The sequence below is a fragment of the Paenibacillus tyrphae genome (genome assembly GCF_027925525.1).
Classification (GTDB): Bacteria; Bacillota; Bacilli; order Paenibacillales; family NBRC-103111; genus Paenibacillus_G; species Paenibacillus_G tyrfis_B.
The window spans coordinates 1-56,189 of record NZ_BSDJ01000013.1; the positions used below are offsets into that span (position 1 = coordinate 1).

Below are 56,189 nucleotides of genomic sequence, written 5' to 3' on the forward strand. Positions count from 1 at the left end.
GGCTGAGATTTTAATTTCCAGGTCCTCAAAGCTTGAAGCCCCTTGACCGTATTTCAGGTTAAGGGGCTTGCATTTTTTGGGGTAGAGGGCTGGGGCTGGGCGTGGCGTTTTAAGCCAGCACTTTCTTGAACTCTTGGGTAAGCAGCGGGACGATCTCGAACAGATCGCCGACGATGCCGTAATCGGCGATTTTGAAGATCGGCGCTTCCGGGTCTTTATTGATCGCGATAATGACGCGCGACTGGCTCATCCCGGCCAAGTGCTGAATGGCGCCGCTGATGCCGCAGGCGATATAGACCTCCGGCGTCACCACTTTGCCGGTCTGTCCGATCTGCAGCGCGTAGTCGCAGTAGCCTGCGTCGCAAGCGCCGCGGGAGGCGCCGACGGCGGCGTTCAACGCTTCGGCCAGCGGCTCGAGCGTGCGGAACCCGTCGGCGCTCTTCACACCCCGGCCGCCGGATATCACGATTTTTGCTTCCGTCAGATCGACCTTCCCCGACGCTTTGTGCACGACGTCCTTCACGACGGAACGCAGGTCGGCAGCGGGGGAGAAGGGAGTAGAGGCCATTTCCGCTTGCGAGCCGGAGACGGCTTCGGCGGCAGGCACGTTATTCGGCCGGATCGTGATGACCATCGGACCTTGGGTAAATCGCTTCTTCTCGAACGCTTTGCCCGCGTAGAGCGGACGCGTAAAGGAAAGGCCGTCGCCCGTCTTCTCCAGCGCGATGACGTCGGAAATTTGTCCCGCCTGCAAGTGAGCGGCGATTTTGGGGGCCAAGTCGCGGCCGATCGCAGTATGGCCGAACAGAACGGCGTGCGGATTCGCCGTGTCAAGAATGCCCGCCAGTGCTGAGAAATACGTCTCCGGATTATAGTGAGCGAGCTCCGCATGGTCGACGGACACGACTTGATCGACGCCGTAGCCGGACAACTCCTGGGCGAACGCGGACAGTCCGTGGCCGAGAAGCGCCGCCACGATCCGGTCGCCGTCGTCTTTGACCAGCCGTGCCGCTTGAATCGTTTCGAAGGTAACTTGACGGAGCTTGCCGCCCCGGATTTCCGCAAAGATCACATAGGTTTTGCTCATATCGATTCCCTCCCTTTGGCATTAAAGCGCTTTGGCTTCCGTACGAAGCAGATGAACGAGCTGCGCGACTTGTTGCTGCGGATCACCCTTCAGCACTTGTCCCGCTTTGCGCTCCGGCGGGAGCGAGAGGGTGTCGCGCGCCGTCTTCGGGGCGATATCCGCTTCGGTTAAGCCCAAGTCATCCAGCGTCAGCTGCTGGAACGGCTTTTTCTTCGCTTTCATGATGCCTGGCAAGGAAGGATAGCGGGGCTCGTTCAAGCCTTGCTGCGCCGTGAACAGGGCAGGCAGCGCGACCTCCAGCGTCTCGGTATCCCCTTCGGCGTCGCGCTGCGCCGTCGCCCGGTCGCCGTTCAGCTCCAGTTTCACGATGGACGATACGTGCGGAATGTTCAGCAGGTGGGCGACGCGGATCGCGACCTGTCCTGCGCCGTGATCGACGGAGAAATTGCCGCCGAGCACGAGATCGTACGATTGCTTCCCGAGGTAAGCGGCGAGCGCCTTGGATACGGCGTACTCGTCGCCGGCGATGCGCTCGTCCGAGATCAGCACAGCTTCGTCCGCGCCCATCGCCAGCGCGGTCCGCAGCGCTTCGGCGCAGCGATCCGGGCCGATCGAGACGACGACAATGCTGCCGCCATGCTCTTCCTTCAGCCGGATCGCTTCCTCTACGGCATATTCGTCGTACGGATTGATGACGAATTTCGCTCCATCCTCGGATACCTCGCCGTCACGGATGACGATTTTCTCCTCCGTATCGAACGTTTGCTTCATCAGTACATAAATGTTCATAAGTCCAATGCTCCTCCCATACAAAATAAAGACAATAATTAACGTATTAAGCCTTCAACCCTTGTATGAAAAACTCTACGGTTTTTTCGACCTGCGCCGCGAGCGAATATTTGCGGCCGGCGATCAACCATGAAGTGACTACCTCGTCCATGGAGCCGAACACGAGCAGGCGCGTCAGCTTGACATCCAGGTTGGCCCGGAAGATGCCTTCTTCAATCCCTTGGCGCAGCACCTTTTCGATCAGCTCGATATACGTCTTGACGACAAGGCCGATTTCCTTGCGCAGCTCCAGCGAGCTTTGGCGCAGCTCGATTTGGGTGACGAACGCCAGATCGACGTTTTTCTCCAGCATCGTGTAGTGGATCTCGCAAATTTTGCGAAGCGCTTCGTCTGCGGAGTCCGTCTCGTTGATGCTGCTGTGAAATTGACCGACCAGGTCGCCCAATTTTTTTTGGAAGAGAGAAATAAGAATGTCTTCCTTGTTTTTAAAATATAAATAGATCGTTCCGTCTGCTACGCCGGCTTCCTTGGCAATCCGGGAAACCTGCGCGTTGTGATAGCCGTTTTCGGCGATGACTTTCAGCGCCGCATCCAGTATCAAATTGTACTTCTCCATTTTTTTGCTTGCCATCCAATCACCACCATGTTATTATTCAGTCAGAAACTGAATGAGCATTCATTCATTTCAATTTCATCTTATGAGAAACGCTGCTACTTGTCAATGTGTTTTGCTCATAAGATTTTTATGGGGGCCTAATGTTATCGCTTTCAAACAAGCCTGCCACAGCTTGGACCTAATCGGACGGAAAGGATGGATGTAACAAATGATGTGGCTCATCGTGAATCTGCTCGCCTTTCTTGCTGTAACAGCATACGCAATCCGCCTGTTTTGGAAAGCCGTGTCTCACCGCTACGCATACATGAAGCTCGGACAGCCCGTAGACTTCCGGCAGCAGGGCAAGGAGCGGCTGGGCGAGTTTATGGCCGAGATCTTCGGCCAGAAGAAGCTGCTGAAGGACAAAAAAAGCGGAATCATGCACGTCGTTATTTTTTACGGCTTCATCATCCTGCAGTTCGGCGCTCTGGATCTGATCGTGAAGGGGCTGCGGGGAGGGGCAAGCGTATCGTTCCCCGGGTACGCCGTCTTCGGTCTGCTGCAGGAAATTACGGTATTCTCGATCCTCGTGGCGATGGGGTACGCGGTCTACCGGCGCTATGTGGAGAACCTGCCCCGCCTGAAAAAGGGCTGGAAGCCGAGCATCGTCGTCTTCTTTATTTTCGGCTTGATGCTGTCCGTGCTGCTGTCGCTCGCCTTCGAGCGGCTATGGCTTGGCTCGCATACGAGCGCGGCCTACGCTCCGATCTCCTCCGCGATTGCGGCGGCGTTCGAAGGCATATCCGGCCAGACGGCGGCTGTACTGTTCTATGTATGCTGGTGGCTCCACCTGCTGATCCTGCTGGCATTTCTCGTGTACGTGCCGCAATCGAAGCATTTTCATATTTTGACCGCGCCTATCAATATATGGTTCCGCCGCAAGGAGCCGGTAGGACGATTGAAAAAGCTGGACCTGGAAGACGAAGAAGCCGAGTCGTTCGGCGTCGGCAAGATCGAGGATTTCACGCAAAAGCAGATGCTCGATTTCTATGCCTGCGTCGAGTGCGGGCGATGCACAAACGCTTGTCCGGCCTCGAACACCGGCAAGACGCTATCGCCGATGCACCTGATCGTCAAGCTGCGCGATCATCTGACGGAAAAAGGCACCGCGGTGACGTCCAAGTCCCCATGGGTGCCGGAGTTCGCGTTCTCCGCGGCAGGGGCCCATTCGATGGAGGCGGCGGCCGAGCCGGGCGTCCGGTGGGAGACCGAAGGGATCACCGACATTCGTCCGACGCTGGCATGGCAGCAGAACGCATGGAAGGTACGGGAGAAGCCCGCTGAGGAAGCGGAGCTGATCGGCGACGTGATGACGGAGGACGAGATTTGGTCCTGTACGACGTGCCGCAACTGCGAAGACCAATGCCCGGTCGGCAACGAGCACGTGGACAAAATTATCGATCTGCGCCGGCATCTTGTTTTGATGCAGGGCAGCATGCCGCACGAGGGCCAGCGCGCGATGCAAAATATCGAGCGGCAGGGCAACCCGTGGGGACTCAGCCGCAGCGACCGGGTGAAGTGGACCGGCGAGATCGACGGCATCGCGGTGCCGACGGTCAAGGAAAATCCGGATTTCGAGTACTTGTTCTTCGTCGGCTCGATGGGCTCCTACGATCTGCGCAGCCGCAAAGTATCGCGGGCGTTTGTCCGGCTGCTTCACGAGGCCGGTGTCAGCTTCGCGATTCTCGGCAACGAGGAGAAAAATTCCGGCGACACGCCGCGCAGGCTTGGCAACGAAATGCTGTTCCAGCAGCTGTGTGCGGAAAATATCGCCGTTTTCGAGAAATATGGCGTCAAAAAAATCGTCACCGCTTGTCCGCATACGTACAACACGCTCAAAAACGAGTACCCGGACTTCGGGCTGGAGGGCGTGGAGGTGCTCCACCATACGGAGCTGCTGGACCGGCTTATCCGGTCGGGCAAGCTGACGCCGCGCCATGCGGTGAACGAGCGGATCACGTATCACGATTCGTGTTACCTGGGCCGCTACAACAACGTTTACGAGCAGCCCCGCAACGTGCTGCGCGCGATCCCCGGTGTCGAGCTCGTCGAGATGGAGCGCACCCGCGAGAACGGGATGTGCTGCGGAGCGGGCGGCGGCATGATGTGGATGGAGGAAACGTCGGGCAAGCGCGTCAATCTGGCGCGGACCGAGCAGGCGCTCGAAACGAACCCGACGGTCATCAGCAGCGCGTGCCCGTACTGTCTGACGATGATGGAGGACGGTACGAAGATGAAGGAAGCGGAAGACCGCGTCAAGGCGAGAGATATCGCCGAAATACTGGAGCAATCCGTATTCGGCGAATCCCATATACAACCGGCGAACGATGCAATCGGCGTGGGCGGATCGTAAAACCGGCCCCTGCCGTCCCTGTGAGGCGAATGCTTGGCGGGGACGGCGGGCGCCGATAGTTACGCAATGAGATTCGCCTGCCCGGTTGCAAGACGCCGCCGAATGCTTTTTACTCACATGTTTGGTTAAGCAATTTATATCAAAAACGTATTGGGAGGTAAGCAATATCATGATGAGATCGATACGCAAAGCAGCCGTCATCGGGTCGGGTGTCATGGGCTCCGGCATTGCCGCCCATCTGGCGAACGCTGGAATTCCCTGCCTGTTGCTCGACATCGTTCCGAAGCAGCTGACGGAAGAGGAAGCGGCCAAAGGGCTCACCTTGGAGCATCCTGCCGTGCGCAGCCGATTGGCTGTTCAAGCGATAGCCAAGCTGAAAAAGACGAAGCCTGCACCGCTGTACGACGATACTTTCGCGGGGCGCATCACGCCGGGCAATCTGGAGGATCATTTGGCGCAAATCGCGGACGTCGACTGGGTCATCGAAGTGATCGTCGAAAATTTGGACGCCAAGAAGCAGCTTCTTAGCAAGATTGAAGCGCACTGGAAAGAAGGCACCGTCGTCAGCTCGAATACGTCCGGCATTTCGATCAATGCGATGTCCGCCGATTGCGGCGAAGCGTTCAAGCGTCATTTTCTCGGCACGCACTTTTTCAATCCTCCGCGTTATATGAAGCTGCTCGAGGTGATTCCGGGCGAGCATACCGACCCGGCGATCGTCAGCGGCATGAAGCAGTTCTGCGAGAACCGCCTCGGCAAAGGCGTCGTCCTGGCTAAAGATACGCCGAACTTCATCGCCAACCGCATCGGCACGTACGGCCTGCTCGTCACCCTGCAGGAAATGCAGGAGAAAGGGTACCGTGTCGAAGAGGTGGACGCCGTGACAGGTCCGGCACTCGGCCGCCCGAAAAGCGCAACGTTCCGCACGCTCGATCTGGTCGGACTCGACACGTTCGTGCATGTGGCGAATAACGTATACGAGAACGTCTTGGACGAAGCCGAGAAGGCCGTGTTTGCCGAATCGCCCGTTCTGCGCGGCATGGTGGACAAAGGCTGGCTCGGCGAGAAGTCGGGACAAGGCTTTTATTTGAAGAAAAAAGGGCCGAACGGCACCGAAATTTTGTCGCTCGACTTCTCGACCATGGACTATGCGCCGCAGAAAAAAGCAGCCTCCGCTTCGCTGGAAGCGGCGAAGCTGGCGAAGGGCGCGCGGGAGAAGACGAAGGCGCTGCTCGGAGCGGGCGACCGTTACTCCGAGCTGGCGTGGAACATTTTGAAGAAGGTGCTCGTGTACTCGGCCGCCAAGCTCGGCGAAATTGCCGATTCGATCCGCGAAATCGACGAAGCGATGAAATGGGGCTTCGGCTGGGAGCTCGGTCCGTTCGAAACGTGGGACGCCATCGGACTGGTCCGGTCGGTCGAGCGGATGGAAGCGGAAGGCACGGCCGTTCCCGGCTGGGTGAAGGAATGGATCGCACAGGGCAATACGTCGTTCTACAAGAAGCAGGACGGCGCCACGTTCTATGTGCACGGCGGGCACTATAAGGAGCTGGAAGCGGCGCCGGAGGTCATCTCGCTGCGCAGCCTGAAGGAGCAGAACCGCGTCGTGAAATCCAATAGCGGCGCAAGCCTCATCGATCTTGGCGACGGGGTTGCGTGCCTCGAATTCCATTCGCCGAACAATGCGATCGGGGCGGACATTCTGACGATGATCCAGCAAAGCTTGGACGAAGTGCGGAGCAACTACGACGGGCTCGTCATCGCCAACCAGGGACGGAACTTCTGCGTTGGCGCGAATCTGATGATTTTGCTCATGGAAGCGCAGGACGAGGAATGGGACGAAATCGACAGCATCATTCGCTTGTTCCAGAACACGATGTACAAAGTCAAGCGGTTCGAAAAACCGGTCGTGGCGGCGCCGCACCGGATGGCGCTTGGCGGCGGCGTGGAGGCGTGCATGCCGGCGGATCAGATCGTCGCTGCGGCGGAGACGTATTTCGGCTTGGTGGAAGTCGGTGTCGGCTTGATTCCGGCCGGGGGCGGCTGCAAGGAGATGGCGCTTCGCGCGAGCCAGCATGCCGCGCATCCGGACGCCGATCTGCAGCCATACTTGAATCAGGCGTTCGAGACGATCGGCACGGCGAAGGTATCGGCCAGCGGCAACGATGCGTTCAAGCTGGGGCTGTTCCAGCCGACGGACCGGATCGTCATCAATCAGGACCACTTGATTCACGAAGCGAAGCAGTCCGTTCTGCGCATGGTGCAAGGTGGCTACGAGCCGATTCGCGAAGAAAAAATCCGTGTCGCCGGAGCCGAAGGCAAAGCGGTGATGCAGCTCGGCGCTTATTCGATGCGGCAGAGCGGCTATATCAGCGATCACGATGTGAAGATTGCCAATAAGCTGGCGCACGTGCTGGCCGGCGGCGATGTGCCTGCAGGCTCGCTGGTGACGGAGCAGTACCTGCTCGATCTGGAGCGCGAGGCGTTCCTGAGCTTGTGCGGCGAGCCGAAAACGCAGCAGCGCATGCAGCACATGCTGTCCAAAGGCAAAGCGCTGCGCAATTAATATTCCCGGGAGAGGTGAAACCCATGAGAGAAGCTGTAATCGTATCGGTCGCCCGCACCGCGGTCGGCAAAGCGAAAAAAGGCCGTTTGGCCCAAACGCGTGCGGAGGATATGGGCAAGGCCGTGCTCGAAGCCGCCGTGGAGCGGGCGCCCGGTCTGAAAAAAGAGGATGTCGAAGATATCATCATCGGCTGCGCGATGCCGGAAGGGGAGCAGGGGCTTAACTTTGCCCGCATCATGTCGCTCTATGCCGGTTTTCCGGTGACTGTGCCGGCGCTCACGATCAACCGTTTTTGCTCGTCCGGCCTGCAATCGATCGCCTTTGCGGCGGAACGGATTATGCTCGGTTCGTCCGACGTGATCGTTGCCGGCGGCGTCGAGAGCATGAGCCACGTGCCGATGACCGGATTCAAGCTGTCGCCGAATCCGAAGATCGTGGAACAAATGCCGGAGGTCTATATTGGCATGGGCCATACGGCCGAAAATGTCGCCGATCGGTTCGGCATTTCCCGTGAGGATCAGGACCGGTTCTCCGCGCGTTCCCACGAAAAAGCGGCGGCTGCGATCCGCGACGGGAAATTCCGCGACGAAATCGTTCCGCTGCAGACACAATGGACGCAGGTGGACGACAGCGGGAAGGTCAAGAGCGAGTCGTTCGCGTTCGATACCGACGAGGGCGTCCGCGCCGATACGACGGCCCAGGTGCTGGGCAAGCTGAAGCCGTCCTTCAAGCTGAACGGCACGGTGACGGCGGGCAACTCGTCGCAGATGAGCGACGGTGCAGCCGCAGCCGTGCTGATGAGCAAGGAGCGCGCGGAAGCGCTCGGCTTGAAGCCGCTTGCGACGTTCCGTTCGTTCGCACTGGCTGGGGTCGACCCGGAAATTATGGGTGTCGGGCCGGTGGAGGCGATTCCGAAAGCGCTCCGGATGGCCGGCCTTTCGATCGGCGATGTCGATTTGTTTGAAATCAACGAGGCGTTCGCGTCCCAATGCGTGCATATCATTCGCGAGCTTGGCTTGGACGAAGAGAAGGTCAATGTGAACGGCGGCGCGATCGCGCTTGGTCATCCGCTCGGATGCACGGGCACGAAGCTGACTACGACGCTGATTCACGAGTTGCGCCGTCGGGGCGGCGGCATCGGTGTCGTCTCGATGTGCATCGGCGGCGGCATGGGCGCGGCCGGTGTGTTCGAGGTTCATGCAGGTTAAACAACCAAGTGAAAAATGGCGGAGGGAGCGGAATCATTCTGGAGAAGCGTCAGCGGTAGCCTTTGTCCCCGGATTCTAACCACTAAATGGGTTTATGTAATCAAAGAATCCGGGGACAACAGCTATCGGAAGAATGATCCGCTCGTGCAGCCTATTTTCACCATATTCAAATAAACGAAGGAGAGATTCGGACATGAGCAAAATGATGAGCAAAGTGGTCGGCGGAAGCTTTATTATCGAAGATATCGATTTTACCCGGGTCGTGACCCCGGAGGACTTTACGGAAGAGCATCGCATGATCGCGCAGACGACGGAAGACTTCGTCGCCGGCGACATCGCTCCGCACGACGAAGAGATCGAGAAGCTCGATTACGAGCTGTCCGTGAAAATGCTGCGCAAGGCCGGGGAGCTCGGCCTGCTCGGTGCCGACGTGCCGGAAGCGTACGGCGGGCTCGGCCTAGACAAGGTCAGCTCGACGCTGATCAACGAGCGGCTGACCAAGGCTTCCGCCTTCGCGCTGACCGTGGGCGCGCACGTCGGAATCGGCACGCTGCCGATCGTTTATTTCGGCACCGAAGCACAGAAGAAAAAATATTTGCCGCTGCTTGCGACCGGCCAGAAAGTCGCAGCTTACTGCCTGACCGAGCCTTCCTCCGGCTCCGATGCATTGGGCGCAAAAGCGACAGCGGTCTTGTCCGAGGACGGCACCCATTATATTCTTAATGGTACGAAGCAGTTTATTACGAACGCCGGCTTTGCCGACGTGTTCATCGTGTACGCCAAAGTGAACGGAACCGACTTCAGCACGTTCATCGTCGAACGGACGATGGAAGGCGTGAGCATCGGGCCGGAAGAAAAGAAAATGGGTATCAAAGGCTCGTCCACGTGCCCGCTCATTCTGGAAGACGTGAAGGTGCCGGTGGAGAACCTGCTGTGGGAGGTTGGCAAGGGCCACTTGATCGCCTTCAACATCCTGAACATCGGTCGCTTCAAGCTTGCCGCAGGCTGCGTCGGAGCCGCCAAGGATGCGATTGAGCTTTCGGCGAAGTACGCCAACGAGCGGACGCAATTCGGACGCAAAATTTCGTCCTTCCCGCTCATCGGAGCCAAGCTGGCCGACATGAACATCCGCACGTACGTGCTGGAAAGCATGGCGTACCGGACCGCGGGCTTGTTCGACGAAGGTTTGAGCGAAGTCGATCACGGCAGCGCCAACGTCGGGCAGCAATCGGCCAAAGCGATCACCGAGTATGCGCTCGAATGCTCGATCAACAAAGTATTCGGCTCCGAAACGCTGGACTTCGTGGCCGACGAGGGCGTGCAAATTCACGGCGGCTACGGGTTTACTCAGGAATACCGGATCGAGCGCATTTACCGGGATTCCCGCATTAACCGCATTTTCGAAGGCACGAACGAAATTAACCGGCTTCTGATCCCCGGAACGCTGATCAAGCGCGCCATGAAAGGGGAGCTGCCTTTGATGCAAAAAGCGATGGGCCTGCAGTCCGAGCTGCTGTCGCTGGTGCCGGGGCAGACGTTCGAAGGAACGCTGGAGCAGGAGAACCATTTGCTGGCTATGGCGAAAAAAATATTTCTTATGGTCGGTGCGCAAGCGGTGCAAAAATATCAAACGAAGCTGGACCAGGAGCAGGAAATTTTGAGCCATCTGGCCGACATCATGATTTCCGTCTTCGCCATGGAAAGCGCGCTGCTGCGTACGAAGAAGCAGATCGCCACAGGCGGCGAAGGCAAAGCCCTGAACGCCACGGACATGACGACCGTATTCGTCCACGAATCGTTCGCGCGGATTGAGGAATGGGCGAAAGAAGCGTTGGCCGCGATGGAATCCGGCGACATGCTGCGCACCCAATTGTCCGTCCTGAAAAAACTGACCCGCAAAACCCCGATCAATGCGATCGAGATCAAGCGCGAGATCGCTTCCCGCGTCATCGAAGCCGAAAAATACGTAGTTTAAGCTTGAAACCTGACAAATGGGGTGGTCGAACTTGTCCGACAAGCCATGGTTAAGACATTATCCTGTCGAAGTGCCATCGACCTGCGAATACCCGAAGCAAAACTTAGCGCATTTTTTGGTACAAACGGCTTCGGACTATCCGAACCATACGGCCTTATACTTTTTGGGTAAAAAAATAACGTATCGTCAATTGCTTCATTCCGCTTACCGCTTTGCGAACGCCCTTGCGAATCTGGGCGTTCGCAGGGGGGACCGGGTCGCGGTGATGCTGCCCAATTGCCCGCAGGCGGTGATCGCCTATTACGGGACACTGCTCATGGGCGGCATCGTCGTCATGACCAATCCGATGTATATGCCGCGCGAGCTGGAGTACCAGATGAAGGACTCCGGCGCCCATGTGATCGTCACGCTCGATCTGCTGTACGAGCGCGTTGCGAAGGTGGTTCCGCTGACCGGGATCAAGCATGTGATCGTTACTTCCATCAAAGACTATCTTCCTTTTCCCAAGAACGTGCTTTATCCGTTAAAGGCCAAAAAAGACAATTTGAAACGAGATGTTGTCTACGGAAACGGCGTTGCTTCGTTTATGGAGCTGCTGGAGCAGGTGACGGCAACGCCGCACGAGGCGAATGTTGATGCCGACCGCGATCTGGCGCTGCTTCAATATACCGGCGGCACGACCGGTATTCCGAAGGGCGTCATGCTGACGCACACGAATCTGATCGCCAATACGATGCAAAGCAGGCTTTGGTCGTACCGCTCGCAGATTGCGAAAGAAACGTATTTGGCGGTCCTGCCTTTTTTTCATGTGTTCGGGATGACGGTGCTGCTGAATCAAGCCGTGTATACGGCAGGCACTTTGATTTTGATTCCCCGCTACGAGGTGAATCAAGTGCTGCAAACGATCGATAAGCTGAAGCCGACTGTTTTTCCCGGCGCGCCGACGATGTATATTTCGCTCATCCATCATCAGAACATCAAGCGTTTCGACTTGTCGTCCATCCGGTTCTGTATCAGCGGCTCGGCCTCTTTGCCGCTCGAAGTGCAGGAATCGTTCGAATCGATTACGGGCGGCAAGCTGATCGAAGGGTACGGCTTGACCGAAGCGTCTCCCGTGACGCATGCCAACAACATTTGGGAGAAGCGCAAGCTGGGCTCGATCGGGATTCCGTTCCCCGATACAGATGCCCGGATCGTGAACCCGGAGACGGGCGAGGAAATGCGGGTCGGCGAAATCGGTGAGCTGACGGTCCGCGGCCCGCAAGTTATGAAGGGCTATTGGAACAAGCCGGAGGAAACCGCGAAAATATTGAAGGATGGCTGGCTCTATACGGGCGACTTGGCCCGGATGGACGAGGAAGGGTATTTTTACATTTTGGACCGGCGCAAGGACATGATTATTGCGAGCGGTTACAATATTTATCCGCGCGAGGTCGAAGAAGTATTGTACGAGCATCCCGATGTCGAGGAGGCGGTCGTCGCAGGAATCATCGACACCTACCGCGGAGAAACGGTCAAGGCATATATCGTGCTGAAGCCGGGGGCGAAGGGCGATGCCGATGCGTTCAAGGCTTGGTGCAAGGAGCGGCTTGCGGCGTACAAGGTGCCGAAGCAGTACGAGTTCCGGGACAGCTTGCCGAAAACGATGGTCGGGAAAGTGCTTCGCCACAAGCTGGCGGAGGAAGAAGCGGAGAAGCTCAAGAAAAACGGCTAGGACGCTTACATTTTATTTCCGGGAGGGCCTGGTATGGACAATCAAGTATCGGCATTTATCAAACGCCTGGAACAAGCGGCACGCGGATCGTTCTGGGAACATATCGGAGCCCGGATCGATACGTTCGCTCCGGATCGGGCGGTCGTATCGCTGAGCATCCAGCCGCATCATCATAATCTGATCGGCATTGTGCACGGCGGTGTCCATGCAACGCTGCTCGACTCCGTCATGGGGCTTGTCGCCATGGCTGCGAAGCCGAACGAGAACGTCGTCACGACGAACCTGAATCTGCATTATATGGCCCCGATCGCCAAGGGGGAGATGAAAGTCACCGCCGAGATCATTCACAGCTCGGGACGTACGATCACCGCGCAAGGGCATGTGTATAACGAAGAAGGGCAGCTCTGCGCCTTCGGCACCGGAACGTTCCGCATCGTCGAATGGCGGGGGACCCAATAAACCGGGATGGCATGGATTATCATTTGGGAGGAAGGAGAGGAGGACGACAAATGACGGTCAAGGAAAGCTTACAGGAGTTGGTAGAACGGATGCAGGCGAATCCGGAACCGATCCGGCCGCTTCATTACGTGTATCAGTTCGATCTGGACGAAAACGAGCCGTTTCAGGTCCACTTCGATTCCGGCACCGTCGAAGTGTTGGAAGGAACGCCCCATCCGGCCGACTGCACGCTCAAGCTGTCGGCGTCTAATTTCGTTAAGCTGCTGCGCAACGATTTGAACACGACGATGGCGTTCATGCTCGGCTCGCTCAAAGTGGACGGGCGTGTAGGCTTGGCTTTGAAACTCCAGGAAATTTTGAAGGCGTATTGAATCGGCAGCCGCCCCCGGCTTTTTTACCGGGAGGCGGCTTTCGTTCGTTTGTCCGGCATTCGTCAAACCATCATTTTTTTCAAACGGTGCAAATAGCGGGAGCGGACCAGAAAAAAATATACAGTCTGGGCGCCCAGAAACGCTGCCGAGACAATGAGAACGGGCTTGTATACGAAATAAACGTACATTGTGTTGAGAACGGGCCGCATCACGATCAGCGTCTGCACGGTGGAAATCACGATAGGAATAAAGAACAGCAAGCCGATCTGCAGCGTGGCCGATGTTCGCATCTCCGAAGCGCTCAGTCCGATCTTGGAAAGCGCATGATACATTTTGCTGTCTGCAGCAAGCTCGGTATGCAGCTTAAAATACAGAAAACTGGCGGACGATACGGAGAACAGGAAGGCGATGAAAATCCCGATGAAGCTGAATAAGGCCGTCGCCTGCTTTAAGCTTAGATAGCTCCAGATCCGGATGGAAAAAGAGTTTGAGCTTCCATGCGGCTCACGATTTTGTTGCAGCCGTTCCTTCAGCTTGGCTCCGATGACGGCCTCGGGACTGTCCGTCGCGGGCGGAGCTCCGTTATTCCACTCCGGCACATGGTATACAAAAAGGACGCTGCTCTTGGCTTCCCCTTGTATCGTGCGATACGAATTGTCATTTACGACCACAATACTTGCCCAGCTCATGAACGGTAAAGCTTCGCGTTCGAAAACTTTCGTAACGGACACCGTATGACCGGAATCGAGCGTGATTTTGTCCCCCGGTGTCATATGGCCGTGCGACGGTTGGGCCGGGCCGCTTATCAGGATGGCTTCGCCGTTATCCGGCGCCGCTTCCGGGAGATTCATCGCAGCCGCTAGCCGGTTGAAGCGGCTTGCGGCGATGATTTCGACGGAAGGAACCGCGTCGTGAACCGTTCGCCGGTAAAGGTTCTCCACCTTAACAGACCGGTAAGACACTCCCTCCCCGTCCAGCAGTTCGTTAATTATCGCCAACTCTTGTTCCGTATGCCGCTCGTCGAAGCTGTAGTATTCGATGGCAAAAGGATTGTTTTCGTATTCCTTCCGATTCGTTTCGCCAACGGCCAGCACAAAGCTTGCGCTCATACTGGCGATGGAGGTGACTACCGTGACGAGAAACAAAATCCGCGCGTTATCTTTCATCTTATACGCCAATTCCGATACCCAGAGCAGGTTCGTCCCTCGCCATAAAGCCTTGCGGCTTCGCTTCAACAGACGGATGACGAGCACCGAGAGCTGAGAATAAAAAAAGTAGGTGGCCGCGATCCCTGTCGCCGCTGCAAGGAGGACGAGCTTGGGAGACAGCTTTCCCCCATAAAGCGTCAGGAAGCCGACGACAAGCAGCGTTACCCCAATGAGCGTGAGGAAGAGCGAAGCTCTCGGCTCTTTTTTCGGTTGATGACTGCCTTGCAGCAGCTCCGCGACGTTTCTTTTGCGGATGAAAAATAAAGTAAACAGCGAGATGCCCGTGAACAGCAGCAAAAAAGAAACGGTGGTAAGCCATATCGCACCTGCAGGCCAATAAAAAGGAAGCTCCGGGATCTCCATCATCTTGGTGCCGCACAGCAGGAACAGCTTGGACAGAAGCAGTCCCCCGGCGATCCCGGTGACGATGGAACCGGCGCCGATCAGCATGTTTTCCATAAAGACGAGCCGGTTGATCTGGCTTGATGTAGCGCCCAACAGAAGCAGCAGTCCGAATTCCCGCTGGCGGGATTTCAAAAACATGCCGATCGAATACAGCACGAAGAAGATGGCGAAGACGAAGATGACCCCTTCGGAAATTTGCAGAACCGCACGCTTGAGCGGTCCCATCGGAAGCTGCTCGATGTCGGGATGGTAGACGAAGACGGCGAACGAGAAAAAAATCATCACCATAAAGGCACTGCTTAGAAAATAGGCGAAGTAAGCCCGCACGTTGCGCTTGACATTATTAAACGCGAATTGAGGAAAGCTCATGCGTATGACCTCCCCAGAAGGACAGCGTGTCGATGATTTTTTGAAAAAACGTTTGCCGATTGTCACCCTGGTGAATTTCGGCCGCCAGCCGCCCGTCCTTAATAAAGACGATCCGGCTGCAGTAGCTGGCGGCAACCGGGTCGTGCGTCACGAGCATGATGGTGGTCCGCTCGTGACAGTTAATGCTTTCCAACGATTCCATGACGATGCGGGAGGCGTTAGAGTCGAGCGACCCCGTAGGCTCGTCGGCAAGCAGCAGCGCCGGAGACGTGACAATTGCCCGGGCTATGGCGGTCCGCTGGCGCTGGCCACCCGAAATTTCGTAGGGTCGTTTGTTCAAAAATTCACTAAGGTTTAGCCGGCCGGCGACCTGCTGCAGTCTGGCTTCCATCTCGGCGAGCGGCTTATTGTCGAGCGTCAGGGGCAGCACGATATTTTCCGCAATCGTCAATGTGTCGAGCAGGTTAAAATCCTGAAAGACGAATCCGAGCTGTCTTCGCCGGAATACCGCCAATTCGTCTCTCTTCATTTGATAAGGGTCGGTGCTGTTTATCAGAACTGTCCCTGAGCTTGGCGTGTCTATGGTCGATACCATATGGAGTAGTGTCGTTTTTCCGCTGCCGGAAGGTCCCATAATGCCGACGAATTCCCCTTTTTCAATCGTCAGGTGAATGTCGGTGAGGGCCTGTGTGGCGATATGGCCCGGGTATGTTTTGTTTAGTCCGTTTACGTAAACCATGCTCATTTCATACGATCCCCTTGACTTAAACGATTTTTCTCTGCCATCGCAGTAGGCTGACTGCCGCAAAAGCAGCCATCGACCCGAGCAAATAAAACCAAAATTTCGGCGAACCGTCCGGACTGAGCGCTCTAACGATTGGGTAAAACGGGTCGAAATAAATCGAGAGCTCATTGACCGCATAGATCATGGCTATCGAACCGACGAAGAGCACGATAAAAGCGACCAGCGGCCGGGGTACGAACTGGCATACCATGCTGCACATCAGAAGCTTCGCCAGACAGACGAGCGCAAACAGCAAGTAAAACGCCACGGTGTACCACAAGGCCTCCGCCGAGCCTACGGGCTCAGTCGCCCCGTATTTTATGAAAGTTTCGCTATGCGGAAAGAACAGGCGGGCGCAAATGATCGAGATGAAGCAGGTGACTCCGACAAAAATCAGAACCGTCGAAGCCAGCGCCAGCAGCTTTGCAAGCCAGAGCTGAAAACGGCTGTAGGCCCGCAGCATGTAGAGCCGGTACGCTCCCGAAAAGATCTCGCCGCCCAAATGGTCCACGAACAGGATCGGGAAAATCGCCAGAACGAGCAGCAGCGAGATCCCTTCCATCGCGAACCACGGCGTATTTAAGTCATGCAGCAGCTCGCGCCCTCCGAACCGGTAATCGCCCCATCCGCTGCTGTACAGCATACTCGTATTGAAGATCCATAGCAGCCAATAAATACCGCCAAGAACGAGCATCTGTTTTCGTTTCCAGATTCGTTCCATTTCGCTCAGCCATAATCCGAACATGCGATATCCTCCTTAGTTTAATACATATAATCCTCTGCGACAAAGCGGCGATAAGCGATGGCGCTGCATATCACCGCATGCAATAGCAATAGGGTGGGAATGGCCCAAATTACGGACGCGTTCCCGGATAATGCTTCGTTTAATCCGGTATGCTGCATGTAGGGAATCCATATATAAGCGAGCAGGTCGCGCACATAGGGCCAGGCCGCAAACAACGAAGCGACTTTCAAATACAGGCCGTCAAACAAGAGCGATACCAAAATATACGTCATGCATACACCCAGGGCAATCGTCACATTCCTGCTGTACATCGCGATAAAAGAGAAGAGGCAGCTAATTCCGGCCAGAGTGGCGTATGCGAGCAGATAGTACACAACCGCGTAGCCGATCAAGGGCCAGAACCGGCCGGCTTCCTCTTGCGGAAAGCGAAGCATGCCGACCGCCGCCAAGGAGATTCCCAAAACGATCAGCAGAATCAGAATGGAGGCTTGGAGGACGAACAGCTTGCTAAAAAAGATTTGCCCTCTGGAAAACCGGCGTAAAAATAGAAGGCGCAGCTGCCCGCTTCGAAACGGTTCCGTATAGACGGCAGCCGCAAGCGCTGCGACGGCAATATTGCACGGCAAAAACAGCATTTCGCGAAGCCCTTGAAAAAGAAACAAGACGGAAGATATGCTGCTGCCTAACGAGCTTATCCATAACAAATAGCTCCCTTGCAAATAGGCAAGGAAGGGAGCGGCGAGGACGACTAACCAGAGCCACCTTTGGCTCCACAATCGGGTAAACTCACTGTAGATCAATGGCCTCATGAATACATCAGCTCCATAAAGGCGTCCTCCAGCCGCTGCCCGTTCGCGACCAATTGCTCGGTCGGCCCCTTCCAAAGAATGGACCCTTCCCGAATGATAATAAGCTCGTCGCACATTCGCTGGAGCTCGTCAAGCAGATGGCTGGATATGAAGAATGCGTAATTCGCCGAATCGCGCAAGCGGACGATAAGATCGCGCAGCTCCCGCATGCCCATAGGATCAAGACCGTTCGACGGCTCGTCCAGCAGCAAAAGCTCCGGGCTGCCAAGCAAGGATTGGGCGATCCCGAGTCGCTGCTTCATCCCGAGCGAGTAGGCTTTTACCCGGTCGTCGCCCCGGCCTGAAAGCCCTACCGTGTGCAACAGCCGCTCGATATGCGGTTCTCTGTCGGAAGAGGTTATATCCGGGTGCAGACGCGATAAATTGCGCAGCACCTGTCTGCCCGTCATATATTCGAAAAAGACCGGGGATTCGATAATCGCGCCGACTTTGGACATGGCCTGCACGCGCCGCGTCTGCACATCGAACGAATCGATGCGGATGTGACCGGTTGTCGGCCGGATGAGACCTGTCATCATGCGCATCATCGTCGTTTTTCCGGCTCCGTTCGGTCCGATAAACCCGTATATTTTTCCTTTTTCGAGCGTAAAGGAGCATTCAGTGATCACGTTGCGCTGGCCGATGTTTTTGGTGATTCGATCCACTTCTAGAATAGGGCTGCCCATCGTCGGTTCCTCCTGACATGTTCTTATGCCTCCCTAATGTACAGGAGAAGGAGTCGTCCTGCTATGGATTTAGCTTAACCGGAGCTTACATTTCGTTTAAGGTTATGTTCGGTGCCGCCGGCCGCGCTTCGAATCGGAGCCTCACGACGGTCCCCACCTCCGGCTCCGATTCCAATTCAACCTGATGTCCGAGCCGTCGGCACACCTCCCGAACAAGGTACAAGCCCATTCCCGTGGACTCGTGATGCCGCCGTCCGCGTTCGCCCGTAAAATACGGATTGAATACGCGGTTCAAGTCTTCTTTGACAATTCCGATGCCTTCATCGCGAATTTCCAGGATCGTCGACGCTTCGCGCTCATACGCGTGCACGAAGACGCTTTTGCCGATGCCCTCTGTATAATTGGCTGCATTGATGAGAAGCTGCCCCACCATGAACTGCAGCCATTTGGGATCGCTGTAAACCGCCAGGCTTTCATCCAGTTGGATGTTCGGCGCAATTCCCTTACGTATGAACAGCCGGCGATTCTCCGCCAAGGCTTGGTTGACGACTTGCCGCAGCGGCGTCCTTTCGACCATAAAATCGTGCTCGAAACGTTCAAGCCTGGACGTGTAGATGACCATCTCCAGCCCTTTTCTAAGCCGTTCAAGCTCTTCCATGATGCTGTCTGCGGCTGCGCCGTCGAGCTCCTGCGCCGTAAGCTGGATGACGGATAACGGCGTCTTCATCTGGTGCACCCAGCGGTGGATGAAGACGACATGTTGCTCCATGCCGCTGCGGTGGTGGTGCAACTGCTCCCGGTAATACCGGTCGTAGCGGCCCAGAAGCCCGCCGACAGCTTCGGGGAGCGGCGATTCTCCCATCGGCACGAGTCCTTCGCTTCCCCTTGCGGGCGGATGGCTGAGCTGCCGGTACAGCTCTCGATGGCTAGCATAGCGGTAGCCCAAATAGACCGCCAGCACCGAGGCGCTGAGCAGCATCCCGTAAAGCACGATCGCCAAGGGCCGCCCTTCGCCCGTAAGCCAATACAGCAAAGGCACCAGCAGCATCTGAGCTAAATAGAACAGCAGCAGCGCAACGTGCTCCTTCCAAAACAGCCTCATCCCGCGCCTCCGATCGCGGAGCCCAGACGGTATCCCGCCCCTCTGACCGTTTCCACCGCTTGATCCGCGCCTAGCTCCTTCAGCTTTTTACGCACCCGTGTGATGTAGACGTTCAACGTATTGTCATCGATAAAATGGTGCTCCTCCCACATCAGATCGAGCAACCGGTCTCTGCTGACGACGCGTCCCGCTTTGTTCATGAGCGCTTCCAGCAAAACCGCTTCTTTCTGCGTCAGCTCGGCTGCGGCCTCTCCGCGCATCACGACGAATCGCTCCGGGTATAACACGAGCCCTTGCGCTTCGAGCTTCCTTTCTCCTTGTCCCGCGGAATAAGAACCGTAGGCTCTTCTTAAATGGCTGCGGATTTTGGCCATGACGACTTCATAATGAAAGGGCTTCGTAATATAGTCGTCCGCCCCGTTGTCCAGCGCCATGACCTGATCCATTTGGCTTTCCCGGGCGGAGATGAACAGAATGGGGCAGAGCGAGTGCGCGCGAATAAGCCGGCACCAATAATAGCCGTCGTATTTGGGAAGGTTCACGTCGAGCAGCACCAGATGGGCGCCGGATGAGCGGAAGCTTGCCAGAACATCGTCGAAGTTGTCGGTTTCCTTGGCTTCGAAGCCGTACTTCGTGATGTAAGAGCAAAGCAGCCCGGACAGCTTGGCGTCGTCTTCGACAATCAGAATCGTGTACGTGTTCATCGACCTCTTTTCGGTGCCTTTTTCTCCATAAATTGGGTAAGACCAACCTATCATGTCCTATGGGAACAAGTCAACGAACCGCCTAAAACAAAGAGCGCAAAAATATTTTCACCTATCGAAAGCCAAATGCATCTGCCGATGGTCTAATAGTATGAAAAGGCAAGGAGCCGGGGGTAACCGCATGGATATAGAAAAGCTAGTCAGGAAGGCGCAGAAGGGCAACGACAAAGCGTACTTGCAATTGTTCCAGAACTTCGAAGAGACGATTTACCGGACGGCGTACGTCCACGTCGGCAATAAGGAGGACGCGCTGGACGTTGTGCAAGAGACCGCCTATCTTTCGTTCAAATCGATCCAAAGCTTGAGAGAGCCGCAATATTTTAAAACATGGCTGATCAAAATTGCGATGAATTGTTCCATGAATGTGCTGCGGCAGCGGAACAAGATCATTCCGTTCGAATCGGAAGATGCGGAACAATTGAGCGGGGGCCGGGACGACGGCGGCGACGAGGAGATTGCCCTTTCGCTGACGCTGAACGATTTGATCGAGAAGCTCGATACGAACGAGAAAAGCGTCATTATGCTGAAATATTACCAAGATTATACGATTCAATCGATTGCTGAGCTGTTGAATCTGCCGCTTGGCTCGACCAAAACGATCTTGTACCGAGGCTTGAACAAGCTCCGGCAACGTTTAACGAGAGGTGAGATTTCATGAGCAACAAAGTGACGGAAGAAATCGAATCCATCGAAATTCCCCGGGAGCTGCGCGAGCGGAGCAAGCTGGGAATCGAGCAGGCCCGACGGGAGCTTGGACTTCGCACTTGGCGAAGCAAGCTGGCCAAGACGGCGGCCATCGCTGCGGCGAGCGCCGGTCTGATCGTCGCTTTGGGGGCGGCCACGTCTCCGACCTTCGCTTCGTATGTCAAATCGTTATTTACTTTTTACAACGTGGACGAGGGCTTGAAGAAAGCGGCGGACGAAGGCTTTGCCGAGCCGGTAAACCGCGAGGTGACGGATCAGGGCATTACGCTCAAGGTCAAGGAAGTGGTGAACGACGTCTTCCGCCTGTCGATTGTGTACGGTCTGGAAAAGGACGGAAAGCCGTTGGATACGGATCTGCTGTTCGAGAACTTTACGCCGACCGATCCCGCGCAAGACCCGTACGTGAACGAATATACGTTTACGGATGAGAACGGCAAGGAGTTAAAGCTTAGCCGGCACTGGCAAAAAGTCGGGAACGACAGGATGCTTTACCTTTCGCTGGATGATGTCGCGCCCGGGAAAGACGTGAAGTTCTTGACCGACCTTCCGAACAAGCTTTTCATCGATTTCAATATCAATCAAATCGGAGAAACGGCGGGGAAATGGCATCTGAACGTGCCGATCGATCTGGCGAAGGCGAAAGCGTCGGCTGCGATCATCCCGCTGAACAAACGGTATGAATCGCCGCTGGGATTCAGTCTCGACTTCCTTCAGCTTCGCCACGGACCGAGCAAGTCGGAGGTGCTTGTTCAAGTCAATGAAACGCAGCAGTGGAAACGATCGTATCAAGCCGATCCTTCCTTCCGTTACCAGATTAAGGACGGGCAAGGTCGCGTGATTGCTGCGGAAGATTATGTGCGGTGGGCCGACCTGGCCATTGGAAGAAAAAACGCCATCCCGAAATTTGCAATCGGGCAGGGCAGCAGCGGGAAAATGCGCTATTGGCATGCGTTCCTGCCCTTCCAAGAAGCCAAGAACTTGAAGCTGGAATTAACGACGGTATACACGGAGGAGCGAATGGCTAAGGATTTTTCCGTCTCGTTTGACCCGAAGGAAATTATGAAGCTGCCTCTGACAAAGGAGGCCGAGGGTAAAAAGCTGGCCTTTACGGCGCGTATGAAAACAGAGGAAGCCAAGGAGCGCTTGTCCGACGGCCGTGAAGTGTTCCAGGGGAAAGGGTGGGTCATTGAAGCCGACCAGCAGCTTGGCGTGGATACGCTTGATTTGAAGTGGGCATTGCAAGACGGCCAAGGCAGCGAAATGATTCCCGGGCAACAGGTGGCTTTGCTATCGCAGGACGAGAAGGGCAATTACCGCAACCGTACGCTGTTTTTCTTCCAGGACGGCGCTGCCGTTCCCGATCGCGTGACGATAACCTACAACCGGTATACGAAGGCCAATCCGGTAAGCTGGAGCATCCCGCTCGAACCGTCTTCCGATCCGGCGCTGCCGCCATGGCCATCGTAGATAAAGCTACGGGCGAGCCGTTTATTCTGCGCCGCCATTATGCGTACGACAAGCTGGACGGGGCGCTGCGGCAAAAGGCGGAGCAGGCGATGCGGGAGTTGCGAAAGCTGCCTTAAAATATTCTCCCGAGGAGGTGAATGCGCAAATTAAAGCAGCCGCCGAGCAAGCGTACGCTGCGATGTCAGCTTAACCTATAAAGACGATATCTACGGAGACGAGGCGAAAGCCCGCACGCTCTTCGCGACCCCGTACTATACGGCGGAGAAAGCTTTGGAAGCCGCCGGTCCGGCGACCGTCAAAGCAAAGGTCAAAGGCGAGTTTTGGGAATACCGAATGGAATCCGAGCAAGGCAAGAGCGATTAAAGAGGAGGATTTTCTATGAAAACGACAAAAAAATTACTGGCACCGATGCTTGCTTTAAGCATCCTTTCCGCAACACCGGCAATCGCCGCAAATGTGGAGAAGCCTTTCCACGATCCCGGACTTATCCAGATCGCAAAGGTGGACGAGCGCTATGTGACGGCAGCCCAAAAAGCCGTCGAGCAATACGGCAACGGCAAATCGTTCCAACTGGAAGAGGCGTCAAAGTACGAATATTTTGCAGACGATCATACGAAAAAAGTACGCTGGATCATTCAGTCGAAAACCCGCGATGCGATTGTCACGGTCGACGCCGACTCGAACAAAGTGCTGACGGTCAGCGTGAACTTCGAGCTTGCCGAAATGACGGGGAAGTATGCCAAATATTTGCCGACGGCGGAAGCTGCTGTTCGGCAATTGTACGGGAACGCGGATGTGAAGTTCGAGAAGGCTTCCTTCTTCAGGGATGAGACGCTGGGTACGAGCGACTTCCATTTTTCCACGAACGACCGCCAATTTGTAAGGGTCGATGCCGGGAAGAATGAAGCGACAGCCGCTTTCCTCCAATATAAGCTGGCGGATGTCGATCCGCAGGCCGTTTCGACGGCCGAGCAGGCGGTGGGGCTGCTGGCGAAGGTGGATGATCAGCCTTTCACCGATGCCGAGTTCCAGCGTGACGATGAAAGAGAAGTGTGGGAATTGAAGCGGCTTGTAACCGGAAATGACAAAGCGTTAGGCATGGATGAAGACGGCAAGCAGCGGGTGGCGTCTGCAACGATCGGCGCCAAAACGGGAAAAGTGTACCGGGTGGAATTCTTGAAGGCACAGGGCGACAAAACGAAAAAATCGTTGACCGAGGAACAAGCTACGGCTATCGTACAGGCTGCCGTTCAACAAATTTACGGAACCGATCTGACAGGCTACACGCTAACCGTAGATGACGATTGGGGAGACTATACGTTCAGCAGCGAGGGCAAGGATACCATCGTAGCTAACTTTACAAGTGGCGGCCAATTGTACAGATTGTCTTTGAATACGGAGTTTGGAAAGCAGAATTAGGTTTGTTGAAAGGTGTAAAAATGAAAGGTCTCGCCCTCAGTCAATCATGGCTTGGGACGGGACCTTTTTGACATATTAATTGTTCCCTATAGGCAAAACGGTAGAATACTTAATTTCCCTTAACGCCAGGCTCGTTTGAATTCGCGCGATGCCGAGCTTATTCAGCTTTCGGATAAAGCCTTCCAATTCCTTGCGGTCTTTGTTCGCTACCTTTAAAAGATAGTCGTACTCTCCCGTTAAACAATGACACTCCAATACTTCAGGCATGGAGCTTAATGCCTTCTCCAGCACTTCCAGTTGTTCGGCTTGATGGATATTCGTGCTCATAAAAACAAAGCATAATAAATCAAAGCCAAGCTTCTCCTGGTTTAAGATCGCGACTTGACGCTCGATAAACCCTTCGTTTTCCAACCGTTTCACCCTCGCATGCGTAGCCGGCGGAGACAAGTTCACCCGCCTTGCCAGCTCGGCATTGCTTAACTGTGCTTCTTTTTGCATCAAATCCAAAATTTGAATATCCACTTCGTCCAGGACTTTGCTTACAAAAGATTCCATGCGATTCTTCTCTCCCTTTACAATATTCAGAAAACAGGAAGGTTTCGATTTGGAAAACGAATATAATTCAACAAGACGGCATTCTTAGCTTATATTATTTTGATTTATCTATATCTTACAAAATGATCTACAGTCCGATCAATAAAAATGATATGATCGTTAGTGAATTCGAATGTAAATGTCATTGTGCACAATGGCTTCCGTTTTTCGCTGTCACGGCGAAAAGGTAAAGGAGCTAATGACATGCCGAATAGGTACGTTTTGCTGCTGCTATTAACAAGCTTGCTGTGGGGAGGAAATTTTGTCGTCGGAAAATCGCTTGTGGGTCATGCCTCTCCGATGACGTTGACGAGCATTCGATGGATCATTGCCGTTATGTGTCTTTTCCCCATCGTCTGGTGGAAGGAAAAAACGATACTCCCCTCGCGGGCTGCCCTTCTTCCGTTGTTTTTCATGGGAATTACGGGCGTCGTTCTATTTAATCTTTTTCAATTTATGGCGTTGGAACGGACAACGGCGACGAATGTCGGATTAATTTCCGCATTAAATACGATTTCGATTTCCGTTTGCTCCTTTTTGTTTCTAAAAGAAAGAATTAACATGTCACAAATATTTTCTATGCTTTTTTCGCTGGTTGGCGTCATTCTTGTTCTTTCCAAAGGAACTGCCGATCTGCTGCTATCTTTTCATTTTAATACTGGCGATTTATGGATGATGGGCTCTGTGTGCGTATGGGGGATTTATTCCGTTTGCAGCAGATGGGCTATGAAGAACAACACATCACCCATGAAGTCTACGCTTTACTCCGGGATATTTGGGCTTATCGTTCTTCTTCCGTTTAACTTCTTCGACTTCACCGTGTCCAATATCAACGGTTCGTTTATCCAATCGATTTTATATACAGGCGTGATCTCTACCGTAGTCTGTATCGTGTTATGGAATATCGGGGTCCAAAAGCTGGGCGCGACCACAGCGGGGATGTTTCTGAATTTCAATCCGGTATTCACGGTGATTTTAGCGTTTTTATTTTTAGGGGAACAAATGACGTGGATCCAAGGAATCGGGGGCTGCGTGGTGATCATCGGATGCTATTTGTTCTCGGCCTTCAAGACAAAAGCGGTTACAGCAAGCAATCAACGGCACGATCTTGCTCATTGGCGAAGTAAGATTTAAGATGTTGAGGGGACATGTAAACGATAACCATAGTTAGAGGTGCTTAATCTGATGAAAACCATAGGTCTTATTGGAGGCATGAGCTGGGAGTCGTCCTTGCTCTATTACCAAATCATCAATCAGCGCGTAAAAGAAAAGCTGGGCGGGCATCATTCTGCCAAAAGTTTCATGTATTCCGTCAATTTCCAAGAAATCAAGACGCTTCAGCATCAAGGGAAATGGGATGAAGCTACAAACCTCATGATCGATTCGGCGCGTAAACTGGAAGCGGCCGGTGCCGATGTCATCGTCATATGCACCAATACGATGCACAAGATGGCACAAGAAGTGGCGGAATCGGTTTCGATCCCGCTGCTTCATATCGCAGATGCAACGGCGCAAGAAATCGTGAAGGATGGCATGAAGAAAGTCGCTTTGCTGGGGACTTCTTTCACGATGGAACAAGATTTTTACAAAGGCAGACTTACGGAAAAGTTCGGGCTTGAAGTTATCGTGCCCAATGAAGCGGATAGAAAGATTGTACATGACGTCATCTATCAAGAGCTTTGTCTTGGAATCGTGAACGAAGCATCCAAGAAATCTTACTTAAGGATCATGGATAGTCTCAGCCAACAAGGAGCGGAAGCCATTATTCTTGGATGTACGGAAATCACGATGCTTGTATCGCAGGAAGATTGCCGTATCCCACTGTACGATACCACTAGAATCCATGCGGAATGTGCTGTCGACTTTGCATTAAGCGAGGACTTAGCCGCAACGCCGTAACCAATCGGTCCGGTTCCCTTATCGGGGATCCGGATCGATTTTTTTTATCTCCAAAAAAACCGTATCGTCATGGCGCTTACGTATTGCCAGCAGCTCACGATTCCGCAGATCGCCTCGCTTTTGAACGTCGACGGGAGCGAAGTGAGGAGCCGGCTTTACCGCGCCCGGTTGAAGCTGCTTCAAGGATCGTGTCCGCTCCCCGCATGACCGGAAGCCTACGAGATAAAATAAGAGGTCCCAGTCTTAGGCATCGTTTCATCATCGCTTAGGGCTGGGGCCTTTTGACATCTTCCACGATTTACAAACAAATATTGACAAATGAAAAATCCATGCTATGATTCAATTATTAACACCAATGGATTAATTATAGAGGTCCAATGAATTTTAACCGCTTTCAGTTTGGCGGTCCACATTTTTATGTCTTGCAATGACTTGGTAGTTGAGCTTGTTAAGACTCTAATTAACATGGGTGGAATAAAGAGGTTTTGGCGTATGAAAAAAATTGTGAAGCATGATCAAGACGTCATCCGGCAGCACAACAAGCAGATGATCCTTGATATTATTAAGGAAAAACGGCCCATTTCGCGGGCGGAAATCACGAAGATTACCAAGCTCAGTCCGACCTCCGTCGGGCGTATTGTAGGCGAGCTGTGCGAGCAGGGGCTCGTGCGGGAAACGGAGCTTTCGTCCGGCGGCGTCGGGCGCAAGGCGATTATGCTCGATATCGATCCGCAGGCCGTCTTTTCGATCGGCGTCGATATCGGCAAGAAGATCGTACGCTTCGGCGTGATGGAGTTCAGCGGCAAGCTGCTGTACGAGCTTCCGGTCGGGCATACCGCCATCGAAACGGAAGCCGACCGTACAATCGAACTTATTGCCGACACGATCAACCGGTTGGTGAAGGAGCAGGGGCTGGACCGCTCGAAGATGATCGGCATCGGCATCGGTGTGCCCGGCGTTATCGACCACGAGCGTGGGGTTGTTCAGTATTCGTCGACGCTGGGCTGGAGAAACGTGCCGCTTGCCGCCCATATTAAGGAGCGGACGGGGATCGATACGGTGACCGACAACGACCTGAAGGTCAAAATATTGGCCGAATACTTGTGCGGCTCCGCCCGAGGCTCGAAGAAGACGGCGCTGATCGAGCTTGGCACCGGGGTCGGCTCCTCGCTTATCATCGACGGGGAGATTTTTCGCGGCGGCTCCAACAGCGCCGGAGAGCTCGGACATACGACGCTCGATCCGAACGGCAATTTATGCGAATGCGGCAAGCGGGGCTGCCTGCAGACGTACATCGACGAATCGGCGATTTTGCACGAGGCAAACCGGATCGTCGAGATCGGCGATATCGGACAGCTGTTCGAAGCGGCCCGCAGCGACGAGAGCTGGGCGAAGGAAATTATTTCGCGCACCTCGCTGTATATCGGCATTGCGATTAACAATATCGTATGCATGTATAACCCCGACGCCGTCATTTTGAGCGGCAACATGGTGGAAAATTACAGCGATATCGTCCCTCTGATCGAGGAGCAGTGCGCACAGGTCGTGTGGGAGCCGTTCCGCGGTGGATTCAAGATCCTCGCTTCCGATCTGAAGGAGCGATCCATCGTCATCGGCGCGGCCTCGCTTGTGCTGAACAATTACGTAAATCAAAGCTGAGCGCCGCCTCCCGCAAAGGGAATTAATGAAGGCAAAATAACCCTTTACTTTCGAAGGCCGCAGACTTATAATAACTTTAAAAAATTGCCCCGACACAAAAATGATGCACCAATACAAAAATGAAAATCATTCTCACTTCCATGCTGTTCCCTATTAGGGAACAGCATGAGTCATTTTTAGGGGAATAAAAACGATAGTCATTCTCAATGAAAAAGGAGTTGCTGAACATGGTCCACTCGGCAGATGCTGCTCAACCTATCGACAAACCGGAAGTAAAGATGAAGAAAGGCACGATCGCTTCCATGCTGTCGCGTTACGGCGAAGCGATTGCCGCTTTGGCAAGCGGCGTCTTGATTGCGGCCGCCTGGGTCGCAGGGCACTCGTCCCCGTCCTTCTCGATATGGCTTTACTGCTTCGCTTTTCTGATCGGAGGATTCGTCAAGGCCAAGGAAGGATGGCTCACGCTTGTCCGCGAAAAGGATCTGGATGTCAACCTGCTCATGATCGTCGCGGCCATCGGCGCAGCCAGCATCGGTTACTGGACGGAAGGCGCCGTATTGATCTTTATTTTCTCGCTCAGCGGCGCCTTGGAGACGTTCACGATGGAGAAGAGCTCCAGAGACATTTCATCCTTAATGGATTTAAAGCCGGAGACGGCCATCGTGTGGGAAGAAGGGGCGGAAAAGCGGGTTCCCGTCGAACAGCTGCGGATTGGCGATCTGGTGCTGGTCAAACCGGGCGAGCGCCTGCCCGCCGACGGGATCATCCAGGAAGGAAGCTCGGCCGTCAACCAGGCTTCGATTACCGGTGAAAGCATTCCGGTGGATAAAGCGGCGGGGGACGAAGTGTTCGCCGGCACCCTGAACGGTCAGGGCGCATTGTTCGTGCAAGTGACGAAATCCAGCGAGTCGACGCTTTTCTCGAAGATCATCCGCCTCGTTCAAGAAGCGCAAAGCGAAATGCCGAAATCCCAGCGGTTTATCGAACGCTTCGAACGCATTTATGCCAGAGCCATCATTTTGGTAACGCTGCTTCTCATCGCGCTCCCGCCGTTGTTGTTCGGCTGGAGCTGGAACGATACGCTTTACCGGGCGATGGTGTTTTTGGTCGTAGCCTCGCCGTGCGCGCTGGTGGCCTCCATCATGCCGGCGATGCTCTCCGCCATATCCAACAGCGCAAGGAAAGGGCTGCTCTTTAAAGGTGGCGCCCACTTGGAGCGCGTATCGCACATCCGTGCCATTGCGTTCGACAAAACCGGCACCTTGACGTACGGAAAACCGTCAGTGACGGATTTTCTCACTTACCAAGCTTGGAGCGAAGAGGAGCTGCTGCGGATCGCGGCTTCCATCGAAAGCTTGTCCACGCATCCGATCGCCAAAGCCATTGTAGACAAGGCCGGAGAATTGTCGTTGGAGCTGGAGCGGCCTTCCGATTTTCAGGCGCTGGCCGGATGGGGCGTTCAAGCCGGATTGGCGGGGGAATTCTGGAAAATTGGGAAGCCCGGCTTCTTCGAAGAAGCCGGGATTGACGAGAAGGTTCTCTCCGATGTCCGCAAGCTTGAGCAGGAAGGCAAAACCGTCGTTTTGATTCAAAACGCCGCCGGCATTGCCGGAATGATCGCTCTTCAGGACGCGATCAGACCGCAAACCAGGGAGACGATCGCCAAACTGAAGGAGTTGGGCGTGCAAGTCGTCATGCTGACGGGAGATCAACGGCTGACAGCCGAGGCGATAGCCAAAGAGGCCGGGATCGATCAGGTGTATGCCGGGCTGCTTCCGGAAGACAAGTTGAACATCGTCAAAACCTTGAAGGAGAAGTACACGCACGTCGCTATGGTGGGAGACGGGATCAACGACGCTCCGGCCTTGGCCGCGGCATCCGTCGGCATTGCGATGGGGGCGGCGGGCAGCGATGCGGCGTTGGAAACGGCCGATTTGGTGCTGATGAACGACGATTTGGACAAAATCAAGGAAGCGATTGTGTTGGGAAGACGCACGACGCGGATCATCAAGCAGAACATCGCTTTTGCCGTTACGGTAATCGCCTTCCTGATCGCCGCGAATTTTTTCAAAGGAATTCCGCTGCCGCTCGGGGTCGTAGGCCATGAAGGAAGCACGATTCTGGTCATTTTGAACGGACTCCGGCTGCTTCGCTCCTAAGCGAATGCATATTATACCGTTCCGGCTGCGGCCGGATTCGTCGCCCCCGCGAAAGACGGGGGCTTTTTTCTTGCGTTCCGAGGGAATTCCAGCTGTCTTTCCGGCGGTCATAAAAAACCATTGTAATTTCGTAAAAATACGCTACAATAATGATAATGATTATCATTTTTACACAGGGAAGACAAGGGAGAGAAAAGGATGGATCTGTTACTTCCGATTACTACGGTCGCATTGGTTATCTTGGGAAGCGTCTGCTTGTTCATATCTATTGATAACGACCGGCGCGTTCGCGAATTCAACTCGAAAAGCCTCTCCTCACAGCGGGCGCGGGAATCGGACGATTCTTCCAAACGCAGCACCGAGAGCTTCGCTTAAATCGGCCAGAAACTGCTGACCATAGAACAACAATAAATTGCCTGCCACCGGGAAACCGGTGGCTTTTTGCGTTGGTCCCGGAGCCAAGTAAGCGATTCGCTCCGGGAGTTTTGCGGATTTGTATAATTTTTCTAAAGTTAAGGGCGGTTCCCAACGATAATATTACTAAGCGACAGCGCTGCTCCGCACGGTAGGCTCGGCGGACCAGAGCAGTATAGTTCAACGGATGAAGGAGTGCATGCTATGAAAAATCGCAGTTTAGTCGTGAAAGCCGGGTGGGTGCTGGTCGTCCTGCTGATCATCATGTCGGCCGCATTTACCTCGATGTCGTATCTTCGGGAAAGAACCATGTATTTCGAATCGTTATTGTATATTGAAGAGGCGATGGACGCTCAACTGGAGCTGCAGAGCGCAGATATCCAGGCGGCCGGACAAAAGATGTCGCTCGGCTACGACAAGTATATGGCCGACCCGGCGAACGTTCGTATTCAGGCGCAGCTGGAGAAAATGCTCACAAGCAGTGTCGTTACCAACAGCTACTTGATGTCACCCGAGATGACGACGAAGGACAATAAGCACTATGCGAAGATGATGCAGGCCAATCGGACCTTGAACGAACACGGAGCGAAGGTTTTGGAGGATTACGAGCTGTCGGCTTCATTTCAGCGAGCGTATGAGGATGCGTTGAAGAAGGGGACAGGCATGACCGACGTGTATACGGATGCCTCGGGCACGTGGATTTCCATTCTGAGCTCCATTCGGACGGATAAGGGCGAGACGGTCGCCGTGTTCGGCCTCGACTTCGACTACGGCCTGATTCAATCGGATTTAAACCACGCGCTGCTGCTCAATATTTTGATCGGCCTTGCCATTGGCGGTTTGTTTATCGGGCTGATGATTTGGCTGCTGATTCGAACGGTCCGTCCGCTCAAACGGATGGCGGAGGTGTCGAAGCTTGCCGCCGAAGGGGATTTGTCCGTTTCCGTGCCGGTGAACGGACGCGACGAGATCGGACTTGTCTCCGAGCATTTCAACCATATGGTCGAAAGTATCCGCAAGCTGGTGGGCAGTATTAAAACCCATTCCGACGAAGTGGCGGAATCGTCCGATCTGCTGACCGTCAGCGCGAAGCAAACGGCCGAGGCGACCGGCGAAGCGGCCCGCGCGGTCGAAGAGGTTGCCGCCGGTGCGGAAAATCAGCTGCAGAGCGCCGAGGAATGCAAGCGGGCGATGGTGGAGATGGCTACAGGCATCGAACGGATTGCCGAATCGGCGGGCGTCGTTGCCGATCTGTCCGCCCAGACGTCGCGGGATGCGGCGCAGGGCAACGAGGTCGTGCAGCAGATGGTCGCGCAGATGAACCGCATTGAGTCGGTCATGACCGAGACTGGCGGCGTCATCCACGAACTGCGGACCCGCTCGGAGGAAGTCGGCGAGGTTATGACGCTGATTGCCGATATCGCGAATCAGACGAACCTGCTGGCGCTCAATGCGTCCATCGAAGCGGCCCGGGCGGGAGAGCACGGCAAAGGGTTCGCGGTGGTCGCCGTCGAGGTGAGGAAGCTCGCGGAGAAGTCCAAGGAATCGTCTGAGCATATTGCCGCTCTGTTGCGGGAGATCGAAGCCAACACGAAGCGGGCGGTCGCCTCGATGGAAACGGGCGTGAACGAAACGTCCAAAGGAACGGCGGCCGCGGGGCAAGCCGGCGAAGTGTTCGAACGCATCCTGCATGCTATTCAGCAGGTGGCCGGTCAAGTGCAGGAGGTGTCAGCGGCTTCCGAGGAAATGTCGGCAGGCACCGAAGAAGTCGCTGCTTCCCTGGAAGAGCTCGCCCGCATCGCCCAAGAGGCCGCGGACAATACGCAGAATGTGGCGGCATCCTCGGAGGAACAACTGGCGGCCATGGAGGAGATTTCCAGTGCTTCGGGCCATTTGAAGGAAATGTCCGTTCTGCTTCAGCGGCAGGTGAATGCCTTCAAGCTTTGATATACTTCTAAAGCCCCTTTCCCCCGAATAAGCTGTAGTATGGAGATTCGGGAACGGGGGGAGGAACAAAAATGAAGCGAATCACGGCACGGCGGATCGGATGGGTCATCTTCGGCTGCATGCTGGTCTCCGCCGCCGTGCTGCTGTATCTGCAAATTATAGGTGAGCTGATGCTTGGCATCGCGCTCGTGGGCATAACGTTTGCGCTATCTATGGGCCTGTTGTGGATGTCCGAGCTTGAGGACGAGGCGGCCGAACGGGAGAAGAAAAAAGGCCGAATAAGCCGGTTTGAGCGGTCGAGGTAAAAATTGAGATGGCCCACTTCGATGACAGCGCTTGCAATATCGAGTGATTTGTTTTACAATTCAATCATGAACACCAATAAAAAAATAGCATGAAGGCAACGGTGCCTTTGGATCGGAGAACGCGTTCGCGCATTCTTCGCTCCGGGGCGCCTTTTTGTCGTCTTTTGAATGTATGCAGCGGAGGTGAACCAAGTGAAGCAGCCGATTCGAGCCGTGCCGCTGGCCGTCCGTATCATTCCGAATGTGGACCCGGAGCTGGCCCGGAAGTTGGAACTGAAGCCGGAGATCCGGAGTTTGGGGATGTTAACGTCGAGTATCGACGACGTCGGCTATACGGCGCTGGACGAGGCGACCAAGAAGGCGGCGGTGGAAGTGGTATATGCCCGTTCCTTTTACGCGGGGTCGGCGCATGCCTCGGGCCCGCTGTCAGGGGAATTTATCGGGATGCTGGGCGGCCGGACGCCGGCTGAGGTGAAGAGCGGGTTGGATGCGGCAATCGCTTTGATGGAGAACGGCGCGTGCTTTTATTCCCTGAACAGCGAGGGCACGCATGCGTATTATGCTCACGTCATTTCGAGAACGGGTTCTTACTTGTCCCAGGTGGCGGGCATCGCCGAAGGTGAGCCGCTCGCGTATTTAATCGCGCCGCCGCTCGAAGCGGTGTACGGCTTGGATGCCGCATTGAAGGCGGCGGACGTCAGGCTGTGCCAATTTTACGGCCCGCCGACGGAGACGAACTTCGGCGGCGGCTTGCTGACGGGCAGCCAGTCCGCATGTACCGCGGCGGCGAGCGCTTTTGCCGATGCGGTTCTCAGCGTCGCGCGGGACCCGAAATAATCTGGTTAACGAAAGCGGGTAATGGAGATGACACAGTCAATGACAGCTCTGGGACTTATCGAGACGATCGGCGTACCCGCCTTGATCGCTGCGGCCGATGCGGCGGCGAAGACGGCGGACGTCCGGGTTATGACGTTTGAAAAAGCGGATGCAGGACTCATTACCGTATATATCGTAGGAGATGTCGCCTCCGTTCGAGCGGCGGTTGAGGCAGGCGGAGAGGAAGCCCGCAGGGTAGGCAAGCTGGTCGGAACGCATGTGATTCCGCGGCCGGATCTTTCCGTTTCGGCGATGCTGGAGAGCATATGGCGGAAGAACGCCCCGGCGGAGCCGAAACCGGCTGCCGACGAGCCGGCAGCGGACGAAGCGGCGGAGCTTTCCGGGACGGAAGGCGGGGAATCCGCCGAGGCGCTGGCCAAGCTTTCGCTGCAGCAGTTGCGCGAGCTGGCCCGTACCACCCCCGGATTCCCACTGAACGCTTCCGGTATCAACACGGCGGCGAAGGCCGAGTTGATCCGGTTGCTTACGGAGAAGAAGGACTGAAGGGAGTGAGAACCCGATATGAAACTGGACGCCGATTTGCAGGCGATACAGGAAGTGCGCAGCCTTCTGCAGGAAGCGGGTCAAGCCCAGAAGCTGCTGGAAAAAATGACCCAATCGCAGATTGACGACATCGTCGCTGCGATGGCCCGGGCGGCCGAGGCGGAAGCCGTACGGCTGGCCGAAATGGCCGTGGAAGAGACCGGGTACGGCAAAGTTGCCGATAAAACGGCTAAAAATCTTTTCGTCGCCCGAAACGTTTACGGGTCGCTGAAAGACATGAAGACGGTCGGGATCGTCCGCAAGGATGAAGAGCGCAAGGTGTGGGAAGTGGCGCAGCCGGTCGGCGTCGTCGCCGCGATCATCCCGTCGACCAATCCGACGTCGACCGTCATGTTCAAGTGCATGATCGCGCTGAAGGCGCGCAATGCGATCGTCATCAGCCCGCATCCGTCGGCGCTGCGCTGCTCGCTGGAAGCAGCCAAGGTGATGCGGCAGGCCGCGGAGAAGGCGGGGGCTCCCGTCGGCTTGATCCACTGCTTGTCGAAGCCCTCTGTCGAGGCGAGCAACGAGCTGATGCGGCACAAGCGGACGGATGTGATCCTGGCGACCGGCGGCACGGCGATGGTCAAGGCCGCTTACAGCTCGGGCAAGCCCGCGTATGGCGTCGGGCCGGGCAACGTCCCGGTGTACGTGCATCACAGCGCGAACCTGTCCCGCGCGGTCAGCTTGATTTTGCAAAGCAAGACGTTCGATTACGGCACAATTTGCGCTTCGGAGCAGGCGATTGTCGCCGACGCGTCGATCAAGCCGCAGCTCGTCGAAGAGCTGAAACGGCAGGGCGCTTATTTTCTGGATGAGGAGCAAAAGCGCAAGGTCGGCTCGATTTTGACGATCGGCAAAGGCTTAAACCCGAAGGTCGTCGGCCGGTCGCCGCAGGTGATCGCGGAGATGGCGGGCTTTACCGTTCCGCCGGAGGCGCGGGTATTGATTGCGGAAGAAACGGGCGTCGGACACGCGTATCCGTTCTCCGTAGAGAAGCTAAGCCCGGTGCTGGCGCTCTACACCGTCAAGGATTGGCTGGAGGGCTGCAGCCGCTGTATGGAACTGCTGGAGCTCGGCGGACTCGGGCATACGCTCGGCATTCACTGCGAGAACGAATCCGTCATCGAAGCGTTCGGGCTGGAGAAGCCGGCCTCGCGCATCGTCGTCAACTCGGGCACGACGTTCGGCGGCATCGGCGCCACGACCGGCATTACGCCGTCGTTTACGCTGGGGTGCGGCTCGTTCGGCAACAATATTACGTCGGACAACATCGGTCCGCAGCATCTGCTCAACATCAAGCGCGTCGCCTTCGGCATCCGCGAGATGGATATCGCCCCCGCGGCGTCGCAGGCGGTAGAGCGGACGATGGAAAAGCTGCAGCCGGAAGTCTCCGGCAATCCGGGGATTTCGCGGGAGGATGTTCTGCAGATCGTCCGCAGCGTGCTATCTGAATTACAACTGGAAGCCAAGTAAGTTTCACTCGGTAAGTTAATCGGATAAGTTCCATTTTGCATCATAAACTACTTTTTATTCCAGGGAGGAATAGACAATGGCAGGAGAATTGGCAGCACTCGGAATGGTAGAAACGAAAGGACTCGTAGGATCGATTGAAGCAGCAGATGCAATGGTCAAAGCGGCAAATGTTAAGCTGATCGGAAAAGTTCATGTCGGCGGCGGTTTGGTAACGGTCATGGTGCGCGGCGATGTAGGCGCAGTGAAAGCAGCTACGGATGCCGGCGCGGCAGCTGCGGAAAAAATCGGCGAGCTGGTTTCCGTACACGTCATTCCGCGTCCTCACACGGATATTGAATTCATTCTGCCGAAGCTTGAAGGCTAATCCCTATGGCGCTGATTACGGAAACGAGTCTACGCAGCCGATTGGCGCAGGGGCTCCCGAATCCGTATCCGATCGCGGCTGGGGACCTGCTGACGCCGGCGGCCAATGATTTTCTGAAAAGCCGGGGCATCGCCATTCAGCGTCTGAAGGCCGAAGCTCCGGCGGCCTTGCCTGCGGAGCCGGCGCCTGAAGCGCCGCTCCTTCCCGTCGGCGTCTCGGGCCGACACGTGCATTTGTCGCCGGAGCATGTCGAGGCGCTGTTCGGCGAGGGCTACCAGCTTAGCCCGCTGAAGGAGCTGTCGCAGCCCGGACAATTTGCCGCGCAGGAAACGGTCACGCTGATCGGTCCGAAGGGCGTTCTGCAGAACGTGCGCATTCTCGGACCTTCGCGCGGGACGTCCCAGGTGGAGATATCCCGGACGGACGGCTTTGCGCTCGGCGTGAAGCCTCCTGTCCGTTTGTCGGGCGATCTGGAAGGCACGCCCGGCATTACGGTGGCCGGCCCGAAGGGCGCGGTCGTGCTGACGCAGGGCTTGATCGTCGCCAAAAACCATGTCCATATGTCGCCTGACGACGCCCAGAGGTTTGAGGTGTCTGACGGGGACCGCATCATTCTGCAGACCCGCGGCGACCGGCCGCTGGCGTTTACGGACGTTGTGGTCCGGGTGAACCCTCGCTATGCGCTTGACGTTCATCTCGATACGGACGAAGCCAACGCCGCTCAATTGAACACCGGAGATACGGTGCAAATGATCGGCAAAAACGGCGTGTTCACGCGTGCGGAAAGGGGGTAGCGAAGCATGGAGATCAAACCGATGATCGAATCGATCGTCCGTGAGCTTGTGCAGGCGATGCAGGCGGAGCAGGCGAAAAAGCCTAAAGTGCTGTATCTGTTCTGCGACAGCACCGCGCACGAAGCGTTCACGGATCATTTTATATTGCTCAAAAACAGCGGCATTTGCTACGATATGCTGTTTCTCGACGGAGAAACATCTTCATGGCTCGGCCTGCATAAAATCGAATGCGCCGGTCCGGGCAAAATCATCGCCGCCGACGAATACGCGCCCGCGCCGCTGGAGCTGCCGCTCGAATACGACGGAATCGTCATTCCCGAGATCGATGTGGATAACGCCGCGCGTGCTGCGCAGGGGCTGAAAGGGACGGTGAAGGCGGAGATTTTGTTTTCCGCGCTCGTCTTGAATAAGTTCGTGCTGATCGGGGACGATATACCCGGATTGAAACGGGCGGACCGGCGTACGCTGAAAACGCTGACGCTGCCGAAGCCTTACGCCAAGCTGTTCGAGCGCTACAAGCGCGAGCTTGCGGCCCTCGGTGCGGAGTTCGCTCCGCAGAAGCTGCTGGCGGAAGCGGTGGTGCGCAATTGCGGCGTGACGCAGCGCCAGCCGGTGAGCGAGGCGTCGGCTAACGCCGTATCATCGCCGGAACCGGTAAGTGCTCAAGCCGGAGCTGCGAACGGCAGTACGGCAGTCGCAGGCAGCGCCGTGTTCGAAGGCAAGCTACTGACCGCCGAATGGGTGAAGCGGCAGACGGATACCGCACCGGACGTGCGGAAGCTGATCCTTGGCAAGGGAACGATCGTTTCGCCACTGGCGGCGGATTTATTGAGGGAGAAAGACGTCGCGGTCCAGTATGCGGAGTAAAGGGTGAAGTCCTATGTTTATGGGGAAAGTGATCGGCAGCGTGTGGGCCACGCAGAAGGAAGAGGGCATGGACAACCTGAAGCTGATGGTCGTTCAGCCGATGGATTTCAAAGACCGCGAAGCAGGGCAGCCGGTCATCGCCGCAGACCGCATCGGAGCGGGCGTCGGCGAGAATGTGATCGTGTCCCGGGGAAGTCCGGCCCGCGTGCTGTTCAGCGGTAAAATGGTGCCCATCGACGCCATGATCGTCGGCATTGTAGACAGCTTCGAAGTCGGCGACGACAACGGCGGTTAGGAGGAGGCGTATGGAACAGGAGAAACAGCGGGTCATTCAGGAATATGTACCCGGCAAGCAGCTTACGCTCGCGCATGTCATAGCCAACCCCGATCCCGTGCTGTACACGAAGCTCGGGATCGAGAAGGCGAGCGCGATCGGCATTCTGACGTTGACGCCGACGGAAACGGCGATCATCGCGGCGGATATTGCCACGAAAGCCGCGAACGTCGATATCGGCTACTTGGATCGCTTCACCGGATCTCTAGTCATCGTGGGCGACGTATCCGCGGTCGAAATGGCCATCGAATCGGTCAACGAATTTTTGCACGAGAAGCTGAAATTTTCAATCGCTCCTTTAACGAGGTCGTAAGCCATGCGTAAAGTCATGATCATCGGCGCCGTGGGCGCCGGCAAATCGACGTTGGTCAAAGCGCTGATGGGCGAGCAGGAAGCGGCGGTTAAAACGCAAAGCCTTGTGTTCCACGACTGGCTGATCGATACGCCGGGCGAGTACAGCGAGAATCCGCTCTACTATCGTTCGCTGATGGCGACATCGCATCAAGCGGCGGCGATTTTGCTCATACAGGACGCGACCCGCGAGCGGAACTATTTTCCGCCCGGGTTTGCAGGGGGCTTTCCGATTCCGGCCATCGGGGCCGTTACGAAAATCGATCACCCGAAGGCCAATCTGGACCGGGCAGTCTCGCTGCTCCGGTCATCGCTGCCTAAAGGCGAGATTCTCTTGACGTCGGCGGCCGGCGGCGAAGGAATCGCCGAGCTGAAGGAGCTGCTGCTGGGCATCGTGAACCGGTAGCTTCGAGCGTGTAGCAATAGGTACGAAAGGGAAACCTACCGGCAAGCGCAGGTTACAGGAAGAAATTTACCTTGTGTAAGGGCTTTCTTCGCAGCGCGGTTTGTGTGACAATAAAATCGGTGCATGTACAAATCGATACGTCGTGAGGGATTGCTTATGCCATCGATTGCCGAACTGTGCGCGGAGCGCACCCTTTTATCTACAGAAGAAGTGGAAGTTATTATAGATTTGTCGCGACATTTGCAATTGTTCGCCGACGTGTTCCAGTCGGACGTGTTCATCGACTGTCCGCTTGCGGATCAAGGCACGGCGCTCGTCGTAGCCGAGGCTAGGCCGACGACGGCCCCGTCGCTCTACCACTCGTCAGTGGTGGGGATGCACGCTTATGCGCACAACGAGCCGGCCGTCATGTTTTGCCTGCTGTCCGGCCAGCCGGTCATCGGTTCTCGCGGAATATCCCAGGAGCAGATTGCGATGCGGCAAAATGTCGTTCCGATCCGGGCCAAAACCGGCCGCGTGATCGGCGTGCTAATCATGGAGCAGGACATTTCGGAGATCGTCGAGCAGGAAAAAAATGTGGAGCGGCTGCGGGAAACGACGGAGCAGCTCAGTGAAACGCTGCTTGCGGTCGCCTTGTCGGAAAGCAGCGTCCAATCGCTCATGCACGAGGGCATCGTGTTGTTCGACGGGCAGGCGCATATCACTTATGCGAACCCGCGAGCCCGGCAAATGCTGCAGGAGATCGGGCACGGCGGCGCGCCGGAAGGCTCAAGCCTGGTTGAGCTGTTTTACGGCAAGCTTGATCGCGCCTCACTGCTTGCGCCAACGGGCATCGTCCGTCAGGAGCTTGTGATCGGGCACGTCGCGTTGGAGCTGAAAACCGTCTCGATCAACCGGCAGCAGCAGGGAGCCCTCGGGCTGATGCTGATCCGGGACATCTCGGACTTGAAGGAAAAAGAGAAGCAACTCGTCATTAAATCGGCTGTTATCAAGGAGATTCACCACCGGGTCAAAAACAATCTGCAAACCGTCTCCAGCCTGCTCCGGCTGCAAATGCGCCGTACGAAGCTGGACGAGGTCGAGAAAATATATCGCGACAGCATCAACCGCATCAACAGCATTGCCGTCATCCACGAGATGCTGGCCTATGACGGGCTGGAAACAATCCAGTTCAACGATGTGCTGGACCGCATCGCGAAGAACGTCGTCTCCTCCACGGTCAAGCCGGATCAAGCGATCCGTATCTCCATTTCAGGGGACACCTTGACCCTACCGTCCGACATCGCCACCACGCTGGCGCTTGTCTCCAACGAGCTCGTGCAAAATTGCGTGACGCATGCGTTCGTCGACCGCGAGCAGGGAGACATTCGGATCTCGCTTTATTGCAGTGGGCAGATCGTCCGCATGGAGGTAGCGGATAACGGTGTCGGGTTGCCTGTCATGGGCGATGGCGCCCGCAAAGGCCATCTCGGGTTGAAAATTACGGAAACGCTCGTGCGCGAAAATCTCGGAGGCCTTCTGCAGATGGCTTCCACCGGGGAAGGTACGCAGGTTACGATTACATTCCCGCTTTTCCCGGCCGAGCCGAAACCGGTCTAAACGCCCGCCGATCAAGCGGCTAATCATATTCGTCGGACTTATGAGGAGGTGTCAGGATGAAGAACTCGATCGTCGTCGTGGATGACGACCCGATCATTCGAATGGATATCCGTGAAATGCTGGAGGAAGAAGGCTATGCGGTGGCAGGGGAAGCGAAGAACGGCGAGGAAGCGATCGAGCTCGTCGCCGCGCTCAAGCCCGACCTGGTCATTATGGATGTGAAAATGCCGGTGATGAACGGCATCAAAGCGTCCCGCATCATTCGCAGTCTGCATGACACGGAAACGTCGGTCCTGCTGCTGACGGCGTACAGCCAGAAAGAACTGGTGCAGGACGCCCGCAGTGCCGGGGTTGCCGCCTATTTGGTCAAACCGGTGTCGGAGGAGGATTTGATCCCGGCGGTCGAAATTGCGCTTAGCCAGAAAGAAAGGATCGACTCGCTCAAAAAAGACCTGGAGCAGCTCAAGCAGTCGATCGAAGAGCGGAAACGGATCGAGAAAGCGAAAGGGATCGTCATGAAAACCTTCGCACTGGATGAAGAAGAAGCGTACCGGAAAATGCGCGCCACCTCGATGGCGGAAGGCATGCCGCTGATCAAGCTGGCGGATGGAATATTGAAGGACGGGCCGCAGCGCTGGTTCGGTCCTTGAAAGAGCGGTGAGCGGACGCATGGAGCCACAATGGATTACCAGCGTAGGCATCGATATCGGCACGAGCACGACTAAAATGATCGTCAGCCGTCTGAAGCTGGTGCGGACGTCAGGCGCGCTCAGTCTTCCACGTTTTGACATCGCGCAGCGGGAATTGATCTACGCGAGCCCGATCCACAGCACGCCGCTGCTCGGCGAAGATGAGGTGGACGCGGAGCGGATCTGGGCCATCCTGACCGAAGAATACGAGCAAGCCGGCGTCCGTCCGGAAGAGTTAAAATCGGGCGCGGTGATCATTACCGGCGAGACAGCGACGAAAGCGAACGCGCGCCGGATCGTGCACCTGCTGGCCGAGCGGTCGGGAGACTTCGTCGTCGCGACGGCCGGAGCCGATCTCGAAGGGCTGCTGGCCGGCAAAGGCGCCGGGGCGGACCGCCGCTCGCTGGAGGTGCGAGGCGCTGTCGTCAATATTGACATCGGCGGAGGGACGGCGAATGCGGCCGTGTTTTACCGGGGAAAAGCGGTCGGCACGGTGACGTATCATATCGGCGGACGCCTGATCGAGCTGAACGCCGGGGGAACGGTGACGAGCGTCTCGCCGTCGATCCGCCCGTGGCTGGAGGCTGCCGGATATCGGCTGGAGCCGGGACATACGGTCAGCTACGCCCTGCTTGAGGACCTGTGCCGGGCGATGAGTCTCGCCATGCTCGACGATTTGGCGGGCATGACGGCTCCCGAAGAGCGCGATGCGGTTCGCAAGCTGACGCTGGGCGCTCCGCTGACGCAAGTGCCGCCAATCGAAGAATGGACGGTATCCGGCGGTATCGGGCGGCTGATGGAGGAAGCGAAGCCGCAGAGCTTGGCCGAAGCCGCCACGCACGGCGATATCGGACCGCTGCTGGCGCATACGCTCAAAGCGTGCGCCACGCGGTATCCGATCCGGCTGGCGGTGCCCGATCAGACCGTCCGGGCGACGGTTATCGGAGCAGGCATGCAGAGTACGGAGATCAGCGGAGCTACCGTCCATCTGGACCCTACGCTGCTGCCGATCCGCAACCTCCCGGTATGCAAGCTGGACCTGACGCTATCGCTGCTCGAACAGCCGGCCTCGCTTGCCGAGGCCGTCGGGCAGACGATGCAGAGCGGCGCAGCCTTGTTCGAGCGGGACGCCTCGCCGCCGTTCGCGCTGGCTTTGGCCGGGCTCGAGCATTGCGGCTACGCCTCGCTTCAGCGATTGGCCGACCGGCTGAGCGAAAGCTTCGCCGATTATTTTCCGGATAGCCGGGTGATGGTCGTCGTTTGCGACACCGACATTGCCAAGGCGCTCGGCCAATCGCTCGAAAAACGGTTAAAGGAACGGACGAAGATCGTGTGCATCGATCAGATCAAGGTCGAGCACGGCGACTATATCGATTTAGGGGAACCGATTGCGGGCATTATGATTCCCGTGGTCGTCAAGACGCTGGCGTTTCATGGCAGAGAGGGGGACCGACATTGAAGCTGAAAACCGCTTTACTCGGCAAAACATTTCAATTTCGCGATTTAAAAGACGTGATGGCCAAGGCTAACGAGGAAAAATCCGGAGATCAGCTTGCCGGGATTGCGGCCGAGGATGCCAAGGAACGGATGGCGGCCAAGCTGGTGTTGTCCGAGCTGACGCTGGCGGACATTCGCAACCATCCGCTGCTGCCGCCGGAAACCGATGAAGTGTCACGGATCATCGAGGAAGGCGTCAACGAGAAGATCTATGCGGAAATCCGCAACTGGACCGTAGCCGAGCTGCGCGAAACGCTGCTGCAGCACGAGACGGGCAACTCCGAAATACGCCGCATCAGCCGGGGGCTTACCAGCGAAATGGTAGCTGCTGCCGCCAAGCTGATGAGCAACCTCGATTTAATGCAGGCAGCGTCCAAAATGGAAGTGACAACCCACTGCAACATTACGATCGGGCAGAAGGGCGTGCTTGCGGGCCGGGCCCAGCCGAATCACCCGACGGATAACATCCAGGGCATGAAAGCGTCTTTGTTCGAAGCGTTAAGCTACGGAATCGGGGATGCCGTCCTCGGCATCAATCCCGTCATCGATTCGGCGGACAGCGTGAAGGAGCTGTTGAACGCGACCAAAGAAGTGATGACCAAGTGGCAGATTCCAACGCAAAACTGCGTGCTCGCGCATGTGAAAACGCAGATGCGGGCGATCCGGCAGGGCGCTCCCGCCGACATGGTGTTCCAGAGTCTGGCGGGCACCGAAGCGGGCAACAAAGCGTTCGGCATCGATGTCGCCCTGCTCGACGAGGCGGACGACCTGATCCGTCGCGACGGGACGGGAACCGGTCCGAATCTGTGGTACTTCGAGACGGGGCAGGGCTCCGAGCTGTCCGCCGAGGCGCATTTCGGCATCGATCAGGTGACGCTCGAATCGCGGTGTTACGCGCTCGCCAGGAAATATAACCCGTTCATGGTCAACACGGTAGTCGGCTTCATCGGACCGGAATATTTGTACGATTCGAAGCAAGTTATCCGCGCCGGACTGGAAGACCATTTCATGGGCAAGCTGCAGCAGCTGCCGATGGGCGTGGACGTCTGCTACACGAACCATATGAAAGCGGACCAGAACGATATGGACAATTTGTCCGTGCTGCTGACCTCCGCCGGCGTCAACTTTCTCATCGGCGTGGCAATGGCAGACGACTGCATGCTGAATTACCAGTCCACCAGCTTCCACGATATTGCCACGCTGCGGGAAATGATGGGGCGCCGCCCCGCGCCGGAATTCGAGCGCTGGCTGGTCAAGATGGGCATTATGGAAAACGGACGCCTGACCCCGCTGGCCGGGGACCCGACACTGTTTATGTAACCATTCGTATAGCGCTGCGAGAGGAGGAGAGAAGCGATGACCATTTCATTGGACCGGCTTGTCGATCAAGTGATGGCGGAGCTGGAGAAGAAGCTTGGCACGGTCGGCTTGCCGGACAAAAAAGATGCGCCGGCTCCTAAAAGCACAACGGAAGCAGGCGATTCAAAGCAAGACACGGCCCCAGGCACGGGAGGCGGTAGCCAAGAGCATGCGCGCCAATCTCCTGTGACGGACGCCGGGTCCCCTGCGGAGGAGCCCGGTATCCTCGGCTTCGGCGATGCGGCGTCGCATAATGTCCCGAATCCGAAGTGGGCCGAAGGCATGAACGAGCTGCTGGCCAACACGCCTGCGCGGATCGGCGTATGGCGGGCGGGAACGCGGCCGTTGACCCGGGAAATCCTCAAATTCCGCTGCGATCATGCCGCCGCCGTCGATTCCATTTATGGCGAGGTCAATCAAGCGGTGCTGGACGAATTCGGCATGTTTACCGTGGAGACGCGCTACGGGAACACCGAAAATTATTTGAAGCGCCCGGACATGGGCCGGATCGTGACAGACGAGGGGGTGGAGCTGATCCGCAAGAAGTGCGTCATGAAGCCGCAGGTGCAGGTGGTCGTCTCGGACGGCTTGAGCGCGAACGCGGTCGATGCCAATTTGCGCGACGTCTATCCGTCCTTGCTGGATTCGCTCGAAGCCTACGGCTTGAAAACCGGCACCCCGTTTTTCGTGCGCGGCGGACGCGTTGCCGTTATGGACCAGATTGGCGAGCTGCTGCAGCCGGAGGTGCTCGTGCTCTTGATCGGCGAGCGGCCGGGGCTGGTGTCATCGAAATCGATGAGCGCCTATATGTGCTTCCGACCACGGCAAGGAACGGTGGAAAGCGACCGTACCGTCGTCTCCAACATTCACCGCGGCGGCACGCCTCCGGTCGAAGCGGGCGCCCACATCGGCACGATCCTGAAAAAAATGATTGAACAGCAAGCAAGCGGAGTCCGCTTGGAAATCTAAAAGGAAAACGCTTCCAAAAAAGGTATGTTCGCAGACGAACCCGCATAACCGTGAAAGAGAGCTTGCCAATCCAACGCGCCGGGGAGGGAGGTGAGACTGCATGGCTATGACGATCGGAATCGTATTGATCGCCGTCACTTGCTTGTTTGCTTTGTGGATTGTCCGGCTTGCCGGAAACAGCATTCGGACCTATGACGAAAGCGAGCATGAAAGCTTCCTCGGAAAATAAGCCGACCGGACCGGACCTTCCACTGTCATCCTGTTGTTATCCTTATGAAGGAGGCTGGGAACCATGAGCGAACATCTCCATCATCACGACAAGGACAAACAAGACTTGAACAAGTTCGGCTACGCGCAGGAGCTGCTGCGCAGCATGGGCGGTTTTTCCAACTTTGCGATTTCGTTCTCGATCATCTCCATCCTGACTGGCGCGGTATCTTTATACGGTCACGGCTTAACGTACGGCGGGCCGGGCATGATGGGCTTCGGCTGGCCGATCGTTGCGCTGTTCGTCATGTTCGTAGCTGCGGCTATGGCGGAGCTTGCTTCCGCAATTCCGACGGCCGGGGCGCTGTACCACTGGGCGGCCATCCTCAAAAACAAGCGCTGGGGCTGGTACACGGCGTGGATCAATCTGATCGGTCAGATCGGCATCGTTGCCGGGATCGACTACTCCGTCGCGCTCTTCGCCGATCCGCTGCTTGGCGGCGTGTTTGGCTACAACTCCAACAATACGACCGTCCTCATCGCCTTCACGGTCATTCTGCTTACCCACGGTATTCTCAATCACATCGGCATCCGCATCGTCGCCAAGCTCAATGATTTTTCCGCCTGGTACCACATTATCATCGTCGCAGTTCTTGTCGTCTCCCTGGCTTTTTTTACAAAAAACGGCTTGAACAGCGTCGATTATTTGTTCAAAGTAGGCGAGACGTTCTCCGACAAGCCTTACCTGTTCGCTTTTCTGATCGGGCTGCTGCAAGCGCAGTGGACGTTTACGGGCTACGATGCCTCCGCCCATACGATTGAAGAGACGATCAATCCCCGCGTCCGCGCGCCTTGGGGCATCTTCACCTCGGTTGCGTATTCGTTTGCCATCGGCTTCCTGATGCTCGCGTTCGTTACGCTCTCGATCAAGGACGCCGCCGCAGCCGCTGGCTCGGAGAACGCGTTTATTTATGTGATCAGCCAAGCATTAGGCGGCACATTCGGTTCCGTCGTGCTGTGGCTCGTTACCGCCGCGATGTGGTTTTGCGGCTTGTCCTCCATTACTTCGTTTTCCCGGATGATGTACGCCTTCTCGCGCGACAAAGGCATGCCGTTCAGCGGCCAATGGGCGCAAATCTCCAAAAAATTCCGCACGCCGGCCAAAGCGATCTGGCTTGCGATTATTCTTTCGTTCCTGCTGGCATTCGTCGATTATATCATCAAGACGGTCAACCCGGACGCGGCCTATACAACCATCGCGTTTCTGACAGCTGTCAGCGTCGTTGGCTTGTACGTGGCCTACGGCATCCCGATTTGGCTGAAGCTCCGGGCGAAGGCGCAGGGACGGTTTCAGGAAAAGCATCTCGGCCCTTGGAACCTCGGCAAATACAGCGATTTCGTGTCCGTGGTGGCCTTGATCTGGATCGTCTTCATCTGCATCGTCATGGTGATTCCGCCGAACGAAACGGCCGGCTATGCGCTCGCCGCCATGCTCCTCCTGCTCGTGATCATGGATGTGGCCTATTACAAAAATCATTTCCCCGGTCCGCTGGCTGCGCTGAATACGTCGATGGAAGACATTTTGCGGCGTGAACGGGAATTGGAGCAAGCGGGAAGCCCCGGCACCGGCTCAGGATTTTCGCACAAAGCTTGATATGACATAAAATGCAAAAAGCCTCATGACCGGCGATATCACCGGTATGAGGCTTTTGAGCTTGCGCGCACAGCTTTAACCTGCGTACTCTTCGTAGGACCAGTCCTTCGCATGTCTCAGCGTGATTTCGATAAACGCGGTCAGGGCCGGGGAGAGCCATTTATTTTTGTGATAAATCATTTGGGAGAAAACCTTTCTGAAGCTTCCTTCGAACGGAATGAGCCTGAGTTTATGGTCGCGCAGCTCTTCCATGACGGCCAGCAGGGGCAGGCAGGCGATGCCTAAGCCGCTGGCGACGCAGCGCTTCATCGCTTCGATGCTCCAGAGCTCCATAATGTGCGAGGGGGTAATGTGCCTGTCTCGCAAATACTCTTCAAACATCGTTCGGTAGCTGCAATCCCTCTCGTTGGCAATGAGGCATTCCTCCAGCGTCCGGTTGTGATAACGGCTGTCCAAGGTGGTGATCGGATGATCGGGACTTCCGATGATGACAATCGGCTCTTCTGCTAACGGATGCACGACCAGATCGCTCTCCTGAAGCTCCGGAACGATGAGAAAGGCGACATCCGCGTCCCCGCTCAGCAGCGCTCTTTTGTTGGCTCCGCACGTCGCGTTACTCAGCCTGATGCTGACGTGCGGAAATCGTTTTCGATACTCTCTTAAAACCGGCTCCAGGCGATAGACGGTCAGCGATTCCGGAGCGGCAATCCGCAGCTCACCTTTCAACTCTCCCGTTTCGTTAGCCATATTTTCGATTTTCTCATACGTTTTCAACATTTCCTGCGAATACTGCAAAAGGCGGCTGCCGGTTTCCGTCAAGCGGATTTTTCGTCCCAGCCGGTCAAATAAAGGGGCGCCCAAATGGGTTTCCAGCGCTTGAATGTGCGAGGTGACGGTGGATTGGGTGTATCCCAATTGCTCGGCCGCATGGGTGAAGCTGCCGCATTCGATAATTTTTTTGAACGTGATAAAATGACGTATTTCCATGATTACACCAGCCTTACGGTGAGGTCTGGTTCCATACTATCATAAAAATCAATGGATTGGTTCGATAATTTCAATTTTACCGATGCTGCGAATTGTCGTATCGTAATAATACCCTGCAAAGGGGTTAACGGTAGAACGCATTTTTGTTGACAAGGAGGGTGGATGATGATGAAAAGCGGATCGGGGCGATCCCAAATGTATTATGGGTGGATCGTCGTCCTAATCGTGTTCGTAACCTTGCTGATATCGGCGGGAATCCGCTCCGTGCCAAGCCTTTTTATGCTGCCTTTTCAAGAAGAGTTTGGCTGGAGCCGCTCCGATATATCGACAGTCGTAGCGACCAATATTCTCTTGTACGGCTTGATCGGACCTTTTGCGGCGGCATGGATGGAAAAGCTGGGGATTCGCCGGACGATGGCGATCTCGCTGCTGCTGCTGGCCGTGAGCCTGTCCTTGACCCCCTTCATGACTTCCTTGTGGCAGTTTGAGCTTGTATGGGGCATCGTGGCGGGCATCGGGACGGGTACCCTCGCCAACGTGCTTGGCGTAACGGTAGCCAACCGGTGGTTTGTCAAACGAAAAGGGCTCGTCGTGGGAATGCTTACTGCAAGCGCGGCTACGGGACAGCTGCTGTTCCTGCCTCTGCTTGCCAAAATAACGGAGGAGCTCGGCTGGCGGTATTCCGCTTATGCGGCAGTAGCCGCCCTCCTGATATTGCTGCCGGTTGTTGTCATCTGGATGCGGAATCATCCGTATGAGGTGGGCGCCGCGCCTTATGGCGAGGAACAATTGGTGAAGCCGAGTCCGTTTCGCGGAAACTTGTTTCTGGAGCCGCTAATCTCGCTTCGTTTGGCTTCTCGCAGCTTAACCTTTTGGCTGCTGGCGGGCACGTTCTTTTTCTGCGGTTTCACGACGAACGGCTTGATCGGGACGCACTTGATTCCCGCCTGCGGCGATTTCGATATCTCAATGGTGACCGGGGCCGGACTGCTCGCCCTGATGGGCGTTTTTGATCTGGTGGGCACCACGCTGTCGGGCTGGCTCTCCGACCGTTTCGACAACCGGTGGCTGCTGTTCTGGTATTATGCGCTCCGGGGGCTTTCGCTTATTTACCTGCCTCAGGCGCTGGGGCTAGGTCCGACGCATCTGCTTGTGTTCGCCGTGTTTTACGGCCTCGATTGGATCGCGACCGTCCCGCCGACCGTGAAGCTTACGACGGATGCTTTCGGCAAAGAGCGCGCGGGTATGATTTTCGGCTGGGTTGTGGTCGCCCACCAGATCGGCGCGTCGACGGCCGCCTATTCCGCGGGTGTTTTGCGCGATTGGCTGGGCAGCTATACGCTGCCGTTTATGTTGGCGGGTTTAACCTGTTTCATCGCGGCTTTCATGGCTGTGAGGATTCAAGCCGCCAGCCGGCGGAAAATCGCTGCGGCCGGCTGACGATGCAATAGGGTCATACGCAAACGTTGGGCAAACGAGGGTTTTATCAGGACGCCGGATGCGGGGAGCTGTTCATCGCATCCGCTCCTTTTTGATCGTTTCGATAGGGAATACAACGGATTATGAAATATTGTACAAAAGAGCAAAAATAAGTTCGGTTCAGAACAGCAAGCCTTGCTCAAGTTTGCCGACCATGCCTTCGATCCAGTGCAGCTCGGCTTCCAGACGCGCCGAGAAGAGTCGCAAATTTTCGCTTAAATAATGCGGAGAATTGGCAGGAAAAAGGTTGAAATCGGCGGTGGCTTTAAAGCTTTCGATATCAGCGCGGAGCAGGTTGATCCGGTGTCGGAAGGCGCCGAGCAGATGATCCTTCGAAATGCGGTTCATGAACATCAATGCGATGTGGAACGAATCGAACTCCGGCTTGTATTCCCATATGGCCTTATCCAGCAGCCGCCCGAATTCCTGTCTTCCCTTCTCGGTTACTTGGTAAGCGATTCGGGCAGGCCCTTTTTTATTTTCGATGATTTGCTCGGAGGAGGCCGTTTCCGCGAGCCCTTCGGAAGCCATTTTATTCAGCGCAAAATAGATGGACCCGTAAGCGATGTTCGCCCACTTGCCGGCATGCCAAATCTCCAGCTCCTTACGCACATCGTATCCATGAATCGGTTGACGTTTGAGCAGAACGCCCAAAATAAGCAGACGGGTTGACGACATGATCCGTGTCCCTCCCGAATGGATATGATCGGATTATACTTATTGATCATAAGGCAAAACAGTTGTTTTTGCAAAATTTTCCCAGAAGAAAATTAAGGGTGCCCCCTCAAGGAGCCTGGCGCTCATTCGGTGTGCGCTCGGAGGGGGGCAGCTTTTGTTTTGGGGAGCTTTATCGCTTGATGCCGTGCCGCTTCTCCAGATGCTCCGCATGGGTGCGCAAATACGAGTGCGGCCCGAAAAACTTGTCGTAATAGTCTAAATCGAGATGATGCGTCTGCAAATACATCAGCGAGTACACGGACGGCACCGTCGCCGGGAATTTGCCGAATGTGTCGTACATATACTGCGCGATATGTGCCACGGCGGCGCGCATGTCTTTGAAATGGGGCGGCGTGTCCGAGACGAATACGCCTTCGAACCCGGTCGGATTCGGCAGCGGCTCGTGCTCGGATTTGTAAGCGAGCGCTCCGTCCGGAATTTCCGCTTCCCGGAAAAAAACGCCGGGAACGGTGGCCGAACAGCGCTTCCACCAAGGGAAACTCGGCGATTTCCTTTAACCATTGCTCGTCGATTTCGATGTTGTCCAGCGACATGTTAATCCCTCCGCGGCAGATGAAATAAATGAGATCATAAAAAAGACATCAATGCACCAGGCGCCGAAGCGAAAAAGCTTCGAAGGGCATGGCACAATCATGTCTCTCCAGTGGACTGGTCGATGATTAATAATTTCGATGGAAATACTAGGAATATCAATCATATGTATCATAATCCGGGCTTGTTTTCGTTGTCAATGCCAAATTTGCTGTGAAAACCTTGTACGGCAAAGGCGGACAAGAAAGCAGCTACTTTTTCAGCGGCGGCGTTTTCCCGGCGTTGCAGGCGGTTAAAAGCTAATTTTATCGACAAAATCAAAGGCGATAGCACACACGAACAGCGTGGTCAGGAGGACGACGAACATCAAGTAAAGCGCCGTGCCGCGTCTCAAAGCGGGCAACGAAACACCGGAAGCCTGCGCGTAATGAGCGGCCGTTAAGCCGGACAATAGGCCCATAATGAGAAACCAAGGCTCGTAAGCCAGCAGATCCCATAAAGCCATGTCGTGCAGATCTATGTCGATCCAGTGATGCTCCGGCAGGTTAATGGCGATGATACCGGCTAGAAAAAGGGCTCTCGTGACGATTCCGGCCGCTCCGTGCGCAAGCAAGAAGGCCGTGCAAAGGAGCGTAGGGATTAAAATAATCGCTCGGTGGACCGGTTTCCCCGCAATCCACGGCACCCATGCCGGAACGGTCCGTCCCCATGGCTTGACGAGCCCAACCAGTATAAATCCGCATATCATGATCGATACGCCCGCAAGATAGCTTGCCATATAAAACCCCAGCTCCGGGTTTCTGGGTTGCCCCGACATGCCTATAGCTCCTCCGGCCGCTTGATAGAATCGGACGAACACCGCATAGATGAGCGCCCAGACGCAGCCGGCGTAAGCAGGCCAAACGGCTCTCTTGGTGAAGCGTTCGAAAGCGTTCCATTTTGGGGCTCTAGCCATGTTATTTATGGTGGTTTTCTGCATGGTGAAATGCTCCTTTCTTGTTCGGCCAGGGCATGTGATAGGGAATTCCGACCGGCACGGCGAATCTCAGATCTTTTGATCGATGGCGACGTCTTGATGATACACCGGAGAATTCGGTTTGTGACGCGTCTGCAGATCTGTTTGCCCGCAGGTCCGGAGGTCCGTTTGCGAACAGGAACATGGGAGGAGCGCTCGCGGTGTTCGGTCACGGTGCATTACCGGAAGCGGGTGCGCTTGGGGAGACGGAATTCGTCTGCGGCTGCCTGGGAGACCGGGAGGAGTGGCAGCATCCGGACGACGTCGGGCGGGAGCTGCCGCGATTGAGATCGGGTAACTTTGCAAAAAAACTTGAGTCTGCGCCCGTTTCCCAGTATATTGGGGATATCCATATTTTCACGGGGGTAGAACATGAGTCGAAACGACGAACTTACCGGGTATGGCCGCCATCATCTCCAGATGGAATCGTACGGAGCGGCCGCCTTTTGCTTTTATCGGGCTATAAAAGAAAACGAATTCAACGGAAACGCGTGGAACGGACTCATTCTCTCGCTGAGTTTGATGCGCCGGGAGGAAGAGATCCGCACGACACTCGCCCGCTTCGCTTTGCAGCCGGGACTGGATTTCGACCGCGACCTGCTGACCTTCGTCTTCATGATGTGGCAGCAAAATCCGTGCGCTTTGGCCGAATGGCTGCGCCGGATCGTGCAATTCAACGGCATCCCCGAAAAGGACCAGCTGGCGTTCACAGAAATTGCGGAGGACGCGGAGCGAGCCTATGAGGATCTTGTCGCGAAGTACGGCGCGGAATCGCTGCACAGCCGCGGCATGCTGACGCTGGAAGAGTACGCGGCGCGTCCAATTCAATTGGACTGGCTGCTGGAAGCGCCGGTCGATACGATTTACGAGCAACTGCAGTGGTGGCTCGAGGACAAGGACTCGGCGCTCTCGGCGGTGCGCCTGCTCTGCATGCTGCCCGACACGCGAAGCGAAAAGCTGCTGCGCCGCGTCTGCCGGAACGTCGCCATCGAGCCGAAGGTGCGGACGCACGCGCTGCTGGCGCTCCGCTGGCTTGGCGTCCGCGGCAATGCGAAGCTGTACAAGTTCAACGAATCGTTCGTCGTCGACTTGGACAACCCGAAGCCGGAGCTGACCATTTCCGTTCCGGCCGTTTACAAGCCCGCGCTGGACCGCGTGAAGCTGTGGGCGGCCAAGGAAAAGGGGCTCGTGACGCCGGAGGTGTACGAGCAGTACGCTTCGACGGACGAGGTCCAACTGCCGTCCGAGATTGTCGAGAAGCTGGATGAGGCGGAGGTTCCGCCGCTTCTGCAGGAAGTGTCGCATGCGCTCATTCGCGCCGCTCATGACGAATATTACCCGCTTGTGCCGACGATCAGCGGCACGCGCCAATGGAGCGCCGCGTTGCTCATGCTGATGAAGGATTATGCCGTCGGCATCGGGGAAGAGTGGCCGTACGGCGAGCCGGAGCAGGACGAAACGGCGAAGCAGCACCGCAACTGGCTGCTGAGCGCGAGCCCGGATTTTTATCCGAGCATCGAGGAAGTGCGCAAGTTGAAAGAAAGCTGATCTGCGCGGCGCTGTCCGCGTAGGGTCGAATAAATCATGAAAAATGCCGGTTTTCTCCGTTCAATCAGGAGAGGCCGGCATTTTTGCGTTGTTCAAATTTGGGTTGCGTTTTTTTGCGCCAAAGGGCGTTCGCACATGACCCCGGCACTTGTGCTACATAGCATAGATAGGAATACGTTCCTTTCTGAAAGGGGGGCATCGCTTGCGAATTTTATTTTTGGAAAATCATCCGATGTGGGTTCACGGTTTGCCTAACGGGTTTCGGCAGCTAGGCCATCAGGTCAAAACTTATTTCCCGGACGCGAACACGAAACGGGCAATCGACCTCTTCCGCCCCCATCTTGTCATCGTCATGGGATGGACGCCGGCCAATGATACGGCTGAAAAGCAGCTGCGGATTTCAAAGGCTGTCCGGAAGTCCGGAGTTCCCCTCGTTTATTGGGCGACGGAAGACCCCGGGTATCACCGGAAGTTTTCCAGACCTTTGGTTCGGCGGATTAAGCCCGATTTTGTCTTTACCATTCATCGGCCTACGCTGAAAGAATACCGAAAAATGCGCATTCCGGCTGCCCATCTGGATTTCGGTTACGATCCCGGCATCCATAAGCGAGTTGCTGCCATCAAGAAATACCGAAGTACCGCGGCTCTCGTGGCCAACGGCTATATACAGCTTTACCGGCAAAAACCGGGCCATTTCCGGTTCAAGTCTCTCCGCACGCTGGTCAACCCGTTTTTGGCGAACGGCCTTGACGTTGCATTGTACGGACGCTATTGGAACAAGATGCGAGGCTTTTTCCGAACGCGCCTCCCCCAAGAATCGATTCGCGGATGTATCCCTTATCCGAAAGCGAACAAGGTATATAGCTCGGTCAAGTTTGTCATTTGTCCGCAAAATGCGGGGGACCGCCTCACCCAACGCACTTATGAAATTCTGGCTTCGGGAGGGCTTATCGTTACAAACGACACGCCCGAAATACGCCGATGGTTTCGCCCCGGTCGCGATCTTCTCGTCACTTCTTCCGAGAAGATGACGCGAAGCCTGATCCGGAAATATGCCCGGCAGCCCGGGGCCTGCGAGCGCATACGCCGCAACGCGGTGCGTGCTGCCGCTCCGCACGCCTACGTGCATCGTGCGCAGTATATTTTGCGCGTGTTGAGGAAACGCGGGATTCTACAGCGCGGCCGGGGCGGGACCGGGCTGCGGAATGGACGCGGGGCCGGCCCGCAAGAAGGTTGGATACGGTAAGCAGCCGGTAGCCTCTTGCACGTAAGCGGTCGATAATTTTCGGCAAGGCCTTCGCCGTTTGGCTGGCGGAATCGCTCGCATGCATCAGGACGATGTCTCCCGGTCCCACGGCGTTCAGCACCCGCCGTACGATGGCATTCACTCCCGGCTTCTTCCAATCCAGCGAATCCACGCTCCAATGAACCGTCAGGTACCCGAGCCTTCGCAGCTTTCTTACGACGCGGTCATTCAGATCGCCGTTGGGCGGCCGGAACAGAACGGGCTTCACCCCGGTTGCCTTCCGGATGACGCCCTCCGCCTTTTTCACCTGCCGGTGAATCCACCGGTTCCCATGCCCGGTATAGTTGACATGCAGGTCTCCATGGGAACCGATCTCATAGCCTCTGGAGCGGATGGTGTGGGCAAGGCGGGGGTGGCGGGCCGCCCATGGAGCGGAAAGGAAAAAGGTAGCCTGAGCCACTTTCTTTTTCCGTAAGATACCGAGCACAGGACCCGGTACTTTGCTGCCCCATCCGATATCGAACGTCAAGGCAACCCGTTTTTGCTTGGTTTCGATGTTATAAATCGCTTGGTCGCGGTTTTTCACGGAATCCCTCCTTATACCAATACTATATTCCACGCGGGGGACAGCCTGACCGTGCGTCTGTCATGATGGATGTCAACGAAAGGAGCCCGAGTATGAGAATTCTCTTTTTCGAGAACGGAACGATCTGGTCCAGAGGTCTGCCGGATGGACTGCGCGATCTGGGGCATACCGTACGGATGTCCGGACCGCTGACGAAGCGCCGCATTCCCGCCATCCTGGCTTCCTTCCGTCCGAATCTGATCGTCAATGTCGGATGGGGGCCGGACCATACCAAAAAGAAACAAATATGGATGCGAAAATACGCCAAGGCCGCTCGGATCCCGCTCGTTTATTGGTCTACGGAAGATCCTCATTTTACGAAGACGTTCACTCTTCCGCTCATCCGGAGAATGCGGCCCGACTACGTCTTTACGATTTCCGCCAAAACGGCCCGGAAATTCCGCAAGCTGGGAATCGCCGCCGCTCATCTGGATTTCGGGTTTCATCCCAGCCTTCATCGCCGGGTGAGGCCTTCGAAAAAATATGCGTGCGATATTGCGGTCGTGGCTAACGCCTATCCGTCGGTTCTGCAGAAGGCCCCGGGGCATTTTCGCCGGGAGGCGATCCGGATGCTCCTCCGCCCCTTGTTGCAGCACGGATTCCGCGTCGATTTTTACGGACGGGATTGGGATAAAATGAAGCGCTATCTGGGGCGGCGCATTCCGCGTCAGTGGATTCACGGCTATTTGCCGTACAAGGACGCAAGCAAGGTATACAGCTCGGCAAAAATCGTCCTCGGTCTGCAAAATTACCGGGACATGGTCACCCAGCGCACCTACGAAATTGCGGGCTCGAGAGCATTTTTGCTTACCTGCGATACGCCGGGGGTCCGAAAGCTGCTGAAGCCGGGATACGAGGTTGCCGTGACTTCTTCACCGGCGCAAACCGTCCGGGCAGTACGCCGTTACTTGAAGGATGCCGCGGGACGGGAGCGTATCCGGCGGCAGGGCCGAAAGGCGATTGCGAAGCATAGCTATACGCACCGGGCGAGGTTGTTGTTAAGTGTGCTGCGGCGGCGCGGCATTATCGGAAACCGCTGATCCTGTTTTCTCATTAAAGGGGGGAGCAATAGATGGAAAAAAAGTGGGAGAAGCAGGGTCGCTTTTCTTACGTTTGACGACGGGCCGTTCCGCAATACCGGCGTTATTCTTGACCTGCTCCGCCAACATCAGGTGAAGGCGACCTTTTTTGTCGTCGGCAATCGGGCGAGGTACGCTATCCGGTTGTACAGGAGAATGGTACGGGAAGGCCACGCGATCGGCAATCATTCCTTTTCGCACGATTACCGCTTGATTTACCGTTCGGTAGACGATTATGTAAGAGATTTCCGCCGGCTGGAATCGTTTCTGGTGCGCGTTACGGGGAAGAGACCGGCGGCT

General features: G+C 55.9%; 56 protein-coding genes and 1 pseudogene (1 of these 57 running past the window's edge). 41 read left to right on the forward strand and 16 right to left on the reverse strand.

Features of this window, described 5'->3' with window-relative positions:
• Nucleotides 1–109: 109 nt before the first annotated feature.
• From QMG93_RS17280 to QMG93_RS17290, 3 genes are read right to left on the reverse strand one after another with little or no spacing between them, the layout of a single operon-like run.
• Entirely contained in the window at nucleotides 110–1,087 is a 978-nt protein-coding gene (locus QMG93_RS17280; RefSeq protein ID WP_281938555.1) for an electron transfer flavoprotein subunit alpha/FixB family protein, read from the reverse strand.
• Between the two features lie 21 nt (nucleotides 1,088–1,108).
• On the reverse strand, nucleotides 1,109–1,876 hold the full coding sequence (locus QMG93_RS17285; RefSeq protein WP_281938557.1) for an electron transfer flavoprotein subunit beta/FixA family protein: 768 nt from the start codon (nucleotides 1,874–1,876) through the stop codon (nucleotides 1,109–1,111).
• Between the two features lie 46 nt (nucleotides 1,877–1,922).
• The gene (locus QMG93_RS17290) at nucleotides 1,923–2,507 is read right to left on the reverse strand and encodes a TetR/AcrR family transcriptional regulator (RefSeq protein ID WP_216794544.1); all 585 of its coding nucleotides are present in this window, start codon (nucleotides 2,505–2,507) and stop codon (nucleotides 1,923–1,925) included.
• Nucleotides 2,508–2,703: 196 nt separating this feature from the next.
• On the opposite strand from QMG93_RS17290, the gene QMG93_RS17295 reads away from it, so the two are divergent.
• From QMG93_RS17295 to QMG93_RS17325, 7 genes are all read left to right on the forward strand, one after another.
• Complete coding sequence (locus QMG93_RS17295; protein WP_413789303.1) at nucleotides 2,704–4,884, forward strand: heterodisulfide reductase-related iron-sulfur binding cluster; 2,181 nt, start codon at nucleotides 2,704–2,706, stop codon at nucleotides 4,882–4,884.
• Between the two features lie 169 nt (nucleotides 4,885–5,053).
• Nucleotides 5,054–7,450 carry a 3-hydroxyacyl-CoA dehydrogenase/enoyl-CoA hydratase family protein gene (locus QMG93_RS17300; protein ID WP_281938563.1) on the forward strand — a complete coding sequence of 799 codons (2,397 nt, stop codon included), beginning with the start codon at nucleotides 5,054–5,056 and terminating at the stop codon, nucleotides 7,448–7,450.
• 23 nt (nucleotides 7,451–7,473) lie between these two features.
• On the forward strand, nucleotides 7,474–8,658 hold the full coding sequence (locus QMG93_RS17305) for an acetyl-CoA C-acyltransferase (RefSeq protein WP_054973874.1): 1,185 nt from the start codon (nucleotides 7,474–7,476) through the stop codon (nucleotides 8,656–8,658).
• 193 nt (nucleotides 8,659–8,851) lie between these two features.
• Entirely contained in the window at nucleotides 8,852–10,633 is a 1,782-nt protein-coding gene (locus QMG93_RS17310; protein ID WP_281938566.1) for an acyl-CoA dehydrogenase family protein, read from the forward strand.
• Nucleotides 10,634–10,649: 16 nt separating this feature from the next.
• A complete protein-coding gene (locus tag QMG93_RS17315) occupies nucleotides 10,650–12,347 on the forward strand; it encodes an AMP-binding protein (protein ID WP_281938568.1) in 1,698 nt (565 codons plus the stop codon).
• Nucleotides 12,348–12,380: 33 nt separating this feature from the next.
• The gene (locus QMG93_RS17320; protein WP_281938570.1) at nucleotides 12,381–12,806 is read left to right on the forward strand and encodes a PaaI family thioesterase; all 426 of its coding nucleotides are present in this window, start codon (nucleotides 12,381–12,383) and stop codon (nucleotides 12,804–12,806) included.
• Nucleotides 12,807–12,856: 50 nt separating this feature from the next.
• On the forward strand, nucleotides 12,857–13,177 hold the full coding sequence (locus QMG93_RS17325; RefSeq protein WP_281938572.1) for an SCP2 sterol-binding domain-containing protein: 321 nt from the start codon (nucleotides 12,857–12,859) through the stop codon (nucleotides 13,175–13,177).
• Nucleotides 13,178–13,239: 62 nt separating this feature from the next.
• Here the strand turns inward: QMG93_RS17325 and QMG93_RS17330 are convergent, their stop codons facing one another.
• The 7 genes from QMG93_RS17330 to QMG93_RS17360 form a co-directional block, all read right to left on the reverse strand.
• Complete coding sequence (locus QMG93_RS17330) at nucleotides 13,240–15,159, reverse strand: FtsX-like permease family protein (protein ID WP_281938574.1); 1,920 nt, start codon at nucleotides 15,157–15,159, stop codon at nucleotides 13,240–13,242.
• Nucleotides 15,134–15,904 (reverse strand): ABC transporter ATP-binding protein, encoded by a 771-nt coding sequence (locus tag QMG93_RS17335; protein ID WP_281938576.1) that lies wholly within the window; start codon nucleotides 15,902–15,904, stop codon nucleotides 15,134–15,136. The genes QMG93_RS17330 and QMG93_RS17335 overlap by 26 nt, the downstream gene beginning before the upstream one ends.
• Before the next feature lie 19 nt (nucleotides 15,905–15,923).
• Nucleotides 15,924–16,688, reverse strand: a complete 765-nt coding sequence (locus QMG93_RS17340; protein WP_281938577.1) for an ABC transporter permease — start codon at nucleotides 16,686–16,688, stop codon at nucleotides 15,924–15,926.
• A 17-nt stretch (nucleotides 16,689–16,705) separates the two neighbouring features.
• Entirely contained in the window at nucleotides 16,706–17,497 is a 792-nt protein-coding gene (locus QMG93_RS17345; protein ID WP_281938579.1) for an ABC transporter permease, read from the reverse strand.
• A complete protein-coding gene (locus tag QMG93_RS17350; RefSeq protein WP_281938581.1) occupies nucleotides 17,494–18,222 on the reverse strand; it encodes an ABC transporter ATP-binding protein in 729 nt (242 codons plus the stop codon). Before QMG93_RS17350 ends, QMG93_RS17345 begins: the two co-directional genes overlap by 4 nt.
• Nucleotides 18,223–18,307: 85 nt before the next feature.
• Nucleotides 18,308–19,324, reverse strand: coding sequence for a sensor histidine kinase (locus QMG93_RS17355; protein WP_281938583.1), 1,017 nt, complete (start codon nucleotides 19,322–19,324; stop codon nucleotides 18,308–18,310).
• Nucleotides 19,321–20,028, reverse strand: coding sequence for a response regulator transcription factor (locus tag QMG93_RS17360; RefSeq protein WP_281938585.1), 708 nt, complete (start codon nucleotides 20,026–20,028; stop codon nucleotides 19,321–19,323). The genes QMG93_RS17355 and QMG93_RS17360 overlap by 4 nt, the downstream gene beginning before the upstream one ends.
• A 181-nt stretch (nucleotides 20,029–20,209) precedes the next feature.
• Between QMG93_RS17360 and QMG93_RS17365 the strand changes: the two genes are divergently transcribed.
• The 4 genes from QMG93_RS17365 (at nucleotide 20,210) to QMG93_RS17380 (ending at nucleotide 23,679) form a co-directional block, all read left to right on the forward strand.
• A complete protein-coding gene (locus QMG93_RS17365; protein ID WP_281938587.1) occupies nucleotides 20,210–20,746 on the forward strand; it encodes a sigma-70 family RNA polymerase sigma factor in 537 nt (178 codons plus the stop codon).
• A complete protein-coding gene (locus QMG93_RS17370; protein ID WP_281938588.1) occupies nucleotides 20,743–22,260 on the forward strand; it encodes a DUF4179 domain-containing protein in 1,518 nt (505 codons plus the stop codon). Before QMG93_RS17365 ends, QMG93_RS17370 begins: the two co-directional genes overlap by 4 nt.
• Nucleotides 22,248–22,376: a hypothetical protein gene (locus tag QMG93_RS17375; protein ID WP_281938590.1), complete on the forward strand. Its 129-nt coding sequence runs from the start codon at nucleotides 22,248–22,250 to the stop codon at nucleotides 22,374–22,376. Before QMG93_RS17370 ends, QMG93_RS17375 begins: the two co-directional genes overlap by 13 nt.
• A 262-nt stretch (nucleotides 22,377–22,638) precedes the next feature.
• Nucleotides 22,639–23,679 carry a hypothetical protein gene (locus tag QMG93_RS17380; protein WP_281938592.1) on the forward strand — a complete coding sequence of 347 codons (1,041 nt, stop codon included), beginning with the start codon at nucleotides 22,639–22,641 and terminating at the stop codon, nucleotides 23,677–23,679.
• Nucleotides 23,680–23,754: 75 nt separating this feature from the next.
• Here the strand turns inward: QMG93_RS17380 and QMG93_RS17385 are convergent, their stop codons facing one another.
• Entirely contained in the window at nucleotides 23,755–24,234 is a 480-nt protein-coding gene (locus QMG93_RS17385; RefSeq protein WP_281938594.1) for an Lrp/AsnC family transcriptional regulator, read from the reverse strand.
• A gap of 243 nt (nucleotides 24,235–24,477) precedes the next feature.
• Here QMG93_RS17385 and QMG93_RS17390 point away from each other — a divergent pair, with 243 nt between their 5' ends.
• The 24 genes from QMG93_RS17390 (at nucleotide 24,478) to QMG93_RS17500 (ending at nucleotide 46,641) form a co-directional block, all read left to right on the forward strand.
• Nucleotides 24,478–25,407: a DMT family transporter gene (locus QMG93_RS17390; protein WP_281938831.1), complete on the forward strand. Its 930-nt coding sequence runs from the start codon at nucleotides 24,478–24,480 to the stop codon at nucleotides 25,405–25,407.
• A 51-nt stretch (nucleotides 25,408–25,458) separates the two neighbouring features.
• Nucleotides 25,459–26,172 (forward strand): aspartate/glutamate racemase family protein, encoded by a 714-nt coding sequence (locus QMG93_RS17395; protein ID WP_281938596.1) that lies wholly within the window; start codon nucleotides 25,459–25,461, stop codon nucleotides 26,170–26,172.
• A gap of 63 nt (nucleotides 26,173–26,235) precedes the next feature.
• On the forward strand, nucleotides 26,236–26,379 hold the full coding sequence (locus QMG93_RS35390; protein ID WP_413789304.1) for a sigma factor-like helix-turn-helix DNA-binding protein: 144 nt from the start codon (nucleotides 26,236–26,238) through the stop codon (nucleotides 26,377–26,379).
• A gap of 285 nt (nucleotides 26,380–26,664) precedes the next feature.
• A complete protein-coding gene (locus QMG93_RS17400) occupies nucleotides 26,665–27,831 on the forward strand; it encodes an ROK family transcriptional regulator (protein ID WP_281938598.1) in 1,167 nt (388 codons plus the stop codon).
• Nucleotides 27,832–28,058: 227 nt separating this feature from the next.
• Entirely contained in the window at nucleotides 28,059–29,990 is a 1,932-nt protein-coding gene (locus QMG93_RS17405; RefSeq protein WP_281938600.1) for a heavy metal translocating P-type ATPase, read from the forward strand.
• A gap of 198 nt (nucleotides 29,991–30,188) precedes the next feature.
• Nucleotides 30,189–30,365: a hypothetical protein gene (locus tag QMG93_RS17410; protein ID WP_281938602.1), complete on the forward strand. Its 177-nt coding sequence runs from the start codon at nucleotides 30,189–30,191 to the stop codon at nucleotides 30,363–30,365.
• Between the two features lie 243 nt (nucleotides 30,366–30,608).
• Nucleotides 30,609–32,351 carry a methyl-accepting chemotaxis protein gene (locus tag QMG93_RS17415; RefSeq protein WP_281938604.1) on the forward strand — a complete coding sequence of 581 codons (1,743 nt, stop codon included), beginning with the start codon at nucleotides 30,609–30,611 and terminating at the stop codon, nucleotides 32,349–32,351.
• 71 nt (nucleotides 32,352–32,422) lie between these two features.
• Entirely contained in the window at nucleotides 32,423–32,656 is a 234-nt protein-coding gene (locus tag QMG93_RS17420; protein ID WP_216794520.1) for a hypothetical protein, read from the forward strand.
• A 192-nt stretch (nucleotides 32,657–32,848) separates the two neighbouring features.
• A complete protein-coding gene (gene eutL, locus QMG93_RS17425; RefSeq protein ID WP_281938608.1) occupies nucleotides 32,849–33,493 on the forward strand; it encodes an ethanolamine utilization microcompartment protein EutL in 645 nt (214 codons plus the stop codon).
• 27 nt (nucleotides 33,494–33,520) lie between these two features.
• Nucleotides 33,521–34,036: a BMC domain-containing protein gene (locus QMG93_RS17430; RefSeq protein ID WP_281938610.1), complete on the forward strand. Its 516-nt coding sequence runs from the start codon at nucleotides 33,521–33,523 to the stop codon at nucleotides 34,034–34,036.
• Between the two features lie 18 nt (nucleotides 34,037–34,054).
• On the forward strand, nucleotides 34,055–35,551 hold the full coding sequence (locus QMG93_RS17435) for an acetaldehyde dehydrogenase (acetylating) (protein ID WP_281938612.1): 1,497 nt from the start codon (nucleotides 34,055–34,057) through the stop codon (nucleotides 35,549–35,551).
• Nucleotides 35,552–35,627: 76 nt separating this feature from the next.
• Nucleotides 35,628–35,915 carry an ethanolamine utilization microcompartment protein EutM gene (gene eutM, locus QMG93_RS17440; RefSeq protein ID WP_010499900.1) on the forward strand — a complete coding sequence of 96 codons (288 nt, stop codon included), beginning with the start codon at nucleotides 35,628–35,630 and terminating at the stop codon, nucleotides 35,913–35,915.
• 5 nt (nucleotides 35,916–35,920) lie between these two features.
• On the forward strand, nucleotides 35,921–36,709 hold the full coding sequence (gene pduL, locus QMG93_RS17445; RefSeq protein ID WP_281938616.1) for a phosphate propanoyltransferase: 789 nt from the start codon (nucleotides 35,921–35,923) through the stop codon (nucleotides 36,707–36,709).
• Nucleotides 36,710–36,715: 6 nt separating this feature from the next.
• On the forward strand, nucleotides 36,716–37,576 hold the full coding sequence (locus tag QMG93_RS17450; protein ID WP_281938618.1) for a hypothetical protein: 861 nt from the start codon (nucleotides 36,716–36,718) through the stop codon (nucleotides 37,574–37,576).
• A gap of 13 nt (nucleotides 37,577–37,589) precedes the next feature.
• Entirely contained in the window at nucleotides 37,590–37,871 is a 282-nt protein-coding gene (locus tag QMG93_RS17455) for a EutN/CcmL family microcompartment protein (RefSeq protein ID WP_281938620.1), read from the forward strand.
• Between the two features lie 10 nt (nucleotides 37,872–37,881).
• The gene (eutS, locus tag QMG93_RS17460) at nucleotides 37,882–38,223 is read left to right on the forward strand and encodes an ethanolamine utilization microcompartment protein EutS (protein ID WP_036676849.1); all 342 of its coding nucleotides are present in this window, start codon (nucleotides 37,882–37,884) and stop codon (nucleotides 38,221–38,223) included.
• Nucleotides 38,224–38,226: 3 nt separating this feature from the next.
• On the forward strand, nucleotides 38,227–38,667 hold the full coding sequence (locus QMG93_RS17465; RefSeq protein WP_281938624.1) for a EutP/PduV family microcompartment system protein: 441 nt from the start codon (nucleotides 38,227–38,229) through the stop codon (nucleotides 38,665–38,667).
• A gap of 156 nt (nucleotides 38,668–38,823) precedes the next feature.
• Nucleotides 38,824–40,266 carry a sensor histidine kinase gene (locus QMG93_RS17470; RefSeq protein WP_281938626.1) on the forward strand — a complete coding sequence of 481 codons (1,443 nt, stop codon included), beginning with the start codon at nucleotides 38,824–38,826 and terminating at the stop codon, nucleotides 40,264–40,266.
• A gap of 56 nt (nucleotides 40,267–40,322) precedes the next feature.
• Nucleotides 40,323–40,916 (forward strand): ANTAR domain-containing response regulator, encoded by a 594-nt coding sequence (locus QMG93_RS17475; RefSeq protein ID WP_281938628.1) that lies wholly within the window; start codon nucleotides 40,323–40,325, stop codon nucleotides 40,914–40,916.
• A gap of 19 nt (nucleotides 40,917–40,935) precedes the next feature.
• Entirely contained in the window at nucleotides 40,936–42,414 is a 1,479-nt protein-coding gene (locus QMG93_RS17480) for an ethanolamine ammonia-lyase reactivating factor EutA (protein ID WP_281938630.1), read from the forward strand.
• Nucleotides 42,411–43,772, forward strand: coding sequence for an ethanolamine ammonia-lyase subunit EutB (locus QMG93_RS17485; protein ID WP_216794509.1), 1,362 nt, complete (start codon nucleotides 42,411–42,413; stop codon nucleotides 43,770–43,772). The genes QMG93_RS17480 and QMG93_RS17485 overlap by 4 nt, the downstream gene beginning before the upstream one ends.
• 36 nt (nucleotides 43,773–43,808) lie before the next feature.
• Nucleotides 43,809–44,780, forward strand: a complete 972-nt coding sequence (eutC, locus tag QMG93_RS17490; RefSeq protein ID WP_281938631.1) for an ethanolamine ammonia-lyase subunit EutC — start codon at nucleotides 43,809–43,811, stop codon at nucleotides 44,778–44,780.
• A 100-nt stretch (nucleotides 44,781–44,880) separates the two neighbouring features.
• Nucleotides 44,881–45,009, forward strand: a complete 129-nt coding sequence (locus QMG93_RS17495; protein ID WP_010499887.1) for a hypothetical protein — start codon at nucleotides 44,881–44,883, stop codon at nucleotides 45,007–45,009.
• 63 nt (nucleotides 45,010–45,072) lie between these two features.
• Nucleotides 45,073–46,641, forward strand: a complete 1,569-nt coding sequence (locus tag QMG93_RS17500) for an amino acid permease (RefSeq protein ID WP_281938632.1) — start codon at nucleotides 45,073–45,075, stop codon at nucleotides 46,639–46,641.
• Nucleotides 46,642–46,716: 75 nt separating this feature from the next.
• Here QMG93_RS17500 and QMG93_RS17505 read toward each other — a convergent pair whose 3' ends face one another.
• Complete coding sequence (locus QMG93_RS17505; protein WP_281938633.1) at nucleotides 46,717–47,628, reverse strand: LysR family transcriptional regulator; 912 nt, start codon at nucleotides 47,626–47,628, stop codon at nucleotides 46,717–46,719.
• A gap of 168 nt (nucleotides 47,629–47,796) precedes the next feature.
• Here QMG93_RS17505 and QMG93_RS17510 point away from each other — a divergent pair, with 168 nt between their 5' ends.
• Nucleotides 47,797–49,068 (forward strand): MFS transporter, encoded by a 1,272-nt coding sequence (locus QMG93_RS17510; RefSeq protein WP_413789305.1) that lies wholly within the window; start codon nucleotides 47,797–47,799, stop codon nucleotides 49,066–49,068.
• Nucleotides 49,069–49,227: 159 nt separating this feature from the next.
• Here the strand turns inward: QMG93_RS17510 and QMG93_RS17515 are convergent, their stop codons facing one another.
• From QMG93_RS17515 to QMG93_RS17525, 3 genes are all read right to left on the reverse strand, one after another.
• On the reverse strand, nucleotides 49,228–49,785 hold the full coding sequence (locus QMG93_RS17515) for a PadR family transcriptional regulator (RefSeq protein WP_281938634.1): 558 nt from the start codon (nucleotides 49,783–49,785) through the stop codon (nucleotides 49,228–49,230).
• Between the two features lie 169 nt (nucleotides 49,786–49,954).
• Entirely contained in the window at nucleotides 49,955–50,146 is a 192-nt protein-coding gene (locus QMG93_RS17520; protein WP_281938635.1) for a hypothetical protein, read from the reverse strand.
• 522 nt (nucleotides 50,147–50,668) lie between these two features.
• A complete protein-coding gene (locus QMG93_RS17525) occupies nucleotides 50,669–51,355 on the reverse strand; it encodes a DUF3995 domain-containing protein (RefSeq protein WP_281938636.1) in 687 nt (228 codons plus the stop codon).
• A 120-nt stretch (nucleotides 51,356–51,475) separates the two neighbouring features.
• Here QMG93_RS17525 and QMG93_RS17530 point away from each other — a divergent pair, with 120 nt between their 5' ends.
• From QMG93_RS17530 to QMG93_RS35395, 3 genes are all read left to right on the forward strand, one after another.
• Nucleotides 51,476–51,679 (forward strand): hypothetical protein, encoded by a 204-nt coding sequence (locus QMG93_RS17530; protein ID WP_281938637.1) that lies wholly within the window; start codon nucleotides 51,476–51,478, stop codon nucleotides 51,677–51,679.
• Between the two features lie 84 nt (nucleotides 51,680–51,763).
• Nucleotides 51,764–52,939: a HEAT repeat domain-containing protein gene (locus tag QMG93_RS17535; RefSeq protein WP_281938638.1), complete on the forward strand. Its 1,176-nt coding sequence runs from the start codon at nucleotides 51,764–51,766 to the stop codon at nucleotides 52,937–52,939.
• A 781-nt stretch (nucleotides 52,940–53,720) separates the two neighbouring features.
• A complete protein-coding gene (locus tag QMG93_RS35395; protein ID WP_413789306.1) occupies nucleotides 53,721–54,185 on the forward strand; it encodes a glycosyltransferase in 465 nt (154 codons plus the stop codon).
• A 199-nt stretch (nucleotides 54,186–54,384) separates the two neighbouring features.
• Here QMG93_RS35395 and QMG93_RS35400 read toward each other — a convergent pair.
• Nucleotides 54,385–54,804 (reverse strand): annotated as a pseudogene (locus QMG93_RS35400) (polysaccharide deacetylase family protein); the annotation flags it as partial.
• 59 nt (nucleotides 54,805–54,863) lie between these two features.
• Here QMG93_RS35400 and QMG93_RS17545 point away from each other — a divergent pair.
• Nucleotides 54,864–55,850: a glycosyltransferase gene (locus QMG93_RS17545; RefSeq protein ID WP_281938640.1), complete on the forward strand. Its 987-nt coding sequence runs from the start codon at nucleotides 54,864–54,866 to the stop codon at nucleotides 55,848–55,850.
• Between the two features lie 12 nt (nucleotides 55,851–55,862).
• Nucleotides 55,863–56,189, forward strand: the 5' portion of a protein-coding gene (locus tag QMG93_RS17550) for a polysaccharide deacetylase family protein (RefSeq protein ID WP_281938835.1). It continues 141 nt past the right edge of the window; 327 of the gene's 468 nt are visible here — the first part of the coding sequence; it begins with the start codon at nucleotides 55,863–55,865; its stop codon lies beyond the right edge, outside the window.

What these genes read in the sequence shown, in the direction of transcription:
- QMG93_RS17280 (WP_281938555.1), bottom strand. Translation starts at nt 1,087, where the DNA reads ATGAGCAAAACCTATGTGATCTTTGCGGAAATCCGGGGCGGCAAGCTC.
- QMG93_RS17285 (WP_281938557.1), bottom strand. Translation starts at nt 1,876, where the DNA reads ATGAACATTTATGTACTGATGAAGCAAACGTTCGATACGGAGGAGAAA.
- QMG93_RS17290 (WP_216794544.1), bottom strand. Translation starts at nt 2,507, where the DNA reads ATGGCAAGCAAAAAAATGGAGAAGTACAATTTGATACTGGATGCGGCG.
- QMG93_RS17295 (WP_413789303.1), top strand. Translation starts at nt 2,704, where the DNA reads ATGTGGCTCATCGTGAATCTGCTCGCCTTTCTTGCTGTAACAGCATAC.
- QMG93_RS17300 (WP_281938563.1), top strand. Translation starts at nt 5,054, where the DNA reads ATGATGAGATCGATACGCAAAGCAGCCGTCATCGGGTCGGGTGTCATG.
- QMG93_RS17305 (WP_054973874.1), top strand. Translation starts at nt 7,474, where the DNA reads ATGAGAGAAGCTGTAATCGTATCGGTCGCCCGCACCGCGGTCGGCAAA.
- QMG93_RS17310 (WP_281938566.1), top strand. Translation starts at nt 8,852, where the DNA reads ATGAGCAAAATGATGAGCAAAGTGGTCGGCGGAAGCTTTATTATCGAA.
- QMG93_RS17315 (WP_281938568.1), top strand. Translation starts at nt 10,650, where the DNA reads ATGGGGTGGTCGAACTTGTCCGACAAGCCATGGTTAAGACATTATCCT.
- QMG93_RS17320 (WP_281938570.1), top strand. Translation starts at nt 12,381, where the DNA reads ATGGACAATCAAGTATCGGCATTTATCAAACGCCTGGAACAAGCGGCA.
- QMG93_RS17325 (WP_281938572.1), top strand. Translation starts at nt 12,857, where the DNA reads ATGACGGTCAAGGAAAGCTTACAGGAGTTGGTAGAACGGATGCAGGCG.
- QMG93_RS17330 (WP_281938574.1), bottom strand. Translation starts at nt 15,159, where the DNA reads ATGAGCTTTCCTCAATTCGCGTTTAATAATGTCAAGCGCAACGTGCGG.
- QMG93_RS17335 (WP_281938576.1), bottom strand. Translation starts at nt 15,904, where the DNA reads ATGAGCATGGTTTACGTAAACGGACTAAACAAAACATACCCGGGCCAT.
- QMG93_RS17340 (WP_281938577.1), bottom strand. Translation starts at nt 16,688, where the DNA reads ATGTTCGGATTATGGCTGAGCGAAATGGAACGAATCTGGAAACGAAAA.
- QMG93_RS17345 (WP_281938579.1), bottom strand. Translation starts at nt 17,497, where the DNA reads ATGAGGCCATTGATCTACAGTGAGTTTACCCGATTGTGGAGCCAAAGG.
- QMG93_RS17350 (WP_281938581.1), bottom strand. Translation starts at nt 18,222, where the DNA reads ATGGGCAGCCCTATTCTAGAAGTGGATCGAATCACCAAAAACATCGGC.
- QMG93_RS17355 (WP_281938583.1), bottom strand. Translation starts at nt 19,324, where the DNA reads ATGAGGCTGTTTTGGAAGGAGCACGTTGCGCTGCTGCTGTTCTATTTA.
- QMG93_RS17360 (WP_281938585.1), bottom strand. Translation starts at nt 20,028, where the DNA reads ATGAACACGTACACGATTCTGATTGTCGAAGACGACGCCAAGCTGTCC.
- QMG93_RS17365 (WP_281938587.1), top strand. Translation starts at nt 20,210, where the DNA reads ATGGATATAGAAAAGCTAGTCAGGAAGGCGCAGAAGGGCAACGACAAA.
- QMG93_RS17370 (WP_281938588.1), top strand. Translation starts at nt 20,743, where the DNA reads ATGAGCAACAAAGTGACGGAAGAAATCGAATCCATCGAAATTCCCCGG.
- QMG93_RS17375 (WP_281938590.1), top strand. Translation starts at nt 22,248, where the DNA reads ATGGCCATCGTAGATAAAGCTACGGGCGAGCCGTTTATTCTGCGCCGC.
- QMG93_RS17380 (WP_281938592.1), top strand. Translation starts at nt 22,639, where the DNA reads ATGAAAACGACAAAAAAATTACTGGCACCGATGCTTGCTTTAAGCATC.
- QMG93_RS17385 (WP_281938594.1), bottom strand. Translation starts at nt 24,234, where the DNA reads ATGGAATCTTTTGTAAGCAAAGTCCTGGACGAAGTGGATATTCAAATT.
- QMG93_RS17390 (WP_281938831.1), top strand. Translation starts at nt 24,478, where the DNA reads ATGCCGAATAGGTACGTTTTGCTGCTGCTATTAACAAGCTTGCTGTGG.
- QMG93_RS17395 (WP_281938596.1), top strand. Translation starts at nt 25,459, where the DNA reads ATGAAAACCATAGGTCTTATTGGAGGCATGAGCTGGGAGTCGTCCTTG.
- QMG93_RS17400 (WP_281938598.1), top strand. Translation starts at nt 26,665, where the DNA reads ATGAAAAAAATTGTGAAGCATGATCAAGACGTCATCCGGCAGCACAAC.
- QMG93_RS17405 (WP_281938600.1), top strand. Translation starts at nt 28,059, where the DNA reads ATGGTCCACTCGGCAGATGCTGCTCAACCTATCGACAAACCGGAAGTA.
- QMG93_RS17410 (WP_281938602.1), top strand. Translation starts at nt 30,189, where the DNA reads ATGGATCTGTTACTTCCGATTACTACGGTCGCATTGGTTATCTTGGGA.
- QMG93_RS17415 (WP_281938604.1), top strand. Translation starts at nt 30,609, where the DNA reads ATGAAAAATCGCAGTTTAGTCGTGAAAGCCGGGTGGGTGCTGGTCGTC.
- QMG93_RS17420 (WP_216794520.1), top strand. Translation starts at nt 32,423, where the DNA reads ATGAAGCGAATCACGGCACGGCGGATCGGATGGGTCATCTTCGGCTGC.
- QMG93_RS17430 (WP_281938610.1), top strand. Translation starts at nt 33,521, where the DNA reads ATGACACAGTCAATGACAGCTCTGGGACTTATCGAGACGATCGGCGTA.
- QMG93_RS17435 (WP_281938612.1), top strand. Translation starts at nt 34,055, where the DNA reads ATGAAACTGGACGCCGATTTGCAGGCGATACAGGAAGTGCGCAGCCTT.
- eutM (WP_010499900.1), top strand. Translation starts at nt 35,628, where the DNA reads ATGGCAGGAGAATTGGCAGCACTCGGAATGGTAGAAACGAAAGGACTC.
- pduL (WP_281938616.1), top strand. Translation starts at nt 35,921, where the DNA reads ATGGCGCTGATTACGGAAACGAGTCTACGCAGCCGATTGGCGCAGGGG.
- QMG93_RS17450 (WP_281938618.1), top strand. Translation starts at nt 36,716, where the DNA reads ATGGAGATCAAACCGATGATCGAATCGATCGTCCGTGAGCTTGTGCAG.
- QMG93_RS17455 (WP_281938620.1), top strand. Translation starts at nt 37,590, where the DNA reads ATGTTTATGGGGAAAGTGATCGGCAGCGTGTGGGCCACGCAGAAGGAA.
- eutS (WP_036676849.1), top strand. Translation starts at nt 37,882, where the DNA reads ATGGAACAGGAGAAACAGCGGGTCATTCAGGAATATGTACCCGGCAAG.
- QMG93_RS17465 (WP_281938624.1), top strand. Translation starts at nt 38,227, where the DNA reads ATGCGTAAAGTCATGATCATCGGCGCCGTGGGCGCCGGCAAATCGACG.
- QMG93_RS17470 (WP_281938626.1), top strand. Translation starts at nt 38,824, where the DNA reads ATGCCATCGATTGCCGAACTGTGCGCGGAGCGCACCCTTTTATCTACA.
- QMG93_RS17475 (WP_281938628.1), top strand. Translation starts at nt 40,323, where the DNA reads ATGAAGAACTCGATCGTCGTCGTGGATGACGACCCGATCATTCGAATG.
- QMG93_RS17480 (WP_281938630.1), top strand. Translation starts at nt 40,936, where the DNA reads ATGGAGCCACAATGGATTACCAGCGTAGGCATCGATATCGGCACGAGC.
- eutC (WP_281938631.1), top strand. Translation starts at nt 43,809, where the DNA reads ATGACCATTTCATTGGACCGGCTTGTCGATCAAGTGATGGCGGAGCTG.
- QMG93_RS17495 (WP_010499887.1), top strand. Translation starts at nt 44,881, where the DNA reads ATGGCTATGACGATCGGAATCGTATTGATCGCCGTCACTTGCTTGTTT.
- QMG93_RS17500 (WP_281938632.1), top strand. Translation starts at nt 45,073, where the DNA reads ATGAGCGAACATCTCCATCATCACGACAAGGACAAACAAGACTTGAAC.
- QMG93_RS17505 (WP_281938633.1), bottom strand. Translation starts at nt 47,628, where the DNA reads ATGGAAATACGTCATTTTATCACGTTCAAAAAAATTATCGAATGCGGC.
- QMG93_RS17510 (WP_413789305.1), top strand. Translation starts at nt 47,797, where the DNA reads ATGAAAAGCGGATCGGGGCGATCCCAAATGTATTATGGGTGGATCGTC.
- QMG93_RS17515 (WP_281938634.1), bottom strand. Translation starts at nt 49,785, where the DNA reads ATGTCGTCAACCCGTCTGCTTATTTTGGGCGTTCTGCTCAAACGTCAA.
- QMG93_RS17525 (WP_281938636.1), bottom strand. Translation starts at nt 51,355, where the DNA reads ATGCAGAAAACCACCATAAATAACATGGCTAGAGCCCCAAAATGGAAC.
- QMG93_RS17535 (WP_281938638.1), top strand. Translation starts at nt 51,764, where the DNA reads ATGAGTCGAAACGACGAACTTACCGGGTATGGCCGCCATCATCTCCAG.
- QMG93_RS35395 (WP_413789306.1), top strand. Translation starts at nt 53,721, where the DNA reads ATGCGAGGCTTTTTCCGAACGCGCCTCCCCCAAGAATCGATTCGCGGA.
- QMG93_RS17545 (WP_281938640.1), top strand. Translation starts at nt 54,864, where the DNA reads ATGAGAATTCTCTTTTTCGAGAACGGAACGATCTGGTCCAGAGGTCTG.